The organism is Nonomuraea sp. NPDC049480 (assembly GCF_044465905.1).
Classification (GTDB): domain Bacteria; phylum Actinomycetota; class Actinomycetes; order Streptosporangiales; family Streptosporangiaceae; genus Nonomuraea.
This window is the reverse complement of sequence record NZ_JBITMD010000024.1, coordinates 111031-164795: the sequence shown is the minus strand read 5'-3', so window position 1 is coordinate 164795 and position 53765 is coordinate 111031. Positions and strand designations below refer to the sequence as shown.

Here is a 53765-nt window from a genome sequence, read left to right as displayed (position 1 = left end):
ACGCCGAGTTCCGCGAGCCTGATTCGGCGGCAAATTCGTCAGCGGCGCCGCTGACACGGAACCGCGCCGTCGCGCCCACCCGCGGCCGCGTCGCGACATGGAAAAACCTCCACGACACCGGCACCCGGCTCGACAAGGCCACCAACGACCGCATGACGAAAGCGCACAAGCAGACCGGCAAAGGCGTCAGGGACATCTGGGAAGAGGCCATCAACGCCTACTGCGACAAGCTCGGCATCCCGAAGGAGATGCCCGAGGACGCCGAGCTGAAGATCCCGACGCCGAAGAGGAACAACATGGGCGGCGGCAAGCTGGTCATGGTGCGTCTGGAGCGGAACACGCGAGCGCGTCTCGTCGAGGGCTGCCTGCGGGAGGACCTGGGCGGCCGGCCGTTCATCTCGGATGCGCTGAACGACTACTTCGACGAGCTGGGAATCCCCAGGCCGAAGGAGGCCGAGGCGCCGCCGTCTTGACCCGGTCGAGAGCAGTTCCAGGAAGGGGCGCGAGTCGTTTCCTACGGCCCGCGCCCCTCAGCGGCTACGCCTCGCGGGCAGCCACCTCTTGCTTGAACTTCGCACCGGGCCGGAACTTGACGACCCACTTGGCCTCGACGGACATCCGCTCACCGCTCTGCGGGTTCCGCGCGTCGCGCCCGGCCTGCAGGACGGGCTCAAACTTGCCCCAGCCCGTGATCTGCACCGTGTTCCCGGCCGCGACCTGCTCCTTGATGTAGTCGAGCACGCCGTTCACGTACCGCTCGGCGATCCTGCGGCTGGGCGCGCCGGCCCGGTCGATGACGGCGTCGATGATGTCGTTCTTCGTCTTGATGTTTTTCTCGGTGTTCATGGGGTTCTCTCCCTGATGGTTGTAGCTGATCGGCAGCGTAGATGTCCGTCAGCGTTACCGCTAACGGAGTTAGTCAAGCAGTGACTCCTGAGTGGCCGTGGGCGTCACCTCCTTCTTTGGCAGTTGGTACGAGGAGGCCATGTCGTACCCGCCTCCGGGTGCGCGCATCGCCCAGTGCAGCCCGTTGCTCTCCTCACGCATGGTGATGATGGGGCCGCCTCGCTGGAACCAGCCTGGCGGGTACGCCTTCGCCACCCTTTCCAGCCACGCCAGCCGATCCCCGTACGGCGGAGGCGGCAGCACGGACGGCATGTGCCGCCAATCAGGGAATGCATGATCGTGCGCATCCTCGATCGCGTCGTTGAGCCGCCTGCGGTCCGGGCCCTCCCAGTCGCAGCCGAGGCAGGCGCCGCGGCGCTGCTGCTTTCGCTCGGGCGTGCGGCGGGCCAACACGGTCGGCTGGTGCTCCTCGGTCTCCTCGACAGGGACCAAGCGTCCCCTGGGGTGGCCGGGCTGGTTGATCAGAATGCACCAGACACCTCCCGTCTCATCGATGGGCAGGCTTTGCCAGAAGGTGTGTCGGGCGACCGCGCCGCATGGTTTCTCGGTCATCGACGCTCCCGGTAGTACAGGACGGTCTGCGGGCACACCCCGTACCGGGTAGCCAGTTCCCTCACAGCGGCGTCAACGTCCGCCAGGAGGCGCCGGGTCTCGCTGGTCCGCTCGTCGATCGCCGGAACGCGCGGCCGCCCTCCCTTGCTCGGCTCGGAAGGACCTTCGGCCGGGCAGCCGGCGCGCTTCCACCGGTCACGGCAGGCGCGGCATCAGCCGTGCTTCTTCACCTGGACGGCGCGCACGCGGCAGCACGAGCACTGACCGTTCATGCGTCGCCAGCCTGGGCCAATCGCCAGCGAGTACACGGCAGTGGGACGTTGTAGTTGGCGTCGGCGCGGATGCCGGGGACGGATCGGACGAGGCCCTCGCGCTCCATTCGGCGCAGCGTTGGATTCAGCGCAGCGCCGTCATACTTCCCTTCGTGCTCGTGATTGCCGTACCCAACACCCAGCACTCGCGCCAGTTCGGTCGAGGTGAACTCCGACGATGGGAAACGTTGCAGGTGTGCCAGGACCCGCGGCATGAGGTCGTCGTACATGCTCCTGCGGCGCGGGCCTTCGAGGTCGCGAAGGTAGCGCAGCACCGTCCGCTCGGACACTTTCAGCCTGGCGGCAATGGCTGGAACCGTCGCCTCCTGGGACACCAGCTCGCGGAAGGCGCGGAACCTCTGGCGCTTGTCGCTGCGCATCTGTTGTGTGTGAGTCACGGCCGGGCCTCCTTGATCATTGCGGCGGCCTTCACGTGCGCCTCCTTCCATGTCAGGTACTCGGCCTCGACGAGCGCGCTGATCAGCTTGTGCCACTCGATCGCTGCCATGTGGGCCGCCCATACGGTCAGCGCGGCTACCTCGAGCGGCATGACGAGCGACCAGAACCACGTCTCGCCCTCCGCCTGGGCGGCGAGGTGGCCGAGGAAGCTGTGGCGGCAGACCGTGATCGAGCGCCCGCAAGGCTCGCAGATCGTACTGTCGAGTTGAGTCATGATCATCTCCTAGAACAGTGCTTCCTGCAGAACGGACTGGCCGGGCTCGGGCAAGCCTGTTGGCGGGCGCCGGGCTGGCCCGAAGCGGGCCAGGAGGTAGGACTGATCGCAGATGTCCGCGATCTCGGGCAGGCCCATGGGCTCTTGGCCCTCGACGTCGGCACGCCAGCCCAGCAGGACCGGCAGCAGAGTGTCGGGGGCGTATGTGAGGTAGGTGCCGTCCACCGAGTTGCAGCCGACCGCCGCGGCGTACCGATATCTCTGGAGGCTGTTGACGCGGCCCATGTGCCTCCATTTGCCAAGCTCAGCCGCGTAGGCGACGAGAGCCGCCGCGGCCTTGCTGAGCTTGAACGCGTCGCTCCCGGCGATGAACAGCACGTCATAGTCGTCGTCGTGGTCCCACAGGTCCAGGTCCATCAGGTCCTGCGCGGCCAGCGCGGCGGGGAACCCAAGCTCCCGGATGCGGAGCAGCATGTCGCGGGACCTCATCCAGGTGCCGGGGTGGTCGAACGGCACATCAGGCGCCACCACGAACCGGCACCACTGCCGTAGGTGCCGGAGCTTCTTCAGCAGCTCCAGGAACTCCTTGTCGCCGACGTACTTGCCGCTGAACGCGCCGTTGTCGATGCAGAACTCCCATCCCTCTTCGAGCTTGTTGCCTTGGCGTGGAGTGCAGATCGCGCCGAGCCGGCCCGCCCGAATGTGCTCGCGGATCGGCTTGGTGCTTGGCGGCGTCAGGTAGAGCGGTGGCTTCATTAGGCCGGGACAGAGCTCATCACGCCCATGCCTGCGGGCCGTTCGGCGCGAGCTCGTAGGCGAGGAGTAGCAGGGCCCGGATCGGCCAGCCCACGGGCGGGTCGAACGGGGTCCGGTTGTCCTGGCCGCGCAGTTCGCTGGCGCGGGCGGCGGCGTCCTTCAGACAGGTGTCGAGGTCGTCGTGCATGTCTCCGGACGGCTCCCACCAGGCGCGCCCCACCCGGTTGGTCACGTACGCGTAGCCCTGGTAGGCGGTGCCGCTGCGGAACGGCTGGTGCGGTGACGACAGGATGACGATGGTGGGCGTGGTGTCGTCAGCGTCAGGCCGCTGGACGTAGCGGATGTGGATGTCGAGGGGGCGTTTCCCCCGCTTTCTGATCTGCATGAGGGTCCTTGTGGTGAGAGGCCCGCCCCCGGGTAGGGAGCGGGCATGATCGTATGCGGTGCCGCTTACGGAATTGGCATTAGGCGATGAGGGCGTAGTCGTGGGCGAACCGGTCGAACTCGACGCCGAGAATCGCTTCGATGACAGCGCACGCAAGGATTTCCGCCATCGGCGGCGGGACCGCGTTGCCGATGAGCTTGACCTTGTGCCGCTGGCTATTGGCGACGAACCGGTAGTCGTCGGGGAACGACTGTGCACGCCGCAGCTCGTGCAGCTTGAGCATCCGGAACAGGATCGGCGACACGTCGATCATGTCCGGGGTGATCTCGCCGCTCGTGGCCAGGAGCGCCCATCGGTCCCGTGTCGGCAGGGTGCCCACCGGTTCGGTTGTCCGCGTGGTTCCGCCGTTGCCGTAGTAGGCCATGAGGAGCGAGCGCAGGCCCTCCGGCACGCTGACGAGCGACTGATGCCCGGTCGTCGTAACGGACCGCGCGGGCTCTCGGATGCTGGTGCAGTGCTCCTTCCCGTCTCCCCTGCTGCCGTTGTTCCTCATGACGAACGCTGGCGGCATCCAATCGGGGTGAACGCCCAGCCCGTGGTAGAAGCCGCTCGCGGTGACGCAGTGCGCTGGGTCCTCGAACGCGGGTCTGGACCTCAGGGTGTCGCCGCCGCCGCGCATCGGGAACACGAGCGGCTGCATGTCCGGCTTCGACACGAGCGCATGGTTGGATCCGTCCGCGACGAGCGTCGCCGTGGGGTCCTTGGACGGGTCGAACGTCCGCACCCGATCAGACCGGAACAGGCTGAGGAACGAGTCCGGAGGGAACGCGACGGCGTCCTCCAAGCGGGTTGTGCTGGTCCGCTTCGGATCGCTAGCCGGCCGCGCCATCTTGCCGTCGCGTCCTTCGCACGGGACGACGAGCGCTTGCGACTCCCGCGTGGTCAGCGTCCGCGCGGGGTCGACCACGCTCGTCGGGTCGTCGTTCCATGTGCCGCCCGCGGGCGATAGGAACGGCGTGATCCAGTGCTTCATCACACCGGCGCGGACGCGGTCGATCGTTTTGGGCGCCAGTCCCTCCGGCTTGTCCTTCGTTTTCTTGCGGGAGCCGATGGGCGTGCCGAGGTCGGTCCAGTCGATGGTCGCGGCTGCTGGCAGCGCGGGGGGTTGGACCACCTGGTTGCCGCATGACGGCCGCGGGCACACGTACAGGTATTGTCCGTGCTTGCCGTAGGCGCCCATGTCCTGGCCGGGCGTCTTCCACGCTTGCCGCGCCTGAGTCCACCCCTCATGCTTCGGGCAGTACGCGTACGGGTCGAACCACTTGGAGTAGTTAGGGACCCGGCGGACGCTCTCGTGGATGCCCGACACCAACAGCCGGTCTCGAGACTGCGGCGTGAGCTGCGTGGTGCGGCCCTGGGCGTGCATGGCGTTGAGCGCGTGCACTTGGATGATGTAGCCGAGCTTCCGCAGTTCCCGGATCCAGCGGTCCCAGTGAACCCACAGGCGAGCTTGGATCACATTCTCCACGCCGAAGCCCAGCACCGGCCGCCCGTATTTATCCTGGCAGTAGCGCAGGTAGGTGACGACCTCTTCCATCAGCGCCCGCGATCTGACCCCGGCTTTCTCGTCCTCGGTCATGTCGTCCAGGTCCCACAGCGCCATCTGGTTCTCTTTGTCGAACCACCTCTTGTCGCCGCGGGCCGTGGAGAAGCGCGGGCACGCCGGGCTGGCCCAGAAGAACGTGGAGTACGGGAACTTCTCCACCGCGTCCGGCTTCTGCACGTCGCCGAGCCAGAAGTCGACGCCCTGGTGGTTCTCCACGTACGTCCACTTGGCGGGCTCGAAATGGTTCGCACCGAAGATCAGCTCTGCGCCTGGGACGCGCCTGATGCCGTCTCCGGAGCCGCCTGCTCCGGCGAACATCTCGGCGACGGTGACGGTGTCGATGCCCTTATGCCGGATCAGCGTGCCCACAGGTCCTCCGACCTGGACTGCTCAGAGGCTGCGGCCTTGGCGTCGCGGGTCTGCGCGACGGCCTTGGCCAACTCGCCCTCAGTAGGGATCGGGAAGCGAATCGACTCTGGGGCGGGGATGTAGACGGTCCGACCGGTGGCCGACGACATCGCCATGAAGTAGACGGGGGGAGCCCAGTACATGGGCCAGTCCCGCTCGATGGCGACGTTCTCGATGACGTGCGGCTCGTGGGGCTGATTCACGGCGTAGATTGCCGCGCCGATCGCCATCGCGTCGTGGTTTGCCGCCTCGCGGGGTGGCTGGGCAGGCAGGGGTGGCAAGCCGTCGTGGTAAAACACAGATTTCTCCGTAGGTAGTGAAGGGAATGGCCCCGCCTCGGGAGAGGCGGGGCCGTACGATCAGGGAGCGCGAGCCCGGTAGCGTCGGGCTCGCGCTGCTACGCCTCGGGCTCGGGGATGACTGCGAGGACCGTCCGCACGTCCGTGCCCGACGTGGCGAACGCCCCGTCAGGCAGCGGCTCGATGTGGCCGCCGCGCTGCTCGACCAGCTCGCGGAAGCTGGTGGCGGGCTTGTCCTGGTTCGTGGCGACGCCAGCGCTCATGACCGCGACCAGGAGCCCGCCCGGCTTCAGGAACCGCAGTGCGCGCCGAACGTGCTGGATGTCCCTGCCGCGCGAGAACGGCGGGTTCATGAGGACCCGGTCAAACCGCTCCGGGTACTGATCGGGCGGTACCTCCAGGAAGTCGCCCGTGGTCAGCCCGACGATGCCGGGCACGTCCAGCAGGTCCTTAGACAACTGCGGGTACCGCTCGACGCAGTGGACCTCGCACCCCTCGGCGGCCGCGGCCTTCGCGAGTGCACCGTTGCCCGCCGATGGCTCCAGCACCGACATGCCGCGCTGCAGTTCGGCGGCCTCCACCACCCGCTCAACCACCTTCGGCGGGGACATGAACGCCTCCGAGTCAGCGGGTACGCCTGTCTGCACCGCGACGATCCGCTGCGTCAGCTCGGCCACGTCGATCGAGGGCACTTCGACTTTCGGCCTGGCCGGGCCCCTCGGCGCAGGCCGCTTGGGCGCGACGACTTCGGGTCCGTCCTCGCCGTGCGGGCATTCGACGGCGAGGATGTCGGTGAACTTGACCTTGTCGGGCCAGGAGTAGCCGGACTCGACGTTCACGGTCACCTTGTTGACCTTCAACACCTCGCGGCGACGGTCTCGGAACCAGTAGGTGACAAGGTCGCCGACGTGAACGTTGTGCTTGCCGTACTCGACGTACTCCCCCGCCTCGACCGCGGCCTGCAGTTGGGCCCGGTCGTATTCGAGCTGATTCTCGAGCTGAGCCTTGCGGGCGAGCAGCATTTCTCGGTGGTCGCCGGTGGCGGCATCGTGCTTCTCGATGTAGTACGGCTGTCCCGCGTGGTCGAGGTGCCTGCGCTCGTAGCCGTTCAGGTCCCGCTCAATGCGGTTGAGCTCGGACTCGGCCGTCTTGATCCGGCGCGCGGTCACGGCCGGAGTCGCGGAGCGACGCAGTTGGCTGCCAACTGCGTTCGCGCGCTGGGCAGCGCTCTGCGCCTGGTCGTTCTCGTCGATGCTCTTGCGCATCGCCTGGTCCATCCGCTTCCGGTCGGCGCGGGCCCGCCCTTCGGAGTGGTGACCGACCAGGATGGGCTGGCCAGCCTCGAACCGTTCGCTGATCTGGTGCGCACGGTTGTGCGCGGCCGACGCCGCGCCGGCGTGCCGGTCGGCTTTGGCCTCGAGGGCGTCGCGGCGGTCTTCGAGCCGTTCGGCTTTGTCCTCCAGTACCTGCGCGCGGTCTCGATGCGTGTCGTCGATCTCGACTTCGACCTCGTGTCCGGCCTTGCGCAGCGCCTCGGCCGCGGCGTTGATCGCCCACCGGTCCGCGACCCGGTCACGGCTGTTGCGCAGCCCGATCATGCGGAGGGACGGGAAGAACTTGAATCCGCCGTTCTCCCACTTGCGGATGATGTCGTACACGCCGTCGCCCTTGCGGGTGCCGTACACGAGGGTGCCGTCCTCGTGGTTGTGCTTGATCGTGATCAATGATCCTCGTTCCAGGTGAAGGCGCGGGGCGGCCACCGCCGCCCCGCGAGGGGTGGTTACTGCTGCTGGGGGCCGTGCTCGCAGTCGCGGAGCAGGTGGTCCTCCATCGCGGCGTCGAGGAGCGCAGTGCGGGTCTTGCCGCTCTCCCACGCGGCGCTGACCCGCTCCCGACACAGCGGGCAGTCGACTTGGAGCTGCCGACACCGGCCGGGGCTGGCTGGGATGTCCCAATAGCCGTAGCTGCGGGCATTGCGTGCGATCTGGCGGCGGCCAGCCTGGGTGCTCGGGTTCGGGTTCACGCGTCCCCCTCGTCGCCGTCGAGGTCCTCGTCGAGGCCTTCGGGGGCGAACCCGCCCTCGTCCCGCAGCACCGTGTTGAGCAGCTCGACGACCTCCTCACGGGTCGGCGCCGGGCCGCGAACGGGCTCGTAGACGTCGCACGAGTCGGGGCAGCGCAGGCCGGGGTGAGTGCCGCAGTGGAGGCAGGGCCGGTTCTTCGGGACCGTGTCGCGCACGTCGAACACCCGCTCCGACGTGAAGCCGTTCCAGGAGCCCGCGTCGATCTCCTCGGTCTCGCCGGTGCCGGGGTCCTCGAACTCCTCGACGCGCTTGCCGCCCCGCCGGCGGGCGATTACCCGCATCGGCTCGGCGGTCTTCAGGACCGCGCGGTCCTCCTTCGCCCAGAAGAACGCGCTCTTGACCCGGGTCGCGGACGGGTTCTGCCCGAGCAGGGCCAGGGCGTTGCGCAGCGTGCGGTGCGCCTGCACGCGGGCCGCGTACTCGCGGAAAGCGTCGATCAGGTCCGGCCGCTCCGACAGCGCCCGGGCGGCCTTCACGACCGCGTCGTTGGCGATTGCCTTGTCGGCGCCCTTACGGTCGCGCCACGCCTGCCTGTCTTCCTCGCTCCAGTTGGATCGGGGACGGGTACGGCGGCGCTTGGTGGTGGTCATCGCGTGGATGTCCTTTCTCGGGTGATAAGCGAAGTGGCCGGGCCCTTGGCGGGTCCGGCCACTTCGTCAGCGTCACTGCTTACGAAATTGGGCCTAGTGTTGCGAGATGGGGGTCGGCAGTCCGAGACGTAGCGCGGACGTGACGTACGGGGTGCCGTGGTCGCCTTCTCCGTAGGCGACCAACAGGCGGACGGGGCAGGCCCGGCTGGTGAGCGCGGTCGGGGTCTCGACGAAGATGTCGGTGACGGTCCCGTACCGGGTGCCGACCTTCACCCGGTCGCCGATGCGGAACATCGACATCTGGTCGCGGTGGCCGCGCACGTGCGTGGTGATCGCGCGCCGGTCAAGGTGATGCCACGCCTCCAGGCCGGGCTTGCGGATCGCGGCCTTGATGGGTGCGGCGCCCACGAACGCGACCTTGATCTCCCAATCGTCGCGGACCATCACCAGGGCGTGGCCGCCGTCGTACGGCGCGGCGCCGACCTGCCAGTGCGCCATGCCGGCGCGGGCCTCTAACGTGTGCGGGTTCATTCAGACCTCCTGCTGGTAGCGGGGATGGTTGTAGAAGTCGATCCACATCACCTCGACGGCGGCCGCCGCCTTGGCGTGCACGTTGAGATCGGCGGCGCAGGACGCGACCGCGGCTGCTTTCTCGGCCCGCCACGCGGAGTTCATGTCGCGGTTGGCCTCGTCGTAGCGCCGCTCGGCCCGCTGCCTGGCCTCGGCCGCTCCGCCGAAGCCGTAGCGCCTGCGGTCGTTCTCCTGCGCGCGGGTGAGACGGCGCTCGGCGTCTTCCAGCGTCCGCTGGGGGACGAGCATGGCCCGGGCCGTCTTCAGGTAGGCATCCACCGTCTTGTTGCCGGTGGCGACGAGCTTGTCAGGCAGGGTCGGCCTCCTCGGCGAGTCCGGCCGCGCGGGCGGCGAGCACATCCGTCGCGGCCTGGCCGCGCCAGTTCCGCAGCGTCGGGGCGTATTCCGTGGCCAGGTCCAGCGCCGTCTTTTCGTCGAAGTAGTGAGCGGCGATCCACTCCTCGCTCGTGCCGTACGGGCCGTACTCGAACCGTCCGTCACGGTCCATCAGGCGGTGGCCATCGACGGTCACCACCCATGCCACAGAACGCCAGATTGAGCGCCGCTCCTCTACGGTCAGGGTGAAGTCACGGGCGGCGGGATCATCCGGCGGCAGCGGCGATACCTCGTACCGGGTCGCGCGCACCAGGGCGCGCAAGGTGTCATCCGTCACGGATTTCTCCTCGTTGCGATCAGGTTGGGGGTGAAGCCGGGGATCAGCTCGGCGTCCTCGCGGCACACGGGGTAACGCCGTCCGTCGACGATCACGGCGGCGGCCGCCTGCCCGGCCTTGCAGCCAGCGGCCCGACATGGCCCGAGCTCGTCCGCCTGCAGCCGATCCCACGTGACCCCCTCGGCCGGCGCCGTCACAGGCCCGGGTCGGCGTCGGAGAACACCTCGTAGTCGTCGCCGTCGAACTCGTCGTCGCGCAGCGAGCACCAGTCGAAGCACTCCTGGCCAGCGCGGGCGCCGCAGCGGCGGCACGGGTCGTCGATCAGGGGCAGGTTCACAGGACTCCGGCCTCCTCCAGTCGCTTGTAGGAGACCTCGCGGTCTGTCCTGAACCACTCCCAGGACTCGACCTTCCGGCAGAACTTGCACTGCTGGTGGCCCTTCGGCACCTCCGGCCGGTTGTGGCGGTCGAACACGACGCCGTGCAGGCAGATCCTCATCCGGTCGCAGGCGGCGTACAGGGCGTCGCCCGCGGCCTCCAGCTCGGCCTGTTCCAGGTCGGCGTCATGCCGGGCGGTCTCGATTGCCTCGGCTTCGGCGCCGAAGTCGTCGTCGAACATGTGCAGCTCCCAATCAAGGTGTGGAGGGTTGGTGCAGGTGGGCATCTCGGTGATCGGATGAGTTACTGTGGGAGACCTGTGGTTCTCCCTGGCGTGAGAACTGCGCGGCTTGGTGATAGGTGGCCGGACCCATGTGGCGTGGGTCCGGCCTTCGCCGTTCAGGACGTGGGGAACGTCAGCTCGCGGGCGTCAATAACGATCTCTCCGCAACCGCCGCACCAGTAGTAGCCACGCCAGGCGGGGTTCTCCTCACCGTTGGTGTAGGTGTCGTTGGCGAGCAGTTCGCCGGTCTCGGTGCAGGGATGAAACGCGCCGGTCTCGGCGATGTTGCCGCAGCCGCAGATGAACGAGTGGTCGGGCCGGAGGAACACCTGACCGGGCGGCGGGACCATGTCGTGGCCTGGCACGGGAATCGGGATGGCGATCTTCAAGATGATCTCCTGATCAGGCGGGAAGGACCCGCACGCTGTAGTGGTTGATGCGGTCGATCCACACGCCCGCGGGCAGACATAGCTCGGGCACCTCGGGGCCGTACTCGAGCGCACCCCACGGCCGGTTCAAGATCATGATGTGGCTGCGGAGGATGGTGAATGGCCTGCTCATATAAGCCGTTGAGCTGGCTGGTTGGATCGTGGGACGCTGTGCCGCGTGGAAGATACGCCACGGGCAGGCGCCGGTAGCTCCCGGTTCACGATGCGGCTGCGCCTTGAACCGGCCGGTCCCGCTAACGCTGCTGACCTGTGGCGTGTGCATGCCGACGACGAGGTGTGGCCGTGGTACGGCAACGAGAAGCCGAGCCTGGAGCGGATGCAGCGGTGGGCAAAGTCAATCGGGGACTCGTGGCGTTTGCATGGCGTCCACAAGTGGATCGCGTACGACCGAGTGAGTGGCGAGGTCGTCGGTCGCGGTGGATTGTCGCGCACACCGGTCGACGAGGACTGGGGTCAGATCTACACGTTCCTTCCGGCGGAGCCGTGGGTGCGCGTCGCGCATGAGAGCCGCCGCCCGTTCATCGCGCACGCGAACTGGCTCGAGATCGGATGGGCGCTACGGCGCGAGTGGTGGGGACGCGGCTACGCCTCTGAGATCGGCCGGGCAGGGCTGGCGTTCGCATTCGACGTCCTCGAGGCGCAAGCCGTGGTGTCGTGCACAGTGCGTCACAACGTGCGCTCGCGTGCCGTCATGGAGCGCATCGGCATGCGGTACGCGGGCGAAATCCGCAGCCGCGGCATGGTTGACGGGGTTGAAGCAGAGCAGGACGACGCACCGTACGCGGTGTGCGTGCTGCTGCGAAGCGACTGGGACCGATCCGCCGCCAGGTCGCTTCAGGATCGTCCCTGGGAACGGGTGGCTGACCCCGCAGGCGGTAGGTGCGACGTGTCGGCTTGATCAACACAACGAGGCTTCGGGCGCGTGGTCGATGGCCTCCTGGGCCAGCTTCACGCCCACGGACTGAGTGCGCAGCAGCGACACCAGCGCAACCTTCAGGTCCGAGTACGTTCGGCTGAAGTGCTCCCCGGACTCCACGCGCAGCGCAGCTGCCTTACGCAGCCCGTCGAGCAGGTGATCGGCCAGCTCGATCGGACAGAGCCGCTCGTCGCCGGGCTCGTCGAAGCTGGCACCACGGAGCGGATGAACTCGTTGTAGTGCTCGGGACGCACGTCGTCGAACTGAACGTTGGGGCGGTAGCCGTCGAGCATGTCGTAGATGTGCGCGGCGTAGTCCCGGACGCTGTCGCAGGTGTTGCGGTAGAAGCCATCGGACCAGGGGCCGGGCTGGTGCGCGGTGTACGTCCACGCGATGGAGCCGAGGGCCTTGGTGATAGTGCCGCCGCGGGCGGCCAGGCAGGCGTAGGCGACCTGAGCAGCGCCGGGGATCTGGTCGAGCATCGTGATTCCTTCCGGGCAAGGCGAAGCCCCGCCCGTGGGCGGGGCTTCGGCATTCTGTTATCGGTACCGCTTACGGAATTGGCTAGGCAGCAAGGTGAGCGAGCAGCGCCGCGCTCTCCTCGGCGGTGAGGTCGTCGTACGTGAGCCCGTCGAGGTCGTGGCTGGTGTTGGCCTCGACCCAGTCCTGCGCCCGCCCGATCACTTCATTGAAGGCGACGCGGAAGGCGTGGTCACGCGCCCCCGAACGGTCATGCGCGGGCGCGGAGGTGTCTGACTGGAGCAGTTTCGCGGCACGCTCAGAGATGTGGTGGCCGATCTTCACGGTGGTGGTGGCCTCCCCGGCCTGCTCGGCCCGCTCGTACAGGTCGCCATTGAACAGGCCGCCCTCGACGGCGCGGCTGATGTGGCCGTCGATGCCGACCCAGTCGAGCCCGGGATATGTCGGCTCGTGGGCACCCTCGTCGAAGACCCTGCCCAGGACCTCCCGCGCCTTGTCGCGGCAGGCGCCGAACGGGATGAAGGGGTGATGTGTGTCGAGCAGCGCGGATGTGATGGACCAGGCGATGGCATCGAGCACGTCCCCCTTGTCGGCGTCGGCGGCGCTGGCGTCGGCCGCAATGTCGGCCGGCCCGGGGATGACGCCGGGGCGGATGCGCGACAGATCGTCAGCGAAGCCCGTGTTCGGCAGCCACAGGTAAGGCTCGTCGTGGCCCGATCCGAACACGTGGCGGCCCAGGTCGATAGCGAACTCGTCTCCCTCGACCTTCGCAGCGGCGTCGATGAACCGGTTCGCCAGCTCGTGGCGGTCGAGGGTGATGCCGGGGAAGGTGATGGAAATGGAGGGGCTGCCCTCGGCCGGGATCTTGGAGGTGATGGTGTGGGCGGGGGTTCCCTGCATGGCGTCGAGGATGCGGGCGAGGGTCTGCCGGTCGATCGGGCGGGCTTGGTCGGTCGCCGTGGTGTGGCTCATGCCGTTCTTCCTTCGGCGTTTTGGCTGGTCGGAAAGTTTTCGATCTTGGTTGGTACCGTGACGATCTTAGCAGAATCAACACACGTTCGTATACCTATGCAATAGGAGTGAGAGCATATGATCGTTTATGCAGCTCAGAGGCGTTGTAATCGCTTCTTAGACGCTTTAGACATCTGATGCACCGATATCACCGTCACGGTCAGAATGTCCGTCAGCGTGGACCATGACACGCCTACACACGCGTCTCCGCGTGACGCACACTTACCTTCGCCGGTCAGCTGGATTCTCGCGCGGCTCTAAACGGCGCCCCTAGTTGGTGGCGCTCTCTGGCGCAGTTTGAACTGCCGCCGGCTTCTTTCCTCGCCCAGGCAAAAGCGAGGCCGGCATCCGCATCTGCCCTGTCACAAACACACCCACAATGGCCATCACGCCCGGCACAGCCACACAGCCAGCGACCACGTCATGCCCAGTCATGGCTAACAGCACGACGGTCCCCAGGATGAGCACAAGCGAGGCGAACCCCAAGTACTGGCCCCGGCGCGCTAGCTTCAGCCGTTCGTCTAGCTCACGATCGGCTCTTTCCTGCTCCATCTTGTCAAGAGCCTTGGTGTGCTCGAGCTTCAGCAGCGCCAGGTCCGTTGATGATTCACGCGCAGGGCTCATGACGACCGCTCCGACTGGGGATCATGTTGACGGCGACGGGAACTGGGCATCCGCCGGGTTCTCCATCCCAGCCGGAAGCTGAACGACTCGTCGGACATTCGCGACAGGGTCACGGTGGCTCTTGCCAGCAGTCCCAAGACGGCTATACCAGCCACGATTCCTGCTGTTATTCCGCTCGCGAGTCCTGCGGCTGTGCCAATCAAGGAGACAACAATAGCGACGAAAGCAATAACGACGCCTGCCATCAGCGCCGCCATTACGCACAAAAGTAGGAAATCGAACCTGCGCGACCACGCGCGCTGCTCGTGGACGGCAAGTTCGCGGCTCTCAATCTGCGCGGCCAGCCTAGACACCTCGACCAGTGCGTCCACTTGTGCATCCGATAACGGGGCACCGGGAGCGAATTTGGCAAATGCGGCCTCGACATCAACTCGCTGAATCTTGCGCGGGGAGAAGCGCTGCGGGATCCGCGCGATGATCATCCGCACCTGCTCGTCCGAGAGCGGCATGGTGGTTGACGTAGTGTCGGCGCAGGCAGGTGCGGCGTCCTCGACGGCGGATGTCTCGGTGTGACGCCGAGGAGGGGGGCTCAGCATCGTGTCGAGAGCGCGGGCGCCGGACATGTCGAAGGCGCTGGCGAACGCCGACCAGAAGGCCTGTGTCCGCCACCACGGGGCCCGGTTAGGAAGAGACATCCCGCCACCTCCGACTCTTTGAGCGTACGCCAGCGTCGGCGGCCGTGCACGGACAGAAGGCTGACCGAAGTGCGACAAAGCGACAAATCCGCGATGTAGAACGCGCTCGGCTCACGCGGGAGGACCGCCTGCTCGATTGCCTCGACCGCGGCGGCGTCCGCCGGCCTCCACCGATCCTGATCCCGTACTGCCTCCCGCCGGCGGGCACGCTCCCGCTCGCGCTCGTGATCACCGCAGCGGGCCGGGGCAAAGTCTGCTTTAGCACCGCGCGAAGCAAGGCCAGGCCCCTCAGTTTGGTTCACCGACGCCTCCACGCCAGCGCCGCCGCGATCTCCGCCTCGCGCTCCTGGCGGCGCCGCTCCATCTCCGCACGCACCGCCCGGAACGCCTCGTTCGGACCAGATCGCTCCACCACATCCGCGACCGGCGCAGGAGCCAGCGCCTCGGCACGGCTTATACGCGGCGCGAACACCTGGCCAGCCGCAACCGCCCGCTCTTCCCATTCGCGACGACGGGCCTCCTGCTCTGTACGCTGCCGAGCGACGTCCGCCGCGATGCGCTGCGACCGCGACGGCAGGGCCTGGCCGTCCTGGTTCACCCAGGCTGCAAGCCGGTTCCGGACCCAGCCGGGGATATGCCGCAGCTCGTCCGCGCTCCGCCAGGTGTACGTCCACGCGCCGCCGTCTGCGCGGACGTCGAGCGCGTGCAGCACGTCGGCGGGAGTCCAGCCAGCGACGAGGTAGGGCCGCAGCAGCCATCGCAGGTACCAGGGCGTCATGTGCCGGAGCACGTTCGACTCCTGCCGCAAGCGCTCGCACGCTGCAAGTCGATCCCGTTTGGTCCTCGGCGATTGATGCAGACCCCACGGCGGCGAGATGCGCGGGTTACGGCGAGGACCGCGAGGGGCCTCGCGCGTGCGCGTGGGATCTTCCTTGTCTCTCCTAGGGAGAGACAAGGAAGGGGGTTCACTTATGCGTTCTTCCTGGTCAGAGCTGGTGTTGTCGGTTGGAACAGGCGTGATGTCGCGAGGAATGCACAGCACCCAGAGAGCCGCGCGGTTGCCCAGGCCGTCGTCTTCCAGGCCCGCGCTCGTGCCCTTCCGGTAGCGGACGGTGGAACCCTGCTCGACGACGCCGAGCCAGCCGTGCTCACGCAGCCAGCGGACCCAGCGCTTCACGGACGCCTTGGACAGGCCGGTGCGCTCGCAGACGCCCTCGATCGTCGGCCGGGAGCACATCGTCTTCCAGTCGGCCGCCCAGGCGATCACCTGGGCGACGCGGAGCAGGTTGCCGTACCCGTCGTAGCGGAGGCCCAGCACCTCGGGGTCCTCACGCAGGGCGCGCAGGAACGCCTGCTGATCGGGGGTGCGACGCATGCCGCGCGGCACGGACGCCAGAACGAGTGCCTTCGACGGCGCTGCGGCCAGAACATGCGCGTCCGACACGCGAGCAGCCGATGCCGTCACCGCGGCACCCCCGCCCGGGAGGCCGCCGCGGACGGCAAAACCAATCCGCGTATAGTCCGCGAACGGCGGCACACGAGGGCCGCAACTGGCACTCGGTGACACACGCCGTAAGTTGAGCGGTCGGCGTTACCGCAGGTCAGGCCCGGGTTTTCCCTGGCCAAAGAAGCGCGCCCTGCAGGATTCGAACCTGCGACCGTCGGATTAGAAGTCCGGTGCTCTATCCAGCTGAGCTAAGGGCGCTCCCGCCTTATTGTGCATGATCCGGCGACTTGTCACGCACACGTTTTCACGTGTCAGTCCGTCAGTCTTGTCACATCCCCACCCGAGCAGCGGCCCCGATCCCACTGTTCGCCAGGAGCACATCGAGGCCGGGATCTGGGGATTTGGGGGGAGACGGCGTGAGACGGGGGCGCTTGTCGCCAGGGGTTCTGTGGGTCGCCGAGGGAGGGAAAAGGCCAGGCGGGAGGGGGGTGGGAGGGTCTAAGCTGTCGTGGCATGGTCGCGACACTCCTGCATGAGATACCCCTGCAGGGTGGGGATGTGACTGACGGGGTGGTGCGGGTCGGTGACACCGTTCGCAGGCCGGTCAGTGCGTCCACGCCCGCTGTGCACGCCTTGCTCAGGCACCTCGAAGCCGCCGGGTTCGCGGGGGCGCCGCGGGTGGTGGGGGTGGACGAGCTCGGGCGGGAGGTGCTCACCTATCTGCCCGGTGCCACGGGGTTGCGGCTCGAGAGCGTGACCGATGAGGCCCTGGGGCGCTTAGGAGGGCTGTTGCGGGCCTTTCATGATGCGACGCTGGGGTTTCCGCTGACCATGGAGGGGTGGGAAGGCGGGTCGAATGATGATCAGGCTCCGGAAGTCATCGGGCATTGTGATTTGACTCCGGATAACGTGATCTTTCGGGCGGGAGCCGGCCTCCCCTACGCGTTGATCGACTTTGATCTGGCCCGGCCCACCACCAGGCTCTTCGACGTCGTGACCACGTTGCGGCACTGGGCGCCCATCGCCGATCCCGTCGACCGGCCGCCGCTTCTCCGCAACGTCGACGTGGGCGCCCGGCTGCGGCTCTTCTGCGACGCGTACGGCGTCCCGGCCCGCGACCGGCGCCGCCTCCTCGAACTGGCGAGGTTCCGCTTCCATCGCTCGTACGCGGTCATGCGCACCCGCGCCGCGGCCGGCGGCAACTGGGCGCAGATGTGGGCAGGCGGGGCGGGTGAGCGCATCCGGCGGGCGGCGGCGTGGCTGGATGTGCACGAAGATGAGCTTCATGCCCATTTGGTGTGATCCCCTGGGCCTCGCTCTCGGCGTGGCGCTCGATCGGCTGCTCGGAGATCCTCGTAGCGCCGCTCATCCCGTCGCGGTGTTCGGACGGGCGGCCTCAAGGTTGGAAAGAGCCCTGTACGGCGACCAGAAAGCGCGTGGAGTCGTCCATGTGGCGATCTGTGCCGGCGGAGCGGCGGCGCTCGGGATGGTGGCGCAGCGACTGCCCAGTCCGGCGGCGCGTACGGTCGCCACCGCCGTGGCCACATGGGCGGTGCTCGGGGGGACCACGCTCGCGCGTGAGGGCGTGTACATGGCCGATGCGCTCGAAGGCGACAATCTGGAGCGGGCTCGGGAACGGCTGCCGCATCTGTGCGGCAGGGACCCCTCCGCTCTGGAGGCGCCCGAGTTGGCGCGAGCGACCGTGGAGTCGCTGGCCGAGAACACCTCCGATGCCGTCGTGGCCCCGTTGTTGTGGGGTGCGGTGGCGGGGATCCCGGGGTTGCTGGCGTACCGGGCGGTCAACACGCTGGATGCCATGATCGGGCACCGGTCCCCGCGCTACCAGCGGTTCGGGTGGGCGGCGGCGCGGCTCGACGACGTGGCGAACTACGTTCCCGCGCGGGTGACGGGGCTTCTCACGGTCCTGATCGGGCCGGATCGGCGCGGGGCGCTGGTGGTGTTACGGCGGGACGGGCACCGGCATCCCAGTCCGAACGCCGGGCGCTGCGAGGCCGCGTTCGCCGGCGCGCTCGGGGTCACCCTCGGCGGCACGAACGTCTACGGCGGGCGAACCGAGCACCGGCCGGCCATGGGCGACGGACCCCAGCCGGACGTCAGCGACATTCGCCGCGCCGTACGCCTGACGCGGGCGGTGAGCCTGACGGCAGCCGGGATCGCCGTTCTGACTGCCCACGCCCTACGCCGGACAATTAGGCGGTAAACCGGCATACCGGCCAATTGTCCGGCCATCCCGCGATCAGGTAATCAGCTAAAGGCTGCTTTTCACATGACCTGGTTCAGGTTGAGCACGAGCCAGATCACGAATATCGAGATCAGCGTTATTCCGATCATGGCCTTCGCCGCATTGTGGGCGACGACCTTCCTGGCCGTGACCTGCCTGGCGCTCTGCTTCCAGACCTGACGCATGAGGATCATGGTCTGGAAGCGGCGGCCGAGGGCGAATACGGCCAGGCCGAGCAGGATGAATAACAAGATGCGGCCGTCTGCAGGTTCCACGGAGATCCCCCCTGTGGTCCTTAGTGCGTTAATGTCCCCGAAACATTTGAGAACACAGGATACTCGGACGGCAGCGACTTGTAATTAAATTATCGGCTCCAGATCGACCACGATCGGCGCGTGATCGGACGGCCCCTTCCCCTTGCGGGCCTCGCGATCGACGTACGCCGACCGCACCCGCCCCGCCACGTCCGCGCTCGCGTACACGAGGTCGATGCGCATCCCCTTGTTCTGGTGGAACATGCCGGCCCGGTAGTCCCAGTACGTGAACGGATGCGGCCCCTTCATCGGCGTCGGCACCACGTCGTGCAGCCCGAGGGCCCGCAGCGCGGCCAGTGCCTCGCGTTCGGCGGGGGTGACGTGGGTCGCGCCGACGAACAGCGCGGGATCCCACACGTCGGCGTCCGTCGGGGCCACGTTGAAGTCTCCGCACACCACCAGCGGCCCCGTGGCGATCTCGGCCGCCAGCGCGTCCCGGAGCGCCGCGAACCAGTCCAGCTTGTAGAGGTAGTGCGGCGAGTCGACCGTGCGGCCGTTCGGGGCGTACACCGACCACACCCGCATCGCGCCGCAGGTCGCCCCGATCGCACGGGCCTCGGGGCGGGCGGCGCCGACCCCGTCGAGTTCCCCGAAGCCGGGCTCGCCCGGGAAGCTCAGCGTCACCTCGTCCAGGCCTGCCTTGGACAGCAGCGCGACGCCGTTCCAGCGCCCGTCGCCGTGGGCCGCGGCGGCGTACCCCAGTGCGGCCACCTCCGCCATGGGGAACGCCTCCGCAGGGCATTTGGTCTCCTGCAGGCAAAGGATGTCGGGCTTGGTCTCGGCCAGCCAGTCGAGCAGGCGGGGCAGGCGTGCCTTGACGGAGTTCACGTTCCAGGTAGCCAGGCGCATGCTCCTAGCGTGCCACCGGTTCCCCCAGTTCACTCCCGGTTCAGGGTCCGCGGCCCTCCCCTGTCGCACCGTCCACCACCGCGACCGGCGGGGTGTCACCGCGTCGGCTTCGCGCCGGTGGCCGCGCTCATGGCCGTCACGCCGCCGCTGACCAGGATCAGGCCCTTGTCCGCTCCACTCCCACGGTGATCTCGTTGCCGAGCCTGTGCCCGGTGAGCAGCTCGAGGTCGTCGCCGCTCCAGAACCTGCCGGGGTCGTACCAGTTGGGGCGGCGGCCGGCCGGCAGCAGCCCCATCTCCTCGTACGTGACCGCCACGACCTCGGCACAGTAGGCGCTCTCCAGCGCCACCTCCTTGCGGGTCCGGCGCGGGACGCGCCCCCGGAACCAGCGGGCGGCCAGGCGGGCCGTGGACGGGAACGGGGTGCCGTCGAGCCGGGCGACCGTGCGCAGGGCCGCGTCCTCCATCTCCGGCGTGGCCTCCGGCTCCAGCTGGCGCAGCCAGGCGCGCTGGCCGTATTTGTCCGCCCACACGGTGACCGCGCCGCGCAGGTCGTGCAGTTGCACCCCGCGGTGGTGCGTGCCCGCCCACAGGTCCGGCAGGGACCTGCCGAGCTCGGCGTGCCACATCATGGGCGGCAGGTCCTCGATCACGATGGCCATGCCCACGTGGTTGACCGGGCTGTTGGTCATCGTCTGGATCGCGCGGTCGGGCACCGAGCGCCCGCGGAAGATCCACAGATCGCCGGTCCGTGTCACCTTGACGGCCTCGTCGAGAGTCAGCACACCGCTAGCCTAGGCACATGCGCTGGTGGAAGATGCTCGGTCTGGCCGGAATCATGGGTGTGGCGGCCACGGGAGTGGTGATCGCACGCGCCGAACGGCGTCGTCGCGCCTACACGCCCGAGGAGATCAGGACCCGGCTGCGCGAGCGGGCCCAAGATCATCCCGATGGCCTCAAGTCGTAGACGAAGACCACGTCGGAGTAGGCCGGGTTGTCGACGTAGCCCTGGATGGTCCCTTGGTAGGCGCGCTGGTAGTTGACCACCCAGGGCACCGCGGCGGCGGCCCGCCGGTCCAGCACCCGCCTGGTGGCCTCCTCGTACGCCCGCTGCGCCGCCGTCTTGTCGGTCACGGTCAGCTCGGGCACCGTCTCCAGCAGCGCGTCCAGCGCCGGGTCGTCGAGGTAGGTCAGGTTGAACACCGGCGGGTCGGCGTGGTGGAAGACGTTGCCGAAGTAGGAGTAGCCGTCGGCGTAGTCCGGCCACCAATACATCATGAAGATGTCCTGGCCGCGCTTCTTGCCCAGCTCCCACTGCGCGGTCCACGGCATGGCCCTGGCCTCGACGGTGACGTTGAGCGGCTTCAGCGTGGCCTCCAGCCGCGTGGCCAGCAGGCGCCAGTCGGTGTCGCCCTCCCCGTACGTCAGGCGCAGCCGCAGCGGCCGGCCTCCCGGCCCGTAGCCGGCCCGGCGCAGCAGCCGCTCGGTGGCCGCCAGGTTCTGGCGCGGCACCCGGCGCGGCACGTGCCCCATCAGGCCCTCGGGGATGACGCCGCTGGCCGGTGAGCCGGCGCCTCTCAAGTCCTTGATCAGGCCCCGGTAGTCGACGGCCCGCTGGATGGCTCGGCGCACCCGCACGTCCTTCATGGGGCCGCTCGCGGTGTTGAACAGCAGCATCGCGGTCTGGAACGACGGCCGCTCCGCCGTGCGCAGGCCCGGCGTGGCCGACGCCTTGGCGTACAGGCGCGGGTTGAGCCGCTCCACGAAGCTCGCCTCGCCGCGCAGCAGCAGCTGCCACGCCCGGTCGGGGTCGGGGACGACGCGGTACTTCACGGTGCTGTAGTGCGGCTTGTTCCAGCCGCCCCAGTATTTGTCGTACGCCTTGAGCGTGAGCTCCTCCTCCTCGCCCTTGCGCCACGTGGCCACCGTGTAGGGACCGGATCCCGCGTCCTTGCCCTGGCCGAACCACTTGCCGAGGTCGGGGGCCGCCTTGGTGTCGTAGATGTAGGCCGCGTACCCGGCCGAGGCCACCAGGTCCAGGGGGACCGAGTACTTCAGCGTGAACGTCACGGTCCCCGGGCCCTCGGCCCTGATGGAGGAGACGGCGTCCCAGATGTAGTAGGCGCCGGTCTTGGACGCGATGGTGCGCTCGATGGACGCCTTGACCGCCGCGGCGTCCAGCTGCCGGCCGGTGTGGAAGGTCACGCCGGGTCGCAGGGTGAACGTCCACGTCCGGCCGTCGGCCGAGGCCCGCCACGACGTGGCCAGGCGTGGGGTGGACTTCTTGGTGACCGGGTTCCAGAGGGTGAGCGTCTCGTAGACGTTCTGGAAGGCGATGATCTCGTTGGAGTAGGAGCGGCTGGGATCCCACTCCGTGATGACATCCAGGTTGTTGACGTAGACGAACGGCGCCTCGACCGCCGGGGCCCGCGGCGGCTCCGGGGCCGGCGAGCAGGCCGCGAGGAGCACCAGCGCGGCGGCCGCTACGAGACGACGGCGCAACGCATCTCCCTCTGTCGGCGATATACGCGGGAAACCTACTCCATGATCATGGAAGCCGGGGCGCGCGTGTCCAAAAGTGCCGAAAAATTGGGCATTCTGGTGATCGGATTGCTATCCTCGGGGCTTGTCCCGTCCGGGGTTGCCAGCAGGGGACCGACCGGAGTGAGGTGCCATGGGTCGTAGCCGAACGATCCGCATGAAGATCATCGGACTACTGCTGGTGCCGCTGACCTCCATGGTGGTGTTGTGGGGGGTCATCACCGCCGTCACCGCAACGGAGGGTTTGGAGCTACACGAATACAAGACACTCTGGACGAACCTCCGCCTTCCCGCGTACAAACTGATCAGCGAGATCCAGCGTGAGCGTCTGCTCTCGGCCAAGCTCCTGCGTCACACGGCCAGCACCTCAGCCGTCGCCGCGCAACGTGCCCAGACCGACGCCGCAAGGGACACGTTCAGGCAACTCTCCAGCGACTCCAAAGACCGATCGGAAGAGATCCGCACACAGGTGGACGCGGTGTACACGCAGTTCGACAGGCTCGACGCGATCAGGGGAGAGATCGACACGGGCCTGTTCGACCGTCTGCACACCGTGGAGGCGTACAACGCGATCATCGACACGATCTTCAGCCTGCACCGGCACGTCGCGCTCATCGACGACATCCCGATCTACGAGCAGTCCCGCGTGGTCATCGACATGGGGTACGCCAAGGAGCTGCTGACCCGGGAGCAGGCCATCGCGCTCGGTCCGATCACAGCCGCGGAGCGCAGGCTCTTCACGCAGATCGTCGGCAACCGGCGCTTCCTGATCGACCAGTCGCTCCCCGAGCTCGACCCGACCCTGCGCGACGCCAACGTCGCCCTGATCGCCTCCGCCGCCTACCAGCGGATGCGGATCATGGAGGACCAGATCATCGCCGGCGCCACGCCCAAGGCGTGGCTCAGCACGACGGAAGGGCTGGCCAAGTCGTTCAACGACACGCAGATGCGGGCCAGCACAGTGCTGAACGCGCGCGCCGAGCCGGTGGCCGACGCGGTGCTCAACCGCGCGTTCATGCTGGCGGGGCTGTGCCTGGCGCTGGTGGTCGTGTCGATCGTGTTCTCGCTGCGGATGGGCAACCGGCTGTCGAAGGAGCTGGGCGCGCTCCGGCTGGCCGCGCTGGAGGTGGCGCAGGAACGGCTGCCGTACGTGGTCGCCAAGCTGCGCAAGGGCGAGACGGTCGAGATGCCGGAGTTGTCGGTGGCCAGCACCACGACGGAGATCGACGACGTGGGCCAGGCGTTCTCCACCGTCCAGCAGACCGCCGTGGAGGCCGCGGTCGGGCAGGCCCAGCTCAGCGAGGGGGTCGGCCACGTGTTCCGCAACCTGGCCCGGCGGAGCCAGACCCTGCTGCACCGCCAGCGCATCCAGCTCCAGGACATGCAGCACCGGGCGACCGAGCCCGATGCCCTGGAGGACCTGTTCAAACTGGACCACCTGACCACCCGCATGCGCCGCCACGCGGAGGGCCTGATCATCCTGTCCGGCGCCACGCCGGGCCGCGGCTGGAGCAGGCCGGTGCCGCTGCTCGACGTGGCACGCGGCGCGGCGGCCGAGGTGGAGGACTACCAGCGGGTCACCGTCGAGCCGATGCCCGGCCAGCGCCTGGCCGGGCCCGTGGTCGGCGACGTGATCCACCTGATCGCCGAGCTCATCGAGAACGCCACCGTCTACTCCCCCGCGCACACCTCGGTCATCGTGCGCGGCGAGACGGCGGCCCGCGGCTTCGTCTTCGAGGTCGAGGACCGCGGGCGCGGAATGAGCGTCGAGGAGCTGGCCGAACTCAACGAGCGGCTGGCCAGCCCACCGGAGTTCGACCTGGCCGACAGCGACCGGCTCGGCCTTTTCGTCGTCTCCCGCCTGGCCGCCAGGCATGACATCCGCGTTACGCTACGCGGTTCACCATATGGAGGGACCACCGCGATCGTGTTGATCCCGGAAGAGCACGTGGCCGAGCCCGAAGCTCCCGCTCCCGCGGAAGAGCCGGTGCGCCCTATGCGGGTGGTGCGAAGTGAGTCGTGACGAGCGCTGGCTGGACGAGGACGCCGGTCCGATCGTCCCCGCCTATCTGCTGACCAGGGGCCGTACGGTGCCCGCGAGCGAGGCCATCGACCTCATCGCGGTGATCATCACGGCCGGCGGCCTGACGCCGCCCATGGGCCTCGGGCCCGAGCATCTGATCATCCTGCAGAAGTGCACCAAACCGACGCGGCTCGTGGACGTGGCCGCCGAGCTCAACCTGCCCATCGGCGTGGTCCGCGTGCTGGTGGGCGACCTGCACGCGCAGCAGCTCGTGCAGGTCGAGCACCCGCCTCCCGCCCCGGACGCCACGGTGCTCCTGGAGGTGATCAGCGGGCTGAAGGCGCTGTGACCAGCCCGCGGTTGAGCCGTCCGTAGACGGCGGCGAACAGCGCCGCCATCGTCCCGGCCACGGCGGCGGCGCCGAAGACCCACTGGTAACCGGTGACGCCGGGCTGTGCGGCCAGGATGGCGGCGATCACGGCGCCCGACGTGCTGCCGCCCACGATGCGGACGAGCGCGTTCACGCCTGCCGCCACGGCCGTCTTACCGGGGTCGACGTGCTCGACGGCCATGGTGCCCAGCGCCGCGTAGCCGACGCCGAGGCCGACGCCCATGAGCGAGGCGGCCACGTACAGGTGGGCGGGGGCGGCGTGCATGAACATCAGCCACAGCGCCGCCAGTCCGGTGACCGCGCCGCCGGCCGACACCATGGTGGCGGCCTGGAAGTAGCGCATGAACCGGCCCGCGAACAGCGAGATCACCAGCATGAACAGCGTGCTCGGCAGCAGGTAGAGCCCGACCTCCAGGGTCGAGGCGGCGAAGCCGGACACGGGCGCCTGGGCGAACCCGGACATGCCCGTCATGATCGTGAAGAACGTGAACCCGAGCAGCATCGAGGCCACCGTCGCGCCGACCGTGCCCCGGTGCACCAGCATCGACATCTCCACCAGCGGCTCGGCCACCTTCCGCTCGACCAGGACCCAGACCCCGGCCAGCAGCGCCGCCGCGGCGAACAGGCCGAGCACGCCCGGCGAGGTCCAGCCCCACGAGCCGCCCTCGCTGATGGCCAGCAGGAGCGCCACCAGCCAGGCGGCCAGCAACGCGGCGCCGAGCAGGTCGGGGCGGGCCCGCACGGCCGGCGCGCGGTCGTGGACGAGGAACGCCACGATGATCGCGGCCACCAGGGAGATGGCGGCGGTGACCCAGAACACCATGTGCCAGTCGCCCGAGGCCAGCCCGGCCAGGATCATCCCGCCGCCGGCGCCGAACCCCATCGTCGCGCTCACCATCCCGATGCCGGTCGCCAGCTGCTGCCGGGGCAGCACGTCGCGTACCACGCCGATCGAGAGCGGCACGAGCGCGGCCACGGAGCCCTGCAGCACCCGCGCCACCAACAGCCAGGCCAGCGAGGTCGCCAAGGCCGCCATGACCGAGCCGATCACCAGCAGGACCAGCGCGCCCAGGATCACCGTGCGCCTGCCGTACATGTCGCCGAAACGCGACAGCAGCGGCGTGGCCACCGCGGAGACCAGGAGACTCAGCGTGAGCGTCCAGCTCACGGCGGACAGCGAGGTGTCCAGCTCGCGTTGCAGCACGGGAAGCAACGGCACCACGGCGGTGTTCTGCAGGGCGGCGATGGAGGCGGCGAAGGCCAGCGCGACCACCCCGGGCCAGGGATTCCGGTTCGACGTCACGCGCGCGGCGGACGTTGCCACTGTCACCATCTCGGCTCCTTTAGATAACTTGGGTAAGTAACCGAGAGACGATGATACATACGTAAGTTAGGTAATCAAACGGGAAATGGACGAAGATCTCAAGAAAACGGTGTCGGCCTTCCGCAAGCTCGTGACCACCCTCAAGCGCGGCAAGACCCACGAGCGGCTGACCGAGGCCGCGGGCATCCGGCTCGACCGGCCCGGCGTGGAGATCCTCGTCAGCCTGCTGGACGCGGGCGAGCCGCGCAGGATCGGCGCGATCGCCGAGGCGCTGCAGGTGGAGAGCCCGCACGTGACCAGGCACGTGGCCGCGCTGGAGCAGCGCGGCCTGGTCGAGCGGGTACGCGACCCCGACGACGGCCGGGCCTGGCGCATCGCGCTCACCGAGGAGGGCGCCGTGGCGGCGAGCAAGTGCGCCCAGGTGACGACGGACTGGTTCGAGGGCGCGATGGCCGGCTGGTCCGCGGCGGACCGGGCGGAGCTCAGCCGGCTGATGGAGAAGCTCACGGACGACGTGTGCGCCCATCTGCGGGCCCAGATGGTCGTCAAGTGAGCAGGACGTCCTCCGCCCGGTGGCAGGCGACCTGACGGCCGTCCAGGTCCCGCAGCGGCGGCGCCTGCCCGCACTCCGGCACGGCCAGCGGGCAGCGCAGCCGGTACGAGCACCCCGTCGCCGCCGGCACCGCCTCCGTCCTGCCCCTGGCCTCCGGCGGAGCGCCGCCGAGCTTCGGTACGGCGTCACGCAGGGCCTTGGTGTACGGGTGGGCCGGCTTGGTCAGGAGGTCCTTCGTGGGGCCCGACTCGACCACGCGGCCCGCGAACAGCACGTGCGAGGTGCGGCAGAGCCGTTCCACCACGGCCAGGTTGTGGGTGATGAGCAGGCGCTCGGTGTCCAGGCCCGCGAGCAGGCCGAGGATCCTGGCCTGGACCGTCACGTCGAGCGCGCTCGTGGGCTCGTCCAGGATGAGCAGGCGGGGGCCGACGGCCAGCGCCCTGGCGATCACCACGCGCTGGCGCTGGCCGCCGGAGAGCTGGTGCGGCCTGCGGGCGGCCAGGCCGGGGTCCAGGCCCACCTGTCCGAGCAACTCCCCCACGCGGGATCTGGCGGCCCTGGGCAGGGCCTCGGCGATGGAGTCGCCGATGCGCATCCGGGGGTCGAGGGCCTCGGCCTGGAAGACGGGCTGGACGTCCTTGCGGAACATCCGCATGTCCGCATTTTTCAGGTTCTGGCCGCCGTACCAGATGTCTCCGGACATGGGGCGCAGGAGACCCAGGAACGCCCGCGCCAGCGTCGTCTTGCCCGACCCGCTCTCCCCGATCAGCCCGACGCCGCCCGCCACGATGTCCAGGGTCACGTCGTGGACGACCGGGCGCTTGCCGTACCCGAGCGTCACCCGCTCGGCCCTCAGCATGGTCACGGCAGCGCCTCCAGCAACTCGCGCGTGTACGGGTGGGACGGCTCGGCCAGCACCTTCGCCGACGGCCCCGACTCGACCACCGCGCCGTCCTTCATGACCAGCACCCGGTCGGCGATCGTGGACACCAGGGCCAGATCGTGGGAGACGAGCAGGAGCGCCAGGTCACGCTCGGCCCTGAGCCTGCGCAGCACGCCGACCACCTCGGCCTGCACGGTCACGTCCAGAGCGCTCGTTGGCTCGTCGGCCAGGATCACCTCGGCGCCCAGCGCGATGGCCAGCGCGATGGCGAAGCGCTGGGCCTGGCCGCCGGAGATCTCGTGCGGGTAGCGGCGCAGGAGGCCCGGGTCGAGCAGGACGGCCTCCATGGCCTCGGCCATGACCTTCTCGCCGGCGTCCCTGCCGTGCAGCTTGAGCGCGCGGCGCATGAGGACGCCGAGCCTGGTGGCGGGGCTGAGCGCGGCCTGCGGCGACTGCATCACCAGCGCCGCCCTGGCCCCGCGGATCTCGCGGAGGCGGCGGGGCGGGGCGGTCAGGACGTCGACCCCGCAGACCCGGATTTGTCCTGAAATTTCGGCATCTGTGGTGAGGCCCAGCAACGAGAGCAGCGTGGTCGACTTGCCCGACCCGCTCTCCCCCACGATCGCCACGCACTCGCCCGCGCCCACGTCGAGCTCGGGCACGTCGGCCACGACCCGTCCCCCGTAGCCGACCCGGAGGTCGCGCACCTGGATCACTTCACGGCCCTCGTGCTCATGGTCGCGGCCGCTTCGGCACTCGTTGGCTTGACTCTCTCCTGCCGAGCTCCTCCGCTCCGAGGATCGAGCGCGGTCCTGAGCCCCTCGCCGAGGACGTTGAACGCGAACGCCGTCACCAGGATCGCCAGCCCCGGGAAGGTGACCACCCACCAGTTCGTGGTGAAGAGCGTCTGGCCCTGTTGCACCATCAGCCCCCACTCCGCCGTCGGCTCCTGCGCGCCCAGCCCCAGGTACGACAGCGCCGCCGCGGTCAGGATCACCCCGCCCGCGTCCAGCGAGATCTGGACCAGGACGGGGGTGAGCGAGTTCGGCAGCACGTGCCTCCAGATGATCAGCGGCGCGGGCACGCCGAGGCACCGGGCGGCGTCCACGTAACTCCGGGTGGAGATCGACGCGGCCACCGAAGCGGACAGCCGCGTGTACCACGGCCACCAGGTCACCGCGATGGCCAGCACGACGGTGTTCACGCTGGGCTGCAGCACGACGGCCAGCGCCAGGGAGAGCAGCAGCGCGGGGAAGGCCAGGAACACGTCCGTGACCCGCATGATCACGTCCCTGACCCAGCCGCCCGCGTACCCGGCCACCACGCCGAGCGTCACCCCGGCCACCGCCGAGACGGCCAGCACGGCGACGGCGATGAACAGCGAGGTGCGGCCGCCGTACAGGATCCTGCTGAGCACGTCCCGTCCCGCGGTGTCGGTGCCGAACCAGTGAGCGGCGCTCGGCGGCTGCAGGGAGTCCAAGGGCATGGGCTCGTCGGGATAGGGGGCCAGCCATGGCGCGAAGATCGCGGCCAGGACGACGACCACGATGATCACCGCCCCGAACGCCGCGAACCGGTCGGGGATCCGCGGCAGCCTGCGCCGCAACGGCGCCTCGGTGGCCGTCATCGCGCCCTCGCCCGTGGATCGACGACGCCCTGCAGCAGGTCCACGACGAGGTTGGCCAGGGTGTACACCAGGGCGACCAGGAGAGTGACGCCCGCGATGGCCGGCGTGTCCAGCGACTTGATCGACTCGGCGGCGTAGCGGCCCAGCCCCGGCCAGTTGAAGACGGCCTCGACCAGGAACCCGTTGACGATCGAGTACGCGAACACCAGCGCGATCAGCGACAGCACCGGGCTCAGCGCCGGCCGCAGGGCGAACCTGGTCAGGATGGACATCTCACCGAACCCCAGCGCGCGCTCCAGCCTGGCGTGGTCCTGGCCGGACTCCTCGATGAGCGCCGCCCTGGTCATCTGCGCGATCACTCCCGTGGGGTATGCGGCCACGACGAGCGCGGGCAGGACCAGGTGTTCGAGGGTGCTGGTGAAGATCGGCCAGTTGCCGGTGATGAGGGCGTCGACGATGGTGATGTTCGTCCAGAGGGTGAGCGGGCTGGTGGTGTCGAGCGAGGAGTCGTACTCACCGGCGATCGGGAACCAGCCCAGGTTGCTCGCGAACACCAGCTGCAGGATCAGCGCCAGCCAGAAGACCGGCACGGAGACCGCCAGCATGCTCGTGAACCGCACCCCGAAGTCCGGAAATCTCGTCTTGTAGCGGGCGGCCAGCACGCCGATCGGGATGCCGACGACCACCGCCACGACCAGCGCCGCGCCCACCAGCTCCAGGGAGGCCGGGAAGGCGAGGTACAGGTCGTCGCGCACGGGCTGCCGGGTGCGCAGGCTCGTGCCCCAGTCGCCGGCGACCAGGTCGCGCACGTAGTTCACGAACTGCAGGGGCAGCGGGTCGTCGAGCCCGAACTGCCGGCGCGCCGCGGCGAGCTGCTCCGGCGTGGCCTTCGGCCCCGCGAAGGCCACCGCCGGATCGCCGGGCACCAGCCGCATGACGGCGAACATGAGCATGACCACGCCGGCCACGACCAGGAGGGCCTGACCGAGCCGGCGGGCCAGATAGCGCAGCATGCGTTAACTTGCGCGCTTGAGGTCGTAGAAGAAGACCACGTTGGGATAGGCGGGATTGTCCACGTATCCCTGGATGTCGCCGGTCAGCGCGCGCTGGTAGGTCTGCACGTACGGCACCGCCACCGCCGCCTGCTCCTCGATGATCTTCTTCTGCAGGTCTCGGTACGCCAAGTCAGCCTTCAGCTCGTCGGTGGCCGTCAGCTGCGGCAACCGGTCGATCTCCGCGTCGATCTGCTCGTTCTTCAGGTACGACAGGTTGAACTGCGGCTTCTCGGCGCTCTTGAAGACGTTCAGGAACCAGGAGTAGGCGTCCGGATAGTCCGGATACCAGTACATGACGAAGACGTCCTGCCCCTGCTTCTTGCCCAGGTCCCACTGCGCGCTCCAGGTCATGGGCTTGGCCTGCAGGGTCACGTTGAGCTTCCGCAGCGCCGAGCTGAGCAGCGTGACCAGCAGCTTCTGGTCGTCGTCGCCCTGGGCGTAGGTCAGACTGAGCTTGAGCTCGGGGTTGTCGGGGCCGTACCCGGCCTCTTCGAGCAGTTGCCGCGCCTTGGCCAGGTCCTGCTTGGGCTCCATACCGTTCACATGGCCGAGCAGGCCCTGCGGCACGAGCCCGCTGGCCTTCTGCGCCGAGCCCTTGAGCGCGGCCACCAGGCCGTCGTAGTCGATCGCGGCCTGCAGCGCCTGCCGCACCCGCTCGTCCTTGGCCGGGCCGCTCGCGGTGTTGAACAGCACGAGCAGGTTCTGGAACGACGGCGACTGCGACGTCTGGACGTTCTGGGTCGCGCCCGCCTGCTGGAAGAGCTGCGGGTTCAGGCGCTGGACGAAGTTCACCTCGCCCTTCTGCAGCAGCTGCCAGGCCGTGGTGATCTCCGGGGTGACGCGGAAGGCGACCTTCTTGTACTGCTCCGGCTTCCAGCCGCCCCAGTAGCCGTCGAACGCCTTCAGCGTGAGCTCGGTCTCCTTGCCCTTCTGCCAGGAGTCGACCGTGTACGGGCCGGTCCCGGCGGTCTTCTTGCCGTCCGGGTCCACGGCGTCCACGTCGTAGATGTAGGCGGCGTAGCCGGAGGAGGCGACGAGGTCGAGGGGGGCCGGGTACTTGAGCGTGAACTTCAGCGTGGCGTCGTCCACGGCCTCGATCGTGTCGACGGCGTCCCAGATGTAGGCCGCGCCGCCCTTCTTCTCGACGGTCCGCTCGATGGCCTTCTTGACGGCCCCGGCGGTGAGCGGGGCGCCGGAGTGGAACTTCACGCCCTGCCGGAGCTTGAACGTCCACACCTTGCCGTCGTCCGCCGCGGTCCACTCGGTGGCCAGGCGCGGCTCGGCCTTCTTGGTCTGGGAGTTGTACCTGGTCAGGCCCTCGTAGATGTTCGACAGGGCGACGATCTCGTTGGAGTAGGAGGTCGCCGGGTCCCAGTCGGTGACCACGTCGAGATTGGGCACGTAGACGAACGTGCTGTCGTTGGCCTGCGCGGCCGTCGACTGACTGGTGCTCGCCTGCGGCTGGGGTGTCCCGCCGGCGCCGCGCACCTGGCCGCCCGCGCACGCGGATGCGGTCAAGGCCAGGACACCGGAGACCCCGGCGACGAGCAGACGCTTGTGCCAGCGCATGGTGGGGGGATCCTTTCGATCTTTCACCGGGCGAGGGGTCCGGCTGCTTTGACGTGTACCCGCACGGCGGGCTCGGAGAGGTAGCTCAGCGGCACCTCGAGGAGATCGACGATCTCGACGCCGGAGGGATCCGCCCCCGCCGCCACGGCCCGCGCCGCCGCCTCCTCCTTGGCCCTTTCGATGGCTTCTGACCGGCTATCTCCCGCAGGCAAGATCGTATCCACTCGGCCGCTCGCGAGTGCGATGGCCGCGCCCACGGCGTTGGCCACCTCGGCGTGCTCGGGGCGGATCACCTCGCCGGCGCCGGGCACGCGGGCAGGCAGCAGGAACGCCCCGCCACCCACCGCGACCAGCGGTCTGTCCGATTTGCCGAGGGCCATCCTGTCCACGGCGTCGACGACCATCTCGTCCGCGACAACCACCGCCCTTTGCAGAATGTCGGCGGTTACTTGCGACATGTCATCCATATTGAGGCGCTCCCGCCAGCCGCCGGCGTCGCGCGGGGTACGGCCGGCCGCCACGGCGGCGTCGGTCATCGTCATCGTCCCCCCGCCGAAGACCAGCGCCTCCCGCACGATCCGGTAGCCGACCGAGTCCGGGCCGATCCCGTGCTCGCGCACCACGGTCCCGCCGCCGAGCGCGATGGCCAGGATGTCCGGCATGCGGAAATTGGTCAGCACGCCGCCGATCTCGACCGCCGCCGCCGACTCCCTCGGGAACCCGCCTGCCAGTACCCCCAGATCGGTGGACGTGCCGCCCACGTCCACCACGATCGCGTCCGCCACCCCCGACAGGTACGCGGCCCCGCGCAGCGAGTTCGCCGGTCCCGAACCGATCGTCGACACCGGCAGCCGCGCGGCGTGCTCCAGCGTCATGAGCGTGCCGTCGTTCTGCGCCAGGTACGGACGCGCTTCGAGGCCGCGCTCGGCCAATGCCGCGGCCAGGGCGCCGGTCACGTGGGCGGCGACCCCGTACAGGGCGGCGTTGAGCACGGTGGCGTTCTCGCGTTCGAGCAGGCCGAGCGAGCCGATCTCGTGGCTGAGCGAGACCGGCAGGCCGTACTCCGCCCTGATCAGCTCCCCGACCACCCGCTCGTGCCCGTCGCTCGCCGGGCTGAACACGCCGGTGACGGCCACGGCCTCCGCCTCGACGCCGTCCAGGAACCGTCGGATCCCGTCCAGGTCCGGAGGGCCGATCTCGCGGCCGTCCACGTAGTGTCCGCCGCCCACGACGGCCTCGCCCGCCGAGACGGCCTTGCGCAGGTCGGCGGGCCAGCCGGAGAGCGGGGGCACGGAGGTGGTGGCGGGCGCGCCCAGCCGAAGCACGGCGACCCGGCCGAGGTTGCGCCGCTCCAGGATCGCGTTGGTGGCGTGCGTGGTGCCCAGCATGACGCGGCCGACCCGGCCCTGCGCGGGTCCGAGTCTCTCCAGGACGGCGTCGAGCGCCGCCCGCAGCCCTTCGGTCACGTCCGGGGTCGTCGGGCGCTTGGCCTTGGCGATCACCCGGCCGCCGGCGTCCAGCACGACCGTGTCGGTGTTCGTGCCGCCGACGTCGATCCCGATCCCGAGCTCCGGCAGGTCAGCCATGTGCCGTCAGCTCCTCGACAGGAACGTGGTCCAGCTCGTACCCGAACGCCCGCGGCCCCGCCGTCTCCAGCCCCTTCGGCGTACGCCAGAGGGGATCGCAGGGCCAGGCGAGGACCGTGACGCGCTGACCGTACCTCAGGGCCTCCGTCTGGACGGCGGCGGCGGTCTCGGTGTCCACGACGGTGATGAGGTCGGGCACCATGGCCCTGACCCGGCCGTCCTCGACGGCGACCAGGTTCTCGTTCTGGAGCTCCAGAGTGAGGGTGCGCCCGCGGTCGTCGCCGGTGCCCTCGACCGTGGCCGTCCCCCGCACGAACCCGCCCGTGGTGCGCCTCTCCACGTCGGTCAGCTTGCCGGTGATCAGCCGCGCGGCCCCGAGCCGGTCCTGGAGAGCTCTCAGCGGGTCGGCCGCGCCCTCGGTGGCCCTGCCGATCTCCAGGGCGCGCGTCACCGTGCCCTCGATCACCGCGCCCCGCGCCCCCGCGGCCGTGAGCACGTAATCGGCCATCAGCGCGGACGATCCCGCCGCCACGCACACGGCCCTGGCCATCCGCTCCGACCAGAGCCCGTCGACCGGGCGGATGGTCACCACGTTCCCGGCGACATCCGTCATGATCACCAGGTCGGCCGGCAGCCCTGCGACGTACATCGACACCATCTGGACCTCGGGGAACGCCCGCCCCATGCCGTCGGCGTCGAGCAGCGGCAGCCCGAGCTGCGCGGCCCAGGCCACCGGGGCGACCCCGTTGGAGCCGCCGATCTCGGAGGACATGACCGCGCTCGGCGGGCGGCCGAAGATCCGCTCGACCTCCTCGACGATGCGCTTGGGCTCGTCCTCGCTGTGGATCATCTCGTGGCTCACGGTCGGCGCCCCGATCCCGGACAGCGGGACGACCAGCGCGTCGTCGGCTAAGTCGGCCAGTCTGACCAGCGGCACCTCGCCGTACTCGCGGATGGCCCGGACCGCCGCCAAGGACCCGGTACGCACGTCCCCTCCGCCGCCGGTGCCCAGAACGGCGCACCCTCGGGCGAGGGCCGGGATATCGCTCACGTCAATGCTCATTTGGCGTCACAACCAACCACATAGCACCTCAAAGTGCCACCCCGACACGTGTGGGCGCCGGTAATTGCGTTGCGCCGCCCTCTTCGGACGGCCAGGATCGTGTCAGACCCGCGGAGAGGAGCTCCCATGGAAACCCGGCGAATGCGCATGCGGCGCCGTACGGGCGTGTCCTGGGTCTGAGCTCCGGCACCCGCCCGTCGACGTCGAGGCGGGTGAGGGCGCTGGTGTGCCCACCGGTTTCATAAGCCGTTCGAGGCGGGTTCGATTCCCGCACCCGCTACGAGCCCTCGTGGCGCAGTGGAGAGCGCGCCTGTTTCCGAAGCAGGAGGCCGCTGGTTCGATTCCAGCCGGGGGCGCTGGTAGATGTGGGGTGAGGGACGGAGGGGCGCATGCGGATTTCGGTGGCCGCCGACAGCAAGGACGGGGCGGCCGAGCGGGTCGTGGCGGAGCTGCGCAGGCGCGGGCACGAGGTGGTGACGCACGGCGCGCTCAACCACGAGGAGCGCGACGACTGGGCGTGGGCCTCGGAGCTGGCCGCCAGGGACGTGAGCGAGGGGCGGGCCGACCAGGCGATCGTGTGCTGCTGGACCGGGACGGGCGCGTCGATCGCGGCGAACAAGGTGCCCGGCGTGCGGGCCGCGCTGTGCGTGGACGCCTACACCGCCGACGGGGCCAGGAAGTGGAACGACGCCAACGTGCTGGCGCTCAGCCTGCGGCTCACCTCCGACGTGGTCCTCGACGAGATCCTCGACGCCTGGCTGGGGGGACGGCCGAGCACGGACGCCGCCGACGCGGCGAACGTCTCCCACCTGGACGAGATCTGACCACTACGATCTCTGGCATGTCGGACTTGCACTGCACGCATTGCGGCGAGGGCGGGCTGGAGGCCGGGTTCGTCATGGACTCGGGCGAGCACGCCAAGGGGTTCGCCAGGTGGGTCGAGGGCGCTCTCGAGCGTGGGATCTTGGGCGGAGCCAAGGTGATGGGCCGGCCGAAGTGGGAGATCGACGCCTATCGTTGCCCCTCCTGCCACCACCTGGAGCTCTTCGCCACCCGACGGGCCTGACCCACATCGGTCACCTCTGAGGCACGGAAATCGTCGGCTCCGCCGTTTAGGGTGCTGAGCATGACCGATGTGCTGCTCCGCGGCGGCCTCCCCTGGGGGCTCTCGGCGCCTGCCGACATCCTCGTCCGTGACGGCCTGATCCACCGCGTCGGCCAGGGCGTCGACGCGTCCGGCGCGCTGGTCGCCGACATCTCCGGACAGCTCGTGCTGCCCGGGCTCGTCGAGGCGCACTGCCATCTCGACAAGACACTCTACGGCGAGCCATGGGTGCCGCACTCGGCCGACGACACGCTGGCCGGTCGCATCGGCAACGACCTGGGCAGGCGGGCCGAGCTCGGCGTTCCCAGCGTGGCGCGGATCGGCGCGCTGCTGGAGCGCATGAGCGCGGCGGGCACCACCCACGTGCGCACACACACCGACATCGATCCGCTGGTGGGGCTGCGCGGCGTGGAAGCCGTGCGGGAGGCCGCCGCGGGGTCCCCCGTCGAGGTGCGGCAGGTCGCCTTCCCACAGCACGGCGTGCTCGCCAACCCGGGCACGGCCGAGCTGCTGGAGGAGGCGCTGAAGAGCGGTGTCGAGGCGATCGGCGGGCTCGACCCGGCGGGCATCGACCGCGACCCCGTGCGGCACCTCGACGTGATCTTCGGCCTGGCCGAGCGCTACGGCGCCCATCTGGACATCCATCTGCACGACGGCGGCTCGCTGGGCGGATGGGAGCTGGAGCTGATCATCGAGCGCACCAAGGTGCTGGGGCTGGGCGGCCGGGTGGCGGTCAGTCACGCATACGCGCTCGGCCAGCTCGACGCGGCCTACCAGGACCGGCTGATCGAGGGCTTCGCGGAGGCGGGCGTGGCGCTGGTGACCGCGGCCGTCTACAGCTTCCCGGTGCCGCCGGTGAAGCGGCTGCGGGCCGCGGGCGTCACGGTCGCCTGCGGGCACGACGGCATCCGCGACCTGTGGGGGCCGTACGGCAGCGGCGACATGCTGGAGCGGGCGATGCACGTCGCGTACCGCAGCACGTTCCGCAGGGACGAGGACATCGAGCTGGCGCTGGAGGCCGCCACCCATGGCGGGGCCCGCCTGCTCGGGCTGGAAGGCTACGGGCTGGCCGCGGGTGACCGGGCCGACCTCGTCGTGGTGCCGTGCGGGGGCCCGGCGGAGGCTGTGGTCGTTCACCCTGCGCGCACTCTGGTCATGAAGGATGGCGTAGTCCTGCACAATTGACCGGCGGGACCATCGAAAGGCAGGCAAGTGCTCTCTATTCACCAGCGGATCGCGGCAGAGCTCGGCGTACGCGACGGGCAGGTGCAGGCTGCGGTCGAGCTGCTCGACGGCGGCGCGACCGTGCCGTTCATCGCGCGATACCGCAAAGAGGCGACCGGCACGCTCGACGACGCGCAACTGCGCACGCTGGAGGAGCGACTGCGCTATCTGCGGGAGCTGGAGGAGCGCAGGACGGCGATCCTGGAGTCGATCGAGTCCCAGGGCAAGCTCGACGACCAGCTGCGCGAGCAGATCATGGCGGCCGAGACCAAGGCCAGGCTCGAGGACATCTACCTCCCCTACAAGCCCAAGCGGCGCACGAAGGCGCAGATCGCCCGCGAGCTGGGGCTGGAGCCGCTGGCCGACCAGCTGCTCGCCGACCCGGCGCTGAGCCCGCTGGCGGTCGCCGAGGGCTTCGTGACGGAGGGCGTGGCCGACGCGGGCGCGGCGCTGGAGGGCGCCAGGGCGATCCTGATCGAGCGGTTCGCCGAGGACGCCGACCTCATCGGCGACCTGCGCGAGCAGGTGTGGAGCCGCGGGCGGCTGGTGTCGAAGGTGCGCGAGGGCAAGGAGGAGGCGGGGGCCAAGTTCTCCGACTACTTCGAGTTCGGCGAGCCGTTCACGAAGCTGCCCTCGCACCGGATCCTGGCGATGTTCCGCGGCGAGAAGGAGGAGATCCTCTCCGTCACGCTGGAGCCCGACGACAGCCCCGACTACGAGATGCGCATCGCCGCCAGGTTCGGCATCTCGGACCAGGGCCGGCCGGCCGACAAGTGGCTGGGCGAGACCGTGCGCTGGGCCTGGCGCACCCGCATTCTCGTGCACCTGGGCATCGACCTGCGGATGCGGCTGTGGCAGACGGCCGAGGAAGAGGCCGTGCGGGTGTTCGCGGCCAACCTGCGCGACCTGCTGCTCGCCGCGCCCGCCGGCACCCGCACGACGATGGGCCTGGACCCGGGCCTGCGCACGGGCGTGAAGGTGGCCGTGGTCGACGCCACCGGCAAGGTCGTCGAGACCGCGACCATCTATCCCCACGAGCCCAAGCGGCAGTGGGACCAGTCGCTCGCCGTGCTGGGCGCGCTCGCGCAGCGGCACGGGGTCGAGCTGATCGCCATCGGCAACGGCACGGCCTCGCGCGAGACCGACAAGCTGGCCGGTGAGCTGGTCGCGAACATGCCGGGGCTGACGAAGATCGTGGTGTCGGAGGCCGGGGCCTCGGTCTACTCCGCCTCGCCGTACGCCTCGCAGGAGCTGCCCGAGCTCGACGTGTCGCTGCGCGGCGCGGTCTCCATCGCCCGCCGGCTCCAGGACCCGCTGGCCGAGCTGGTCAAGATCGACCCCAAGTCGATCGGCGTCGGCCAATACCAGCACGACCTGGCCGAGACCAAGCTGTCCCGCTCGCTGGACGCGGTGGTCGAGGACTGCGTCAACGCCGTCGGGGTCGACGTCAACACCGCGTCGGCGCCGCTGCTCACGCGAGTGTCGGGCATCGGCTCCACACTGGCGGAGAGCATCGTCCGCCACCGCGACGCCAACGGCCCGTTCCGGACGCGGGGCGCGCTGAAGGAGGTGCCGCGGCTCGGGCCCAAGGCGTTCGAGCAGTGCGCGGGCTTCCTGCGCATCAGGGGCGGCGACGACCCGCTCGACGTGTCCAGCGTGCACCCGGAGGCCTACCCGGTGGTCCGGCGCATCCTCGGCTCGGTCAAGACGGACCTGAAGACGCTGATCGGCAACACGGCGGCGCTGCGGTCGCTCAAGCCGCAGGAGTTCACCGACGACACGTTCGGCCTGCCGACGGTCACCGACATCCTGCGCGAGCTGGAGAAGCCGGGCCGCGACCCGCGTCCCGCCTTCAAGACGGCCACGTTCAAGGAGGGCGTCGAGAAGATCTCCGACCTGACGTCCGGCATGATCCTGGAGGGCGTGGTCACCAACGTGGCGGCGTTCGGGGCGTTCGTGGACGTCGGCGTCCACCAGGACGGGCTGGTCCACGTGTCGGCCATGTCCCGCACCTACGTCAAGGACCCGCGTGACGTGGTCAAGCCCGGGGACATCGTGCGCGTCAAGGTGCTCGACGTGGACATCCCGCGCAAGCGCATCTCGCTGACGCTGCGCCTGGAGGACGAGACCACCGCCGAGTCCCCGGCCGACGGCCCTCGCCGCGGGCAGGGCCGCCAGGGCGGGGGCCGCGGGGACGGCGCGAGGGCCGACGCGGCCCGGGGCGACGCAGCTCGCGGCGACGGCGGCCAGCGCGGCCGGGGCCAGGGCCAGGGCCAGGGTGGAGGTCGCGACGGCGGCCAGCGTGGCCAGGGCGGTGCGGGTCAGCGCGGCGGCGGCGACGGACAGCGTGGCGGCCGGGGCGACGCGGGCCAGCGGGGTGGCGGCGACGGCGGGCAGCGCGGCCGGGGCGACGGGCAGCGCGGCGGCCAGCGCCGCCAGGACCGCCCGGCTCCCACGGGCGCCATGGCGGAGGCCCTCCGCAAGGCGGGCCTGACCGGCGACGACAACCGCTGAGCCGCCTCGACGGCCGTCGCCGCCTACCGGCCTCGACGGCCGTCGCCATCGCCGTGCCCGCGCCTTGGGACGGCTTTCTCCGCGGAGCCCGCTGCGCAGGCGAAGACACCGGGCGGGGGCGGTGGCGCGCGAGCTCGCGGGCGAGCGGCGCCGGCTCCGCTCGCGGGCGATCGTGCGGTGACGCGCTCCGCTCCGCTGCGGGCGGAACGACACGGCGCCGGGAGCGCGGGCCGGGGCGATACCGTCGAATGGTGAGCACATCAGCGTTTGACATGGCCGTCACCCAGGCCCGCGACCTGCTCAGGTGGCACTCCCCGCTGCGCACTGAGCTGTGGGCGGCGCGGCTCACGGCCGGTCTGGAGCCGGACCGCGTGGAGCCGTTCCTGCGGGAGCTGGCCGAGGACGGCAGCGCGGAGTCGCGGCTCACCCTCGTGGCTCTGGCCGCGGTCAACACAGCCCCCTCACCCGACTCCCGGCCTCCTCATGACGACGAGTCCATGGAGGCGTACGCGCGGGCCGCTGAGGGGCTGGTGGACACACTGCCGGAGTGGGTACGCCGGATGGGCCAGGTGGTGTGCGAGGGCGCCTGCTACGGCAAGGCCGACCCGTACGGCGAGCAGACCCTGGCCGTCCTGTCCTTCCGGTACGAGAACGGCAAGGAGCCGCACATCCTGGTCGTCGGCATCGACCAGCCGAACGGCGGGCTGGCGGTGGACGCGCTGGTGGAAGAGGTGAAGTTCCTCGACGACCTGGGGCTGGAGGCGGCGGACCCCGGCGTGGTCGGAGGACGGATCCTGGACGCGTTCGAGCTGGGCGACCGGATCATGGGAGCCGCGGTCGCCGACACGCTGCCCGACGTCCGCCCGCTGGCCATCGCCCGCGCTCGCGGTGTCCCGGGTCTTGTACGGGGGCCCGGCGACGAGACCGTGTCGCGGTTCGACGAGCTGCCGGACCTGCCGGGGGCGCGGGAGGCGTTCGAGCGGCTGGCGGAGTTTATCGGGGATCGGCCGCTGTGGTGGAGTCCGGCCCGGGTGTCGCAGTTCCTGACCGCCTGGCTGCCCCGGGAGGCGATCATGTCGGACGCGGCGGTCGCGGCGATGCCGGAGGTCGTGCGCGCCTGGAGCCGCTTCTCCGGCGATCAGCCCGCGGTGCTGCGCCAGATCGACGAGGACGCGCCCCGCCTGCCCGCCCTCATGGCCGACGACTCCCTGGCCGGACTCGCCAAACGCATCGCCCAGAACCGCCTCTGACGGTACGCGCGGGCCTCCGTCAAGAGCTAGAGCTGATCACGGTGTCCAGGCGGGATCGCGGCCGACGGTGCCGAGCAGGCGGTCGAACGGCGGGGCGTTGTCCGGCACGGACACCGGCGGCCCGAAGGCGCCGCGCTGCCTGCCCATCTCCACCATCTGGTCGGTGAAGCGCAGCGCCCGCGCGACCGCGTCAGGGTCCGGCTCGTACTCCTGGCCGGTGGCTCTGGCCAGGTCCCAGCCGTGCACGACCATGTCGACGAGCCACATGTGGGCCAGCGCGGTCATCGGCAGACCCATGGCAGGGCTGGTCCCCTCCCAGGCCTCGGGCCGCGACCAGGCGGCCAGCATGCGCTCCGCTCGCTCGGGGAAGTCGCCCGCGTAAGGTCCCTGCTCGACGGGCTCTCCCTTGCGACCCAGTGACTCGAACATCTCCGCCACCCACTCAAGATGGTTGATCAGACCCTTGACGTCGAACTTCTCGCATGGCGTCGAGGACTCGAGCTGCTCCTCCCGCACCGCGCGCACCATCCCGGCGGTCCGTTCGGTGGCACGTGTCATCAGCGGCATCATGTCTTCCATGGCAGCCATCGTGCCCCGCCCGTCCGAGGAGCGGCTTGTAGAAACGCGACAGCGCGGCATGGTCGACCCGTACGCCGGGTTCGACGCCTTCGATTTCATCCGGCGGGCGCCATCGCCCGAGATCTCGGCATATGTGAACCACTTCTGGGTCGTCACGTGGACCGACCTCGCCGAGCCGTACGAGCAGCGCATCGTCTCGCACCCCACCGTGAACATGACGATCGCCCAGGACTTCCACCAGATCAGGGGAGTGATCAAAGGTGGGTTCTCTTACACGATGCGGGGCAGCGGCCGTGTGTTCGGCACGCGCTTCCGGCCCGGCGGCTTCCGGCCATTCCTCGGCCGTCCGGTGTCCGAGCTGACCGACTGCTTCGTGGAGATCGGCGAGATGTTCGGCGCGGCGGGCTCGACCCTGGTCGAGCAGGTCCTGACCGAGCCCGACGCCCAGGCCGTCATCGCACTCACCGAGAAGTTCCTGCTGGGTCTGGAGCCGAAAGAGGATCCACTGGCGGAAGAGGTCGCGGCTCTGGTGGCGATGGTGGAGAACGACGTGTCCGTGACCAGGGTCGACGAGCTCGCCGCCAGATCGGGGCGGTCGGTGCGGTCGCTGCAGCGGCTGTTCCGGGACTATGTCGGCATCGGCCCCAAGTGGGTGATCTGCCGCTTCCGGCTGCACGAGGCCGCGGAGCGCGTCTACCAGGGCCTCGACCTCGCCACGCTGGCCGCCGAACTCGGCTACACCGATCAGGCTCACTTGACCCGCGACTTCACCGGCGCTGTCGGCATGACACCCGCGGCCTACGCCCGCCTCAGAAGCCGGCCCTGATCCCCAGCCCGGCATTGGTCTACCTGCCGAGGGACGCGCTCGACAGCAGCATGTCCAGGGCCGCCGGGTAGGCGCTGTCGTTCATGCGGGCGACCAGCAGCGGCGCCGTGGCGGCGATGTTGGGGTGGCTGGTGGCGGGCAGGCGGGCGTACGTGTCCCGCCACACCTCCTCGTCGGCCTCCCGCGCCGCCGGCGGCAGCGCCATCGTGGCGGCGTCCAGGATGGCGAAGGCCAGGGACTGGTCGATGAACGCGTGGTAGATCCGCACCGCGTCGGCATCCGGGAACCCGGCACCGCGCAGGACGCCGAGGATGATCTCGTCGGTGGCCACCTCGTTCGGGCGGCCGGTGACCCGGCTGGCGGTCAGGACGGCGGCCTGCGGGTGCGCCAGGTACGCGTTGTGGATGCGCAGCCCGAGCTCGCGCAGGTCGGCCCGCCAGTCGCCGGTGGGCCGCCAGCCGGTCATGGCCAGGCCGAAGAACTCGTCCGCGATGGCCAGGATCAGGTCGTCCATGCCGTTGAAGTACCGGTACACGGTGCTGGCGTCGGCGCCCAGCGCCAGCCCGAGGCGGCGGGCGGTCAGGCCGGCCGCGCCGTGCTCGCGCAGCATCCGCAGCGCCGTCTCCACGATCAGCCGGTGGCTCAGGACCTGCCCCTGCTTGGTGGGACGCCGCCGTCTGCGCGCCGTCTCCGAGACCACCCGCTTGGCCATGCGTGACCCTCCTTATGCCAACACCATTGACGTTGATGAGCGTAGTCGAGTTGGATGAACGACACAGCCCCCCAAAAGCACTTAAAGGGGATTTATCGTCATGCGTATCCTTCTTGTGGGAGCCGGCGGTGTGGGCACCGCCATCACCCGGATCGCCGCCCGCCGCCCGTTCTTCGACCACATGGTCGTCGCCGACTACGACCTCCCCCGCGCGAAGGCGGCCGTCGCCGCGCTGGGCGAGCGCGCCGGCAGGTTCACCGCGGCCAGGATCGACGCCGCCGACCCGGCCGCCGTCACCGCGCTGCTCACCGAGCACCGATGCGACGTGCTGCTCAACGCCACCGACCCGCGTTTCGTGCTGCCGCTGTTCGAGGCGGCGCTCGCGGGCGGGGCCGACTATCTCGACATGGCGATGTCGATGTCGAAGCCGCACCCCGAGCGCCCGTACGAGGAGGTGGGGGTCAAGCTGGGCGACGAGCAGTTCGCCCGGGAGGCGGAGTGGCTCGCGAAAGGCAGGTTGGCGCTGGTCGGCATGGGTGTGGAGCCCGGGCTCGCCGACGTGTTCGCCAGGTACGCCGCCGACGAGCTGTTCGACGAGATCGAGGAGATCGGCATCAGGGACGGCGCGAACCTCACGGTCGAGGGCTACGAGTTCGCCCCGTCGTTCTCCATCTGGACCACGATCGAGGAGTGCCTCAACCCACCCGTCATCTACGAGAAGGACCGCGGCTGGTACACGACGGAGCCGTTCAGCGAGCCGGAGATCTTCGACTTCCCGGAGGGCATCGGCCCGGTCGAATGCGTGAACGTCGAGCACGAGGAGGTGCTGCTGGTCCCCCGGTGGATCCCGGCGCAGCGAGTCACCTTCAAGTACGGCCTCGGCGAGGACTTCATCGGCACCCTCAAGACCCTGCACGCGCTGGGCGTGGACAGCACCGAGCCGGTCCCGGTCAGGACCGACCAGGGCACGGCCCGCGTGGCGCCGCGCGACATGGTGGCCGCCGTGCTGCCCGACCCGGCCCAGCTCGGCGACCGCATGCACGGCAAGACCTGCGCCGGCACCTGGGTGAAGGGCGTCAAGGACGGACGGCCGCGCGAGGTGTACCTGTACCACGTGGTGGACAACCAGTGGTCGATGCGCGAGTACGGCTCCCAGGCCGTGGTCTGGCAGACCGCCGTCAACCCGGTGGTCGCGCTGGAGCTGCTGGCGAGCGGCGCATGGAAGGGGATGGGCGTGCTGGGCCCCGAGGCGTTCGAGCCCCAGCCCTTCCTGGACCTGTTGGTGGAATACGGCTCGCCATGGGGCATACGGGAGCAGTGAGGAATCATGAACACGTGACGACCAGAACGACGATCGCCGACGATCCCGACCGCGCGCCGGCCCGCTCCCACCTGTACGCCATGGGGATGTCGGAGGAGGAGATGCGCCGCCCCGTGGTCGGCATCGCCTCGACCTGGACCGGCACCATGCCGTGCAACCTGACCCACCGGGAGCTGGCCGCTCACGTGGCCGAGGGGGTGCGGGCGGCGGGCGGCACGCCGATGGAGTTCAACACGATCGCCGTCTCCGACAACCTCACCATGCACACGCCGGGCATGCGCACGTCGCTGATCAGCCGCGAGGTGATCGCCGACTCCATCGAGCTGATGGGCCGGGCGCACGGCTTCCACGCGCTGGTGGCGATCGTGGGCTGCGACAAGACCGTACCCGGGGCCATCATGGCGCTGGCCCGGCTGGACGTGCCGTCCGTGGTCCTGTACAGCGGGAGCATGATGCCGGGCCGGTGGCGTGGCCGGGACGTGACGATCCAGGACATGTGGGAGGCCCTCGGCGAGCGCGCCGTCGGCCGGCTGGACCAGGCCGAGCTGGACGATCTCGCGAAACACGCCTGCCCGGGTGCGGGCACCTGCGCCGCCCAATACACCGCGAACACCATGGGCAGCGTCGCCGACTTCCTGGGCTTGGCGCCGTTCGGGATCGGCGACATCCCGGCGGTGGCCGAGGGGAAGAACGCCGCGGCGCGCCGGGTCGGCGAGATCGCCATGGAGGCGCTGGCCCGCGACGCCCGCCCCTCGCGGGTGCTGACCGAGGACGCCCTGTACAACGCGATCGTCTCGGTCGCGGCCATGGGCGGCTCCACCAACGCCGTGCTGCACCTGCTGGCCATCGCCCGCGAGGCCGGGCTCCCGCTGGAGATCGACGAGATCGGCGTGGTCTGCCGCCGGATCCCCATCATCACGGGGCTCAAGCCGAGCGGCGGCGACCACACGGCCGCCGACCTCTGGCGGGCCGGAGGCACCTCGCTGGTGGTGCGCCGGCTGCTGGCGGCCGGGCTGCTGCGCGAGAACGTCACGCTGGTGGACGGCCGCACGCTCACCGACGTCGCCGGCGCCGCCCAGGAGACGCCGGGGCAGGAGGTCGTGGCGAGCGTGGAGCGGCCGTTCAAGCCGCGCGGCGCGCTGGCCATCCTGCGCGGCACGCTCGCGCCCGACGGCTGCGTGCTGAAACTGGGCGGCAAGGACGACTTCCGGTTCGAGGGCCCGGCCAGGGTGTTCGACTCGGAGGACGATTGCTACGCCGCCATCCAGGAGGGCCGGGTCCTGGCGGGCGACGTGATCGTCGTCCGGTACGAAGGCCCGGCGGGCGGTCCCGGTATGCGCGAGATGCTCTCGATCACCGGCCCGCTCGTCGGCCGGGGCCTCGGGTCGTCTGTGGCGCTGGTCACGGACGGGCGGTTCAGCGGCGTGTCGCACGGGCTGGTGATCGGTCACGTGACGCCGGAGGCGTACCACGGCGGGCCGATCGCGCTGGTGCGGGACGGGGACACGGTGGTGATCGACAGCGCGGCCGGGACGCTCGACCTGGTCGTGCCGGAGGTGGAACTGGCGGAGCGCCGGGCCACCTGGCGGCGGCCCGAGCGGGCGGTCGAGCGCGGCGTGCTGGCCAAGTACGTGGCCACGGTCGGCTCCGCCTCCGACGGCGCGATCACCGTCTGACCCGGCGGCCAGGATGCTCGTATGCCCGATGGCCGCCTCGGACGAGGTCGCCGACAAGGCGCCGCGCCCGATGGGAGCGGCGGGTCAAGCAGCCGTCGCGGGCGGCTATGCTGCCCAGTGACGTTTCGGCCATGCCCTGAAAGGGCGTTTCAGAGGAGACTTACGCGATGTACAAGGAGTTCGCTGTCGAGGCCGTGATGTGGCTCGTCCCGGTCGTCGTACTGATCGGGCTGGCGCTCCTCGTCACCGCGTGAGCCAGGGGCCGCACCGCTGATCGGCCGGCCCCTGGCGGGTCGGTCAGCGGTAGTACCTGTAGGACACGTACGTGCTGGCGTAGTACCTGAAGGCGGCGCCGTCCAGGTAGTTGTTGTAGGCGTTGTTCAGCCGCGCGGTGCGCACGGTGCAACTCGCGTACCTCACCCCGTAGGACCTGATCGTGCCGATGTAGTCGGTGCACGTTCCGACCCGGCGGCCGTTGATGCTGAGCCGGGCGTTCAGGCGTGAGTTGTAGAGGTACTTGCCGGAGATGTTCTTGACCCGGACCCGGATCGTGCAGGTGTCACGGCACCTGCCGAAGGAGACCTTGGTCCTGATCAGCTGCCTGGCGGCGCTGACCGTGGCCTTCGACTCCGTCGCGGCGCTCGCGGAGGTGACCGCGGAGGACGTCGACGCGCCGGCGGGTGCCGCCATGAGCGTGGTCGCGGCAGCCGCCACTAAGACCATGCCGGCAAGATTCTTGATCATTCTGCCCCCTGTGCAGAGTCGGTCGCTCCCCCCTTGGCAGCGACTCGTGCCTGTCTGATTACTATCAGGAAGGCGGGCAGGTCATCATTTAGCCCCACTGATCCGATACGAAACGGTTATCCGTTTATGTCGGTCTTATCGGGCTTGCGCTATGAAGCCCACGACAGCAACGGCCCACCCTGCCTGAGCCGTTTCAATGCCTGTTTCTCCAGCTGGCGGATGCGTTCCCGGGTCAGGCCCAGCTGCTCGCCGATCTCCGTGTACGTCTGGACCTCCTGACCGCTGAGCCCGTACCGGAGCCTGATGACGAACGCCTCCCGCGGCGGCAGCGTCGTGACCACCTGGTTGAGCTCGTCGCTCATGGCCCGCTGTTCGGTCAGCTCCTGCACCTGTACCCCGTCCTCGTCGGCGAGCAGGTCGCCGATGCGGCCCTCGCCGTGCTCGCCGACCGGGACGTCCAGGCTGACCATCTCCTGGCCCAGCAGGCGTAACGCGGCCACTTGCCGCGGCGAGCGCTCGGCCGCCGCGCCGAGCTCGGCGTCGGTCGGCTCCCTGCCCAGGTCCACGGCCAGCTGCCGCTCCGCCCTGATCAGCCGCGACAGCTCCTCCGCCACGTGGATCGGCAGCCGTACGGTGCGGCTCTTGTCGTGGATGCCGCGCTCGATGGCCTGGCGGATCCACCACATCCCGTACGTCGAGAACTTGTATCCCCGCCGGTAGTCGAACTTCTCCACCGCCCTGATCAGTCCGAGATTGCCCTCCTGGATGATGTCGAGCAGCGGCAGGCCCCGGAAGGAGTAGCGTCTGGCGGTCGCCACCACCAGCCGGAGGTTGGACCTGATCAGCAAGTCCTTGGCGCGCTGCCCGTCGAGTGCGACGAGTTCGAGCTCTGGCGTACCCTCACCACGCTCGATCAGATGGCCCGCGTACAGGCCTGCCTCGATCCGCCGGGCGAGGTCGACCTCGTCCGCGGCGGAGAGCAAGGGGGTCTTTCCGATCTGCTCCAGGTATAAGCCGAGCAGGTCGGGCTCTTCGGCCGACATGCACGGGGACTACCCGGTAAACGGCGGCGAATTCCCGGCTTCGTTGAGTTCGGCGATGGCCAGCTCGGCTGTGCTGCGGATGTCGAAGAACTTGTCCAGCGCGGTGATCGCGAACAGGTGCTTGCACCGGCCGTTGAGCCCGGACAACAGCAGCCGGCCGCCGGAGGCGGTGACGGCCTTGTGCAGGTAGACCAGCACGGACAGCCCGGAGGAGTCGCACACGCTGACGGCCTGCATGTCGATGACGAGCAGTGGGGGCTGGGTGAGATCGAGGGCCTTGGTGACGCGGTCGCGAACCTCGGCAGCGGCGCCGAAGTCGAAGTCTCCTGTCAACCTCGCGATGACGCAGGGTCCCTGGAGCCCGAGGCTTATGGACAAGGCCTGCTCCGAAGTCACCCAGCTCCACCTACCAACGTTGCTCTTCCGATCCCCGCCGCTTGTCGACCACTTTACGAGAAGTAGCGCTTCGGGTTGAACACCAGCATCTGCTCAATCTGGTCATCGGTCACACCCGAGTCCAGCAGTGCGGCCAAGACGTCGTCGTGAATGTGATCGTAGCGCCAGTTGGGCGCCAGCGTGCCGCGGGCATCGTCCCAGGAGCCGCCGAAGTAGTCCATGAAGCAGGCGGCGTCGTGGCTGAGCACCATGCGGTCGGCGTACCCGCGCTCGCACAGCGCCGCAATCGTGGCGACACGCTGCGCGGTCGGGTTGAAGACGTCCAGGCCGAACCGGTCCATCCCGAGCGTCGCGCCGGTGTCGGCCAGCCGCATGAGGTAGTCGAGGTCGTTGGTGTCACCCGCGTGCCCGACGACCACCTTGGTCAGGTCGGCTCCCTCCTTGGCGAAGAGGTCGAGCGCGATCATCCCGCTCTGCGTGAAGGAGTTGGTGTGGACGGTGATCGGCGCGCCGGTGCGCACGTGCGCCTGGGCGACGGCCCGGCAGATGCGTTCGACTCCGGGCGTCAGCCCTTTCTGCTCGACCACGCACTTCAGGAACGCCGCCTTCACGCCGGTGTCGGCGATGCCGTCGGTGAGGTCGCGGACGAAGTCGTCGATCATCGGGTCCGGCACGTCCATCATCAGGCCGGGGCCGCGGTGCTCGTACTGGTGCGGCAGTTCCTCGAAGGAGTAGATGCCGGTCGCGACGACGATGTGCAGGCCGGGCACCTGCGCGGCGATGCGCTGGATGCGCGGGATGTACCGGCCGAGGCCCCACACCGTCGGGTCGACGATCGTCCGGACGCCCTTCGCGGCCAGCGCGTTGAGCTTGGTGATCGCGTCCGCGACCCGGAATTCCTCGTCCCACCAAGCACCTTTGCCGTAGTTGTCCAGGTGCTCGGTGGCCACGACGAACACGTGCTCGTGCATCAGGGTCTGACCGAGATCGTCCACGTCCACGGGGCCGCGGACGGTGTTGACGCTGGGCATGGGGCCTCGCCTCCGTACCGGCTGGTCGGTTTGCGCCAACCTAGACGCCTACCCGACCGCCGTCAACGGCCAACCTGGGGTAGAGCGGCGCGGGACGCGCCAGCCGGTCACCGCCCACCGCCGCCGCCACGCGTGCCGCCGCCGTGGGCAGGAAGGGCTCGAGTTGTACGGCCAGCGCCCGGCACGCGTGCACGAGCGTGCCCAGCGACGCCTCCCGGCCCGCCCGGTCCTGCCGCCAGGGCTGGGTGCGCTCGACGTACCGGTTGGCCTCCTCGACGATCGTCCACACGGCCGCGGCCGCCCGCCGGAAGTCGTAGTGCTCGAGCGCCGCGTGCACGGTGTCGGACACCGTCCCGGACACCTCGGCCAGCTCCTCGCCGGGGGCGGGCACGTGGCCGTCCAGGAAGCGGCAGACCATGGTGACGACCCGGCTGACGAGATTGCCCAGGCCGTTGGCCAGGTCCTCGTCAGCCCTGGCGATCAGGCGCTCCTCGGTGAAGTCGGCGTCGCCCACGCGGGGCACCTCGCGCAGCAGCCACCACCGCACGGCGTCGGTCCCGTACGCGTCCACGAGCGCCACCGGATCGACCGCGCCGCCCGACGACTTGCTGATCTTCTGCCCGGCCACCGTGAGGTAGTCGTGCACGAAGATCTCCGTGGGCAGCGGCAGGCCGGCGGACAGCAGCATCGCGGGCCAGTACACGGCGTGGAACCTGATCACGCCCTTGCCCATCAGGTGCGCCTTGCGCCGCTCGGTGACCCACCAGCGGTCGAAGTCGCCGCCGTCGAGCGCGGTGATGTAATTGGCCAGCGCGTCCCACCACACGTAGACGACCTGCGCCGGGTCGTCCGGCACCGGGATGCCCCAGCCGCGGGCGCGGGCGGCCGAGCGCGAGACGCTGATGTCCGCCAGCCCCGCCTCGACGAACGCCAGCACCTCGTTCCGCCGCGCGACCGGCTCGATCCTGAGCCGCCCGCCGCGGATCAGCTCGGTCAGGACATCCTGGTAGCGCGAGAGCCGGAAGAACCAGTTCTCCTCCGAGACGGTCTGCAGCGGCTCCCGGTGGCCCTCGGGACAGGGACCCTCGGCGTAGAACTGCTCGCAGCCCACGCAGTAGAGCCCTTCGTAGTGCCGCCGGTAGAGGTCGTGCGCGACGGCCCGCCAGATCCGCTCGACCCCGGCGCGGTGCCCGGGATGGCTGCTCGTCCGGATGAAGTTGTCGAAGGACAGGTCCAAAGGGCCGCGGAGCCCCTCGAACGCGGCCGCGTTCCGGTCCACCAGCTCCCGCACCGGCACGCCCTCCGCCTCGGCGGCCAGCACGTTCTTCAGAGAGTTGTCGTCGGTGCCCGTCTGGAACCGCACAGGCTCTCCCCGCCGCCGGTGGTGCCTGGCCAGCACGTCGCCCTGGACGAGTTCCAGGGCGTGGCCGAGGTGCGGGCGGGCGTTCACGTACGGGATGGTCGTCGTGATGTACATCAGGTGCCTCCCAAGGGGCCCCGGACACGACGAGAGGCCCCGGATCGCAGGGCCTCAACAAGACGTCGCCGATGAAAGCCCCTACGGGCTCATCATCACCGGCGAGATCGTCATGCCCCCATGCTAACCGTTGCGGTGCCGCACCAGCCACACGATGGGCCCCACCGCGAAGACCGCCAGCCCACCCAGCACGGACACGACCGGCAGCGCGCCGAGCGCCGCCACCGCCGCGCCCACCCCCACGACCGGCGCCGGCCACCCGGCGCCGCCCTCCTTGACGAGATCCGCGAGGGGCGCCTCCGACCTGGCCAGCAACTCGGGATGGAGCACGCGCAGCGCCCCGATCGCGACCAGCGTGTAGACCACGAGCGCGATGGCCAGGGCGATGCCGATGGCCCGGGGGATGGTGCGGGCCGGGTCGCGGACCTCCTCGCCGAGCGTGGCGATCCTGGCGTATCCAGCGAACGCGAAGAACAGCAGCCCGCCGCCCTGCAGCACGCCCCACAGATCGACGCCGTCAGACGGTGTGTGGAGGGCGGCCTCGGACTGGGGGGTGTAAGCGAAAAACGTGATCGTCGAGTCGCCGAACAGGCCCACGACGATCACGGCCACCAGCACGGCCAGTACGAAGGCCACGATCACCTTGGCGACCCCGGCCGAGCGCTGCACGCCGTACAGGTTGAGCACGGTCAGCGCCACGACCGCGCCGATGGCCAGGGGCCTGACGAGGGCGGGGGCGACGTACGCGCCGAAGGGCCGCCGGCCGGGCGGAGGAGGTGGCGTTGCAGTACGCCACGACGGCGGCGAGCGCGAGCGGCCGCATCCCGCCGACAAGGTGAACCGGGGCCCGGTTACGGCCGGGAGAACGCGGCGAGGCGGGGATGCGGTCACGAGGTCAGGCGTGGCCCTCCGGGGAGGGCACCACCAGGACCGGCCGGCGCGTGTGGTGCAGCACCCGGTCCGACGTGCTGCCCATCAGCAGTGAGCGCACCCCGCCCAGTCCCCGGGTGCCGGTCACGATGAGCTTGGCGTCGATCTCGTCGGCCACGTCCACGATCGTCGCCCACACCGCCACCGCGTCCACGTCGCAGCGCGGGGTGGCGTCCAGCCCGGCCTCCCGGGCCAGGTCGGCGCCGTGCCGGGCGAGCTCGCGCATCGCCTCTGCGAGCGCCTCGTCCCCCGCGAAGTCGCCCTCGATGCCCGTCATGAGCCCGGCCGACGCCCTCGCCGAGGTCATCGCCAGCCGCTCCCACACGGTCAGCACCACGGCGGACTCGCCCTTCAGGATCTGTCCCGCGAAGGCGATGGCCGCCTTGGCGTCGTCGGACCCGTCGTACGCGATCAGGATCGTCATTCCAGCCCTCTATCCAGGGCGAACGCTTTCACGCCTGGCGAACGACCGGCCGCGCCACCAGCGAGCGCCGACCGGACGGCACCGGCGAGGGAGTGCCGTCGACTGGAGGAGCGGCGGGAGCGGAGCGACCAGAGCGGGGGCCGCGAGGGAGTGCCGTCGCCTGGAGGAGCGGCGGGAGCGGAGCGACCAGAGCGGGGGAAGGCGGCGGCGTATGGCGACCGAGCCGCCTCACGGAGTGAGGCCATGAGGAGACGGCGGCGTATGGCGACCGAGCCCGCCTCACGGAGTGAGGCAATGAACGCAGCATCGACAGCCCGGCCACCGCCAGCACCCCAAGCTCCGTCATGACCACGGCCCGCTGGGTCAGCCCGGCCGGGATGTCGTCGTTGGTGAGCGGGATGCCGAACATCCGCACCACGTACGGGATCACCACCAGCAGCAGCGCGCCGAGCGCCAGCCCGCAGAGGATCCGCATCGCCTTGGCGTACCGGATCTTCGCCTTGGCCAGCAGCAGACCGGCGATGGGCATCACCAGGAAGGCGGCGAAGGCGGCGTATCGGTGGATGCCGCCCGACAGGGACAGCGGCACGCCGGGCCGGTCGGTGGGAAAGGCGCCGATCAGGAACATGCTCGTGCCCCACGCCAGCAGCAGCCCCACGATCCAGCGGTTCATGCCGGCCCGGCGCATCGCCTCCGCGATCAACGCCGACCCCACGGCGAACAACGTCAGCGAGGCGGGCAGGAGCCAGCCGGACGCGTGGAAGGCGTACTCACTGATCACGCTGTGCAACGGGTCGAGGCCCGCCTCCGCGTGCAGGGTGACCATGGCGCCGGTCCCGATGCCGACGGCCGCGAATCCACTGACAAGCAATCCCTTCATGCCTCAAAGCTCGTGGAACGCGGCTTCGCGGAGTATCGGAGATCGGCCCGAAAGGGCCCTTAAACGACCCTTAGTACTTAGGTCGGGGCTGCCTCCGGGGACCCGTGCTGAGCTGTGCGGAAGTAACCCTGGGTAGGGCCTGCCCCCTCAGGGTGGGTACAGGGGTCACCCTCCGATTTGACTTAGAGCGCACTCTAAGGGCGAACCTGAAGACATGACGATCCAGGAGGCCGCGCAACGGTCCGGCCTGAGCGCTCACACACTCCGATACTACGAGCGGATCGGGCTCATCCACTCCGTCGGCCGCAACGGCAGCGGGCACCGCGATTACGCGGAGGAGGACCTCCAGTGGCTGGAGTTCCTCACCAAGCTCCGCACGACGGGCATGCCGATCGCCGACATGTGCCGGTACGCCGAGCTGCGCCGCATGGGGCAGCACACCGCCGACGAGCGCAGGCGGATGCTCGAGCTGCACCGCGAACGCGTCCAGGCCAGGATCGCCGAGCTCACCCAGGACCTGAAGGTACTGGACTACAAGATCGATCTTTACAAGGAGTTGGCATGAACAAGCGCGTTCTCGGATCGGGCGGCCCTCGGGTCTCCGCGCTCGGTCTCGGCTGCATGGGCATGTCCGAGTTCTACGGACCGGCCGACGAGACGGAGTCGATCGCCGTCATCCACCGCGCACTCGATCTGGGCATCGATTTCCTGGACACGGCCGACATGTACGGCCGTGGAGCCAACGAGGAACTCGTCGGCCGCGCCATCAAGGGCCGCCGTGACGAAGTCGTGCTGGCCACCAAGTTCGGCATCAAGCGCGACGGCAGCGCCCGCTCGATCGAGAACAGCCCGGAGTACATCAGGGCAGCCTGCGACGCCTCGCTCCGGCGCCTCGGCGTGGACCACATCGACCTCTACTACATGCACCGCCGCAACCCCGACGTGCCGATCGAGGACTCGGTCGGCGCCATGGCCGAGCTCGTCGAGCAGGGCAAGGTGCGTCACCTGGGCCTGTCGGAAGTGAGCGCCGGGACGCTGCGCGCGGCGGCCGCCGTCCACCCGATCGCCGCGTTGCAGAGCGAGTACTCCCTGTTCACCAGGGGTCTGGAGGCGGAGATCCTGCCCGCGGCCAGGGAGGTGGGCACGGCGCTCGTGGCGTACTCGCCGATCAGCCGCGGCCTGCTGACCGGCGCGCTGCCGCGTGCGGAGGAGCTGCCTGCGGACGACTTCCGCCGCCACTTGCCGCGCATGGCGGGCGAGAACGCCGAGCACAACGCCAGGCTCGTGAGCGAGGTGACGAGGATCGCCGCGGCGGCCGGCGTCACCCCGGCGCAGCTGTCGCTGGCCTGGCTGCTCGCGCAGGGCGAGGACGTCGTGCCGATCCCGGGCACCAAGCGGCTGAAGTATCTGGAGGAGAACGCCGCCGCGGCCGACGTCACGCTCACGCCCGGACAACTCGCCGCGCTGGACGCGGCCGTGCCGGCGGACGCGGTGCGCGGCACCCGTTACCCGAACATGTC

General features: G+C 69.7%; 64 protein-coding genes and 3 tRNA genes (2 of these 67 only partly in view). 20 read left to right on the top strand and 47 right to left on the bottom strand.

Annotated features, from left to right (window positions below; genetic code table 11):
- Nucleotides 1-473, top strand: the 3' portion of a protein-coding gene (locus ACIBX3_RS46485) for a hypothetical protein (RefSeq protein ID WP_397127085.1). It extends 28 nt beyond the left edge of the window; 473 of the gene's 501 nt are visible here — the last part of the coding sequence; its start codon lies beyond the left edge, outside the window; the stop codon is at nt 471-473.
- A gap of 64 nt (nt 474-537) precedes the next feature.
- Here the strand turns inward: ACIBX3_RS46485 and ACIBX3_RS46480 are convergent, their stop codons facing one another.
- From ACIBX3_RS46480 to ACIBX3_RS46390, 19 genes are all read right to left on the bottom strand, one after another.
- Complete coding sequence (locus ACIBX3_RS46480) at nt 538-846, bottom strand: HU family DNA-binding protein (RefSeq protein ID WP_397127084.1); 309 nt, start codon at nt 844-846, stop codon at nt 538-540.
- Nucleotides 847-915: 69 nt separating this feature from the next.
- On the bottom strand, nt 916-1458 hold the full coding sequence (locus ACIBX3_RS46475) for a DUF6349 family protein (protein WP_397127083.1): 543 nt from the start codon (nt 1456-1458) through the stop codon (nt 916-918).
- Between the two features lie 268 nt (nt 1459-1726).
- The gene (locus ACIBX3_RS46470) at nt 1727-2167 is read right to left on the bottom strand and encodes a hypothetical protein (RefSeq protein ID WP_397127082.1); all 441 of its coding nucleotides are present in this window, start codon (nt 2165-2167) and stop codon (nt 1727-1729) included.
- The gene (locus ACIBX3_RS46465; RefSeq protein ID WP_397127081.1) at nt 2164-2442 is read right to left on the bottom strand and encodes a hypothetical protein; all 279 of its coding nucleotides are present in this window, start codon (nt 2440-2442) and stop codon (nt 2164-2166) included. The genes ACIBX3_RS46470 and ACIBX3_RS46465 overlap by 4 nt, the downstream gene beginning before the upstream one ends.
- Nucleotides 2443-2451: 9 nt before the next feature.
- Nucleotides 2452-3198, bottom strand: a complete 747-nt coding sequence (locus tag ACIBX3_RS46460; protein WP_397127080.1) for a hypothetical protein — start codon at nt 3196-3198, stop codon at nt 2452-2454.
- Nucleotides 3199-3217: 19 nt separating this feature from the next.
- A complete protein-coding gene (locus ACIBX3_RS46455) occupies nt 3218-3583 on the bottom strand; it encodes a hypothetical protein (RefSeq protein ID WP_397127079.1) in 366 nt (121 codons plus the stop codon).
- 79 nt (nt 3584-3662) lie between these two features.
- Entirely contained in the window at nt 3663-5558 is a 1896-nt protein-coding gene (locus tag ACIBX3_RS46450; RefSeq protein ID WP_397127078.1) for a DNA cytosine methyltransferase, read from the bottom strand.
- Nucleotides 5546-5800, bottom strand: coding sequence for a hypothetical protein (locus tag ACIBX3_RS46445; RefSeq protein WP_397127077.1), 255 nt, complete (start codon nt 5798-5800; stop codon nt 5546-5548). The genes ACIBX3_RS46450 and ACIBX3_RS46445 overlap by 13 nt, the downstream gene beginning before the upstream one ends.
- Nucleotides 5801-5994: 194 nt before the next feature.
- A complete protein-coding gene (locus ACIBX3_RS46440) occupies nt 5995-7620 on the bottom strand; it encodes a DUF3560 domain-containing protein (protein WP_397127076.1) in 1626 nt (541 codons plus the stop codon).
- Nucleotides 7621-7676: 56 nt separating this feature from the next.
- Nucleotides 7677-7919: a hypothetical protein gene (locus tag ACIBX3_RS46435; protein ID WP_397127075.1), complete on the bottom strand. Its 243-nt coding sequence runs from the start codon at nt 7917-7919 to the stop codon at nt 7677-7679.
- A complete protein-coding gene (locus ACIBX3_RS46430; protein ID WP_397127073.1) occupies nt 7916-8569 on the bottom strand; it encodes a hypothetical protein in 654 nt (217 codons plus the stop codon). Before ACIBX3_RS46430 ends, ACIBX3_RS46435 begins: the two co-directional genes overlap by 4 nt.
- 93 nt (nt 8570-8662) lie before the next feature.
- Nucleotides 8663-9100, bottom strand: a complete 438-nt coding sequence (locus ACIBX3_RS46425) for a hypothetical protein (RefSeq protein WP_397127072.1) — start codon at nt 9098-9100, stop codon at nt 8663-8665.
- A complete protein-coding gene (locus tag ACIBX3_RS46420) occupies nt 9101-9499 on the bottom strand; it encodes a hypothetical protein (RefSeq protein WP_397127071.1) in 399 nt (132 codons plus the stop codon). It abuts the gene before it with no gap.
- Nucleotides 9447-9812, bottom strand: coding sequence for a hypothetical protein (locus ACIBX3_RS46415; RefSeq protein ID WP_397127070.1), 366 nt, complete (start codon nt 9810-9812; stop codon nt 9447-9449). The genes ACIBX3_RS46420 and ACIBX3_RS46415 overlap by 53 nt, the downstream gene beginning before the upstream one ends.
- The gene (locus ACIBX3_RS46410; RefSeq protein WP_397127069.1) at nt 9809-10009 is read right to left on the bottom strand and encodes a hypothetical protein; all 201 of its coding nucleotides are present in this window, start codon (nt 10007-10009) and stop codon (nt 9809-9811) included. Before ACIBX3_RS46410 ends, ACIBX3_RS46415 begins: the two co-directional genes overlap by 4 nt.
- A complete protein-coding gene (locus tag ACIBX3_RS46405) occupies nt 10006-10149 on the bottom strand; it encodes a hypothetical protein (protein ID WP_397127067.1) in 144 nt (47 codons plus the stop codon). Before ACIBX3_RS46405 ends, ACIBX3_RS46410 begins: the two co-directional genes overlap by 4 nt.
- On the bottom strand, nt 10146-10430 hold the full coding sequence (locus ACIBX3_RS46400) for a hypothetical protein (protein ID WP_397127066.1): 285 nt from the start codon (nt 10428-10430) through the stop codon (nt 10146-10148). Before ACIBX3_RS46400 ends, ACIBX3_RS46405 begins: the two co-directional genes overlap by 4 nt.
- Before the next feature lie 158 nt (nt 10431-10588).
- A complete protein-coding gene (locus tag ACIBX3_RS46395) occupies nt 10589-10861 on the bottom strand; it encodes a hypothetical protein (protein ID WP_397127065.1) in 273 nt (90 codons plus the stop codon).
- A gap of 13 nt (nt 10862-10874) precedes the next feature.
- The gene (locus ACIBX3_RS46390; RefSeq protein WP_397127064.1) at nt 10875-11033 is read right to left on the bottom strand and encodes a hypothetical protein; all 159 of its coding nucleotides are present in this window, start codon (nt 11031-11033) and stop codon (nt 10875-10877) included.
- A 90-nt stretch (nt 11034-11123) separates the two neighbouring features.
- On the opposite strand from ACIBX3_RS46390, the gene ACIBX3_RS46385 reads away from it, so the two are divergent.
- Nucleotides 11124-11819, top strand: a complete 696-nt coding sequence (locus ACIBX3_RS46385) for a GNAT family N-acetyltransferase (protein ID WP_397127063.1) — start codon at nt 11124-11126, stop codon at nt 11817-11819.
- A gap of 95 nt (nt 11820-11914) precedes the next feature.
- Here ACIBX3_RS46385 and ACIBX3_RS46380 read toward each other — a convergent pair whose 3' ends face one another.
- From ACIBX3_RS46380 to ACIBX3_RS46355, 6 genes are all read right to left on the bottom strand, one after another.
- Nucleotides 11915-12319 carry a hypothetical protein gene (locus ACIBX3_RS46380; protein WP_397127062.1) on the bottom strand — a complete coding sequence of 135 codons (405 nt, stop codon included), beginning with the start codon at nt 12317-12319 and terminating at the stop codon, nt 11915-11917.
- Nucleotides 12320-12401: 82 nt separating this feature from the next.
- Nucleotides 12402-13289, bottom strand: a complete 888-nt coding sequence (locus ACIBX3_RS46375; protein WP_397127061.1) for a hypothetical protein — start codon at nt 13287-13289, stop codon at nt 12402-12404.
- A gap of 309 nt (nt 13290-13598) precedes the next feature.
- On the bottom strand, nt 13599-13952 hold the full coding sequence (locus ACIBX3_RS46370; protein ID WP_397127060.1) for a hypothetical protein: 354 nt from the start codon (nt 13950-13952) through the stop codon (nt 13599-13601).
- Nucleotides 13949-14647, bottom strand: a complete 699-nt coding sequence (locus ACIBX3_RS46365; RefSeq protein ID WP_397127059.1) for a hypothetical protein — start codon at nt 14645-14647, stop codon at nt 13949-13951. The genes ACIBX3_RS46370 and ACIBX3_RS46365 overlap by 4 nt, the downstream gene beginning before the upstream one ends.
- A gap of 298 nt (nt 14648-14945) precedes the next feature.
- Nucleotides 14946-16091: a hypothetical protein gene (locus tag ACIBX3_RS46360; RefSeq protein ID WP_397127058.1), complete on the bottom strand. Its 1146-nt coding sequence runs from the start codon at nt 16089-16091 to the stop codon at nt 14946-14948.
- Nucleotides 16092-16278: 187 nt separating this feature from the next.
- Nucleotides 16279-16352 (bottom strand) — tRNA-Arg (locus tag ACIBX3_RS46355).
- 300 nt (nt 16353-16652) lie between these two features.
- Here ACIBX3_RS46355 and ACIBX3_RS46350 point away from each other — a divergent pair.
- Both ACIBX3_RS46350 and ACIBX3_RS46345 read left to right on the top strand, forming a co-directional pair.
- The gene (locus ACIBX3_RS46350; protein WP_397127057.1) at nt 16653-17396 is read left to right on the top strand and encodes an aminoglycoside phosphotransferase family protein; all 744 of its coding nucleotides are present in this window, start codon (nt 16653-16655) and stop codon (nt 17394-17396) included.
- The gene (locus ACIBX3_RS46345) at nt 17380-18315 is read left to right on the top strand and encodes a cobalamin biosynthesis protein (RefSeq protein ID WP_397127056.1); all 936 of its coding nucleotides are present in this window, start codon (nt 17380-17382) and stop codon (nt 18313-18315) included. The genes ACIBX3_RS46350 and ACIBX3_RS46345 overlap by 17 nt, the downstream gene beginning before the upstream one ends.
- Nucleotides 18316-18377: 62 nt before the next feature.
- Here ACIBX3_RS46345 and ACIBX3_RS46340 read toward each other — a convergent pair whose 3' ends face one another.
- The 3 genes from ACIBX3_RS46340 to ACIBX3_RS46330 all read right to left on the bottom strand — a co-directional run bounded on the left by ACIBX3_RS46340 (nt 18378) and on the right by ACIBX3_RS46330 (nt 20283).
- On the bottom strand, nt 18378-18611 hold the full coding sequence (locus tag ACIBX3_RS46340) for a hypothetical protein (protein WP_397127055.1): 234 nt from the start codon (nt 18609-18611) through the stop codon (nt 18378-18380).
- An 84-nt stretch (nt 18612-18695) separates the two neighbouring features.
- Complete coding sequence (locus ACIBX3_RS46335) at nt 18696-19499, bottom strand: exodeoxyribonuclease III (protein WP_397127054.1); 804 nt, start codon at nt 19497-19499, stop codon at nt 18696-18698.
- A 157-nt stretch (nt 19500-19656) separates the two neighbouring features.
- Nucleotides 19657-20283 carry a hypothetical protein gene (locus ACIBX3_RS46330; protein ID WP_397127053.1) on the bottom strand — a complete coding sequence of 209 codons (627 nt, stop codon included), beginning with the start codon at nt 20281-20283 and terminating at the stop codon, nt 19657-19659.
- A 17-nt stretch (nt 20284-20300) separates the two neighbouring features.
- Here ACIBX3_RS46330 and ACIBX3_RS46325 point away from each other — a divergent pair, with 17 nt between their 5' ends.
- Nucleotides 20301-20465, top strand: a complete 165-nt coding sequence (locus ACIBX3_RS46325; RefSeq protein ID WP_397127110.1) for a hypothetical protein — start codon at nt 20301-20303, stop codon at nt 20463-20465.
- Here ACIBX3_RS46325 and ACIBX3_RS46320 read toward each other — a convergent pair.
- Complete coding sequence (locus ACIBX3_RS46320; protein WP_397127052.1) at nt 20441-22000, bottom strand: ABC transporter substrate-binding protein; 1560 nt, start codon at nt 21998-22000, stop codon at nt 20441-20443. The two genes, ACIBX3_RS46325 and ACIBX3_RS46320, sit on opposite strands and share 25 nt — an antisense overlap.
- A 196-nt stretch (nt 22001-22196) precedes the next feature.
- Between ACIBX3_RS46320 and ACIBX3_RS46315 the strand changes: the two genes are divergently transcribed.
- On the top strand, nt 22197-24062 hold the full coding sequence (locus ACIBX3_RS46315; RefSeq protein ID WP_397127051.1) for a nitrate- and nitrite sensing domain-containing protein: 1866 nt from the start codon (nt 22197-22199) through the stop codon (nt 24060-24062).
- Entirely contained in the window at nt 24052-24411 is a 360-nt protein-coding gene (locus tag ACIBX3_RS46310) for a DUF742 domain-containing protein (protein ID WP_397127050.1), read from the top strand. Before ACIBX3_RS46315 ends, ACIBX3_RS46310 begins: the two co-directional genes overlap by 11 nt.
- Here the strand turns inward: ACIBX3_RS46310 and ACIBX3_RS46305 are convergent.
- Nucleotides 24389-25786, bottom strand: coding sequence for an MFS transporter (locus ACIBX3_RS46305; protein WP_397127049.1), 1398 nt, complete (start codon nt 25784-25786; stop codon nt 24389-24391). The genes ACIBX3_RS46310 and ACIBX3_RS46305 overlap by 23 nt on opposite strands.
- Nucleotides 25787-25862: 76 nt before the next feature.
- Between ACIBX3_RS46305 and ACIBX3_RS46300 the strand changes: the two genes are divergently transcribed.
- Entirely contained in the window at nt 25863-26330 is a 468-nt protein-coding gene (locus tag ACIBX3_RS46300; RefSeq protein ID WP_397127048.1) for a MarR family winged helix-turn-helix transcriptional regulator, read from the top strand.
- Here the strand turns inward: ACIBX3_RS46300 and ACIBX3_RS46295 are convergent.
- Genes ACIBX3_RS46295 through ACIBX3_RS46265 form a run of 7 tightly spaced genes read right to left on the bottom strand, consistent with a single transcriptional unit; the run spans nt 26323 to nt 34101 of the window.
- The gene (locus tag ACIBX3_RS46295; RefSeq protein ID WP_397127108.1) at nt 26323-27189 is read right to left on the bottom strand and encodes an ABC transporter ATP-binding protein; all 867 of its coding nucleotides are present in this window, start codon (nt 27187-27189) and stop codon (nt 26323-26325) included. The two genes, ACIBX3_RS46300 and ACIBX3_RS46295, sit on opposite strands and share 8 nt — an antisense overlap.
- Nucleotides 27190-27191: 2 nt before the next feature.
- A complete protein-coding gene (locus ACIBX3_RS46290) occupies nt 27192-27920 on the bottom strand; it encodes an ATP-binding cassette domain-containing protein (protein WP_397127047.1) in 729 nt (242 codons plus the stop codon).
- Nucleotides 27921-27925: 5 nt separating this feature from the next.
- Complete coding sequence (locus ACIBX3_RS46285; RefSeq protein ID WP_397127045.1) at nt 27926-28840, bottom strand: ABC transporter permease; 915 nt, start codon at nt 28838-28840, stop codon at nt 27926-27928.
- A complete protein-coding gene (locus ACIBX3_RS46280; RefSeq protein ID WP_397127044.1) occupies nt 28837-29853 on the bottom strand; it encodes an ABC transporter permease in 1017 nt (338 codons plus the stop codon). Before ACIBX3_RS46280 ends, ACIBX3_RS46285 begins: the two co-directional genes overlap by 4 nt.
- 3 nt (nt 29854-29856) lie before the next feature.
- Entirely contained in the window at nt 29857-31464 is a 1608-nt protein-coding gene (locus ACIBX3_RS46275; protein ID WP_397127043.1) for an ABC transporter substrate-binding protein, read from the bottom strand.
- Between the two features lie 23 nt (nt 31465-31487).
- A complete protein-coding gene (locus ACIBX3_RS46270; protein WP_397127042.1) occupies nt 31488-33050 on the bottom strand; it encodes a hydantoinase/oxoprolinase N-terminal domain-containing protein in 1563 nt (520 codons plus the stop codon).
- Nucleotides 33043-34101, bottom strand: a complete 1059-nt coding sequence (locus ACIBX3_RS46265; RefSeq protein ID WP_397127041.1) for a DUF917 domain-containing protein — start codon at nt 34099-34101, stop codon at nt 33043-33045. The genes ACIBX3_RS46270 and ACIBX3_RS46265 overlap by 8 nt, the downstream gene beginning before the upstream one ends.
- A gap of 219 nt (nt 34102-34320) precedes the next feature.
- On the opposite strand from ACIBX3_RS46265, the gene ACIBX3_RS46260 reads away from it, so the two are divergent.
- From ACIBX3_RS46260 to ACIBX3_RS46230, 7 genes are all read left to right on the top strand, one after another.
- Nucleotides 34321-34393: transfer RNA gene (locus ACIBX3_RS46260), tRNA-Met, on the top strand.
- 3 nt (nt 34394-34396) lie between these two features.
- Nucleotides 34397-34469, top strand: a tRNA-Arg gene (locus ACIBX3_RS46255).
- Between the two features lie 33 nt (nt 34470-34502).
- Entirely contained in the window at nt 34503-34937 is a 435-nt protein-coding gene (locus ACIBX3_RS46250; RefSeq protein ID WP_397127040.1) for an RpiB/LacA/LacB family sugar-phosphate isomerase, read from the top strand.
- Between the two features lie 17 nt (nt 34938-34954).
- Nucleotides 34955-35179: a hypothetical protein gene (locus ACIBX3_RS46245; protein WP_397127039.1), complete on the top strand. Its 225-nt coding sequence runs from the start codon at nt 34955-34957 to the stop codon at nt 35177-35179.
- A 60-nt stretch (nt 35180-35239) separates the two neighbouring features.
- Entirely contained in the window at nt 35240-36403 is a 1164-nt protein-coding gene (locus ACIBX3_RS46240) for an amidohydrolase (RefSeq protein WP_397127038.1), read from the top strand.
- Between the two features lie 27 nt (nt 36404-36430).
- Complete coding sequence (locus tag ACIBX3_RS46235) at nt 36431-38956, top strand: Tex family protein (RefSeq protein WP_397127037.1); 2526 nt, start codon at nt 36431-36433, stop codon at nt 38954-38956.
- Nucleotides 38957-39207: 251 nt separating this feature from the next.
- Complete coding sequence (locus ACIBX3_RS46230; protein ID WP_397127036.1) at nt 39208-40206, top strand: hypothetical protein; 999 nt, start codon at nt 39208-39210, stop codon at nt 40204-40206.
- A 36-nt stretch (nt 40207-40242) separates the two neighbouring features.
- Here ACIBX3_RS46230 and ACIBX3_RS46225 read toward each other — a convergent pair whose 3' ends face one another.
- Complete coding sequence (locus ACIBX3_RS46225) at nt 40243-40764, bottom strand: TIGR03086 family metal-binding protein (RefSeq protein ID WP_397127035.1); 522 nt, start codon at nt 40762-40764, stop codon at nt 40243-40245.
- Nucleotides 40765-40783: 19 nt separating this feature from the next.
- Here ACIBX3_RS46225 and ACIBX3_RS46220 point away from each other — a divergent pair, with 19 nt between their 5' ends.
- Nucleotides 40784-41611: a DUF6597 domain-containing transcriptional factor gene (locus tag ACIBX3_RS46220; RefSeq protein WP_397127034.1), complete on the top strand. Its 828-nt coding sequence runs from the start codon at nt 40784-40786 to the stop codon at nt 41609-41611.
- Between the two features lie 19 nt (nt 41612-41630).
- Here ACIBX3_RS46220 and ACIBX3_RS46215 read toward each other — a convergent pair whose 3' ends face one another.
- Nucleotides 41631-42323, bottom strand: a complete 693-nt coding sequence (locus ACIBX3_RS46215; RefSeq protein ID WP_397127033.1) for a TetR/AcrR family transcriptional regulator — start codon at nt 42321-42323, stop codon at nt 41631-41633.
- Between the two features lie 100 nt (nt 42324-42423).
- Between ACIBX3_RS46215 and ACIBX3_RS46210 the strand changes: the two genes are divergently transcribed.
- Together ACIBX3_RS46210 and ACIBX3_RS46205 are read left to right on the top strand one after the other, a co-directional pair.
- Nucleotides 42424-43644: a saccharopine dehydrogenase family protein gene (locus ACIBX3_RS46210; protein WP_397127032.1), complete on the top strand. Its 1221-nt coding sequence runs from the start codon at nt 42424-42426 to the stop codon at nt 43642-43644.
- Nucleotides 43645-43658: 14 nt separating this feature from the next.
- Nucleotides 43659-45320, top strand: coding sequence for a dihydroxy-acid dehydratase (locus ACIBX3_RS46205; protein ID WP_397127031.1), 1662 nt, complete (start codon nt 43659-43661; stop codon nt 45318-45320).
- A 297-nt stretch (nt 45321-45617) separates the two neighbouring features.
- On the opposite strand, the gene ACIBX3_RS46200 is transcribed toward ACIBX3_RS46205, so the two are convergent.
- The 8 genes from ACIBX3_RS46200 to ACIBX3_RS46165 form a co-directional block, all read right to left on the bottom strand.
- Nucleotides 45618-46064, bottom strand: a complete 447-nt coding sequence (locus tag ACIBX3_RS46200) for a hypothetical protein (RefSeq protein ID WP_397127030.1) — start codon at nt 46062-46064, stop codon at nt 45618-45620.
- Nucleotides 46065-46213: 149 nt separating this feature from the next.
- A complete protein-coding gene (locus ACIBX3_RS46195; RefSeq protein ID WP_397127029.1) occupies nt 46214-47107 on the bottom strand; it encodes an RNA polymerase sigma factor RpoD/SigA in 894 nt (297 codons plus the stop codon).
- A gap of 9 nt (nt 47108-47116) precedes the next feature.
- On the bottom strand, nt 47117-47503 hold the full coding sequence (locus tag ACIBX3_RS46190) for an STAS domain-containing protein (protein ID WP_397127028.1): 387 nt from the start codon (nt 47501-47503) through the stop codon (nt 47117-47119).
- A 53-nt stretch (nt 47504-47556) separates the two neighbouring features.
- Nucleotides 47557-48534, bottom strand: coding sequence for a phosphotriesterase (locus ACIBX3_RS46185; RefSeq protein ID WP_397127027.1), 978 nt, complete (start codon nt 48532-48534; stop codon nt 47557-47559).
- 40 nt (nt 48535-48574) lie between these two features.
- The gene (locus ACIBX3_RS46180; protein ID WP_397127026.1) at nt 48575-50011 is read right to left on the bottom strand and encodes a methionine--tRNA ligase; all 1437 of its coding nucleotides are present in this window, start codon (nt 50009-50011) and stop codon (nt 48575-48577) included.
- 123 nt (nt 50012-50134) lie between these two features.
- A complete protein-coding gene (locus tag ACIBX3_RS46175; RefSeq protein WP_397127025.1) occupies nt 50135-50902 on the bottom strand; it encodes an APC family permease in 768 nt (255 codons plus the stop codon).
- Between the two features lie 4 nt (nt 50903-50906).
- Nucleotides 50907-51365 carry a universal stress protein gene (locus ACIBX3_RS46170; RefSeq protein ID WP_397127024.1) on the bottom strand — a complete coding sequence of 153 codons (459 nt, stop codon included), beginning with the start codon at nt 51363-51365 and terminating at the stop codon, nt 50907-50909.
- 28 nt (nt 51366-51393) lie between these two features.
- Nucleotides 51394-52245 (bottom strand): DUF998 domain-containing protein, encoded by an 852-nt coding sequence (locus ACIBX3_RS46165; protein ID WP_397127023.1) that lies wholly within the window; start codon nt 52243-52245, stop codon nt 51394-51396.
- Nucleotides 52246-52459: 214 nt separating this feature from the next.
- Here ACIBX3_RS46165 and ACIBX3_RS46160 point away from each other — a divergent pair, with 214 nt between their 5' ends.
- A complete protein-coding gene (locus tag ACIBX3_RS46160) occupies nt 52460-52810 on the top strand; it encodes a MerR family transcriptional regulator (RefSeq protein WP_397127022.1) in 351 nt (116 codons plus the stop codon).
- Nucleotides 52807-53765 carry the 5' portion of an aldo/keto reductase gene (locus ACIBX3_RS46155; RefSeq protein WP_397127021.1) on the top strand. Its footprint extends 16 nt past the window's final position, so 959 of the gene's 975 nt are visible here — the first part of the coding sequence; its start codon is at nt 52807-52809; the stop codon falls past the right edge of the window. Before ACIBX3_RS46160 ends, ACIBX3_RS46155 begins: the two co-directional genes overlap by 4 nt.

What these genes read in the sequence shown, in the direction of transcription:
- ACIBX3_RS46285 (WP_397127045.1), bottom strand. Translation starts at nt 28,840, where the DNA reads ATGACGGCCACCGAGGCGCCGTTGCGGCGCAGGCTGCCGCGGATCCCC.
- ACIBX3_RS46225 (WP_397127035.1), bottom strand. Translation starts at nt 40,764, where the DNA reads ATGACACGTGCCACCGAACGGACCGCCGGGATGGTGCGCGCGGTGCGG.
- ACIBX3_RS46425 (WP_397127072.1), bottom strand. Translation starts at nt 9,100, where the DNA reads ATGAACCCGCACACGTTAGAGGCCCGCGCCGGCATGGCGCACTGGCAG.
- ACIBX3_RS46455 (WP_397127079.1), bottom strand. Translation starts at nt 3,583, where the DNA reads ATGCAGATCAGAAAGCGGGGGAAACGCCCCCTCGACATCCACATCCGC.
- ACIBX3_RS46430 (WP_397127073.1), bottom strand. Translation starts at nt 8,569, where the DNA reads ATGACCACCACCAAGCGCCGCCGTACCCGTCCCCGATCCAACTGGAGC.
- ACIBX3_RS46365 (WP_397127059.1), bottom strand. Translation starts at nt 14,647, where the DNA reads ATGTCTCTTCCTAACCGGGCCCCGTGGTGGCGGACACAGGCCTTCTGG.
- ACIBX3_RS46200 (WP_397127030.1), bottom strand. Translation starts at nt 46,064, where the DNA reads ATGATCAAGAATCTTGCCGGCATGGTCTTAGTGGCGGCTGCCGCGACC.
- ACIBX3_RS46170 (WP_397127024.1), bottom strand. Translation starts at nt 51,365, where the DNA reads ATGACGATCCTGATCGCGTACGACGGGTCCGACGACGCCAAGGCGGCC.
- ACIBX3_RS46250 (WP_397127040.1), top strand. Translation starts at nt 34,503, where the DNA reads ATGCGGATTTCGGTGGCCGCCGACAGCAAGGACGGGGCGGCCGAGCGG.
- ACIBX3_RS46420 (WP_397127071.1), bottom strand. Translation starts at nt 9,499, where the DNA reads ATGTGCTCGCCGCCCGCGCGGCCGGACTCGCCGAGGAGGCCGACCCTG.
- ACIBX3_RS46185 (WP_397127027.1), bottom strand. Translation starts at nt 48,534, where the DNA reads ATGCCCAGCGTCAACACCGTCCGCGGCCCCGTGGACGTGGACGATCTC.
- ACIBX3_RS46335 (WP_397127054.1), bottom strand. Translation starts at nt 19,499, where the DNA reads ATGCGCCTGGCTACCTGGAACGTGAACTCCGTCAAGGCACGCCTGCCC.
- ACIBX3_RS46460 (WP_397127080.1), bottom strand. Translation starts at nt 3,198, where the DNA reads ATGAAGCCACCGCTCTACCTGACGCCGCCAAGCACCAAGCCGATCCGC.
- ACIBX3_RS46165 (WP_397127023.1), bottom strand. Translation starts at nt 52,245, where the DNA reads ATGAAGGGATTGCTTGTCAGTGGATTCGCGGCCGTCGGCATCGGGACC.
- ACIBX3_RS46480 (WP_397127084.1), bottom strand. Translation starts at nt 846, where the DNA reads ATGAACACCGAGAAAAACATCAAGACGAAGAACGACATCATCGACGCC.
- ACIBX3_RS46160 (WP_397127022.1), top strand. Translation starts at nt 52,460, where the DNA reads ATGACGATCCAGGAGGCCGCGCAACGGTCCGGCCTGAGCGCTCACACA.
- ACIBX3_RS46400 (WP_397127066.1), bottom strand. Translation starts at nt 10,430, where the DNA reads ATGTTCGACGACGACTTCGGCGCCGAAGCCGAGGCAATCGAGACCGCC.
- ACIBX3_RS46300 (WP_397127048.1), top strand. Translation starts at nt 25,863, where the DNA reads ATGGACGAAGATCTCAAGAAAACGGTGTCGGCCTTCCGCAAGCTCGTG.
- ACIBX3_RS46240 (WP_397127038.1), top strand. Translation starts at nt 35,240, where the DNA reads ATGACCGATGTGCTGCTCCGCGGCGGCCTCCCCTGGGGGCTCTCGGCG.
- ACIBX3_RS46295 (WP_397127108.1), bottom strand. Translation starts at nt 27,189, where the DNA reads ATGCTGAGGGCCGAGCGGGTGACGCTCGGGTACGGCAAGCGCCCGGTC.
- ACIBX3_RS46465 (WP_397127081.1), bottom strand. Translation starts at nt 2,442, where the DNA reads ATGACTCAACTCGACAGTACGATCTGCGAGCCTTGCGGGCGCTCGATC.
- ACIBX3_RS46210 (WP_397127032.1), top strand. Translation starts at nt 42,424, where the DNA reads ATGCGTATCCTTCTTGTGGGAGCCGGCGGTGTGGGCACCGCCATCACC.
- ACIBX3_RS46195 (WP_397127029.1), bottom strand. Translation starts at nt 47,107, where the DNA reads ATGTCGGCCGAAGAGCCCGACCTGCTCGGCTTATACCTGGAGCAGATC.
- ACIBX3_RS46220 (WP_397127034.1), top strand. Translation starts at nt 40,784, where the DNA reads ATGGCAGCCATCGTGCCCCGCCCGTCCGAGGAGCGGCTTGTAGAAACG.
- ACIBX3_RS46370 (WP_397127060.1), bottom strand. Translation starts at nt 13,952, where the DNA reads ATGAGCCCTGCGCGTGAATCATCAACGGACCTGGCGCTGCTGAAGCTC.
- ACIBX3_RS46380 (WP_397127062.1), bottom strand. Translation starts at nt 12,319, where the DNA reads ATGCTCGACCAGATCCCCGGCGCTGCTCAGGTCGCCTACGCCTGCCTG.
- ACIBX3_RS46390 (WP_397127064.1), bottom strand. Translation starts at nt 11,033, where the DNA reads ATGAGCAGGCCATTCACCATCCTCCGCAGCCACATCATGATCTTGAAC.
- ACIBX3_RS46305 (WP_397127049.1), bottom strand. Translation starts at nt 25,786, where the DNA reads ATGGTGACAGTGGCAACGTCCGCCGCGCGCGTGACGTCGAACCGGAAT.
- ACIBX3_RS46315 (WP_397127051.1), top strand. Translation starts at nt 22,197, where the DNA reads ATGAAGATCATCGGACTACTGCTGGTGCCGCTGACCTCCATGGTGGTG.
- ACIBX3_RS46325 (WP_397127110.1), top strand. Translation starts at nt 20,301, where the DNA reads ATGCGCTGGTGGAAGATGCTCGGTCTGGCCGGAATCATGGGTGTGGCG.
- ACIBX3_RS46345 (WP_397127056.1), top strand. Translation starts at nt 17,380, where the DNA reads ATGCCCATTTGGTGTGATCCCCTGGGCCTCGCTCTCGGCGTGGCGCTC.
- ACIBX3_RS46280 (WP_397127044.1), bottom strand. Translation starts at nt 29,853, where the DNA reads ATGCTGCGCTATCTGGCCCGCCGGCTCGGTCAGGCCCTCCTGGTCGTG.
- ACIBX3_RS46475 (WP_397127083.1), bottom strand. Translation starts at nt 1,458, where the DNA reads ATGACCGAGAAACCATGCGGCGCGGTCGCCCGACACACCTTCTGGCAA.
- ACIBX3_RS46270 (WP_397127042.1), bottom strand. Translation starts at nt 33,050, where the DNA reads ATGGCTGACCTGCCGGAGCTCGGGATCGGGATCGACGTCGGCGGCACG.
- ACIBX3_RS46375 (WP_397127061.1), bottom strand. Translation starts at nt 13,289, where the DNA reads ATGAGCCACACCACGGCGACCGACCAAGCCCGCCCGATCGACCGGCAG.
- ACIBX3_RS46275 (WP_397127043.1), bottom strand. Translation starts at nt 31,464, where the DNA reads ATGCGCTGGCACAAGCGTCTGCTCGTCGCCGGGGTCTCCGGTGTCCTG.
- ACIBX3_RS46385 (WP_397127063.1), top strand. Translation starts at nt 11,124, where the DNA reads ATGCGGCTGCGCCTTGAACCGGCCGGTCCCGCTAACGCTGCTGACCTG.
- ACIBX3_RS46245 (WP_397127039.1), top strand. Translation starts at nt 34,955, where the DNA reads ATGTCGGACTTGCACTGCACGCATTGCGGCGAGGGCGGGCTGGAGGCC.
- ACIBX3_RS46215 (WP_397127033.1), bottom strand. Translation starts at nt 42,323, where the DNA reads ATGGCCAAGCGGGTGGTCTCGGAGACGGCGCGCAGACGGCGGCGTCCC.
- ACIBX3_RS46180 (WP_397127026.1), bottom strand. Translation starts at nt 50,011, where the DNA reads ATGTACATCACGACGACCATCCCGTACGTGAACGCCCGCCCGCACCTC.